The sequence below is a fragment of the Lactobacillus jensenii DSM 20557 genome (genome assembly GCF_001436455.1).
Taxonomy (GTDB): domain Bacteria; phylum Bacillota; class Bacilli; order Lactobacillales; family Lactobacillaceae; genus Lactobacillus; species Lactobacillus jensenii.
Window position 1 is genome coordinate 1 of the sequence record NZ_AYYU01000007.1, and the last position, 57671, is coordinate 57671.

The following is a 57671-nucleotide window of genomic DNA, read 5'->3' on the forward strand; positions in this document are numbered from 1 at the left end:
CCTTCTTCAATTGCTGAATCACCACCGCCAACAACTACTACATCTTCATCCTTAAAAAATGCAGCATCACAAACGGCACAATAAGAAACGCCACGACCCGAATATTCTTCTTCACCAGGTACACCTAAATGCTTATGTTCAGCACCAGTAGCAATAATTACGGCTTTAGCTTCATATTCTGCATCACTAGTTTTTACAAGCTTTATTTTATTTGAAAAATCTACACTAGTTACATCGCCATACTTAAACTCTGGACCAAATTTCATTGCAGATTGATACATCTTTTCACTTAATTCAGGCCCTTGAATTTCCATAAACCCAGGATAATTGTCGATTGCACCAGTGTTATTCATTTGACCACCATAAATTCCGCGATCTAAAATTAATACACTTAAATTAGCTCTTGCTGCATAAAGGGCTGCAGTTAAGCCACCAGGTCCAGCACCTATAATAATAATATCGTATTGCTTTGTCATTTTATGCCTCCACTTACTTTTTATAAGTATAATTATACTCTAGAGGAAACTTTTAGCAATTAATCTGCTTACCAGCGAACTTCGCTTGTCTTTTCACGGCACATCATTGCACGAATCTCTTCATCAATATCTGCGCCTTCATATAAGACTTTATAAATCGCTTCGGAAATTGGCATATCAATTCCATCTTTTTGGCAGATTTCATGCACTGCTTTAGCTGTAACAGCACCTTCAACAACTTGGCCCATATTTTCTAAAACGTCTTCTAACTTTTGACCTTCGCCAAGTGCTTTACCTGCTCGCCAATTTCTTGAATTAACTGAAGTACAAGTTACTATTAAATCACCAATTCCAGATAAGCCGCTAAAAGTCCATGGCTGTGCTCCAAAAGAAACTCCTAATCTCATTATTTCTGCTAAACCACGAGTCATTAATGCAGCTTTTGCATTATCACCATATTTTTTACCTACTAACATCCCTGCAGCAATGGCAATTACATTCTTAACAGCACCACCAATTTCAACCCCAATCAGGTCATTACTAGTATAAAAGCGCATATAGTCATTAGAAAAAATTTCTTGTACTTTTTCTGCATTTTCATAATTAGTTGAAGCACAAGTAATCGCTGTAATATCCTTTTGGGCTACATTTTCAGCATGACTTGGCCCAGAAATTGCGACAATTTTTTCTTCATGATCTGGATAAATTTCTTCAGTTAAAATTTGCGAAATTAACTTTTTACTTCCAGGTTCAATTCCCTTAGTTGCTGCAACAATTAATGGCTGAGTTTGTGTTTCAGTCATTACTTTTTTTACATTTTGAGCAACTTCTCTAATTGCTTTAGTAGGAACAACGAATAATACTAATTCGCTATCTTTAACAGCTTCTTTTAAATCAGTAGTTGCCAATACTCGTTTATTTAATGCCCAATCTTTCATGTAATGGATATTAGTATGTTTTTCATTAATTTCATCACAAACCGTTTGGCGATTCCCATATAATAGAACTTGATTATTTTCATCATTATCAGCCAACATGGATGCTAATACACTGCCCCATGAACCGCTACCTAAAACTGCAATTTTTCTCATAACTACCTCTCATACGGAAATTTTAATCCACTACCATCTAAGTACCAGGCAACATTACCTTGTTTGCGACGATAAATGACAAAGATAATTGCTGCAACAAATAAAACCAAACTTAAAGCTTGTGATACTCTAATTACGTTAAAAATGTATAAACTATCTGTTCTCATCCCTTCGACGAAGAATCGAACCATTGAATACCAAATAATATAACTGGCAAAGACTTCCCCTCGCTTGAAGAAATTTTTCTTGTGCCGGAGTGCCAAGATTAGAATTAAGCCAATTAAATTAAAAAATGACTCATATAAAAATGTTGGCTGATAATAATGACCACCAATATTCATTTGCTTAATAATAAATTCAGGTAAATGGAGACTCTGCAAAAAAGCTAAACTCGTTTGAGCACCATGAGCTTCCTGATTCATAAAATTGCCCCAACGGCCTAAAATTTGGGCCGCCAAAACTCCGGGCGTAATAATATCAAGCATCAATAATGGTGGTAACATTCGATTTCTACAAAAAATAAGTAAAACTGCTAGTCCGGCTAATAAGCCACCATATATCGCAATTCCGCCATTCCAAATTGCAATAATTTGGTCAGGATGTTGCGAAAAGTATCCCCACTCAAAAACTACATAATACGTTCTAGCTCCTATAAAGCCAATTGGTACAGCCCAAAGCAACAAATCAATGAAATCATCACTCATTATTTGCCTTTTTTTACCTTCAATAATTGCCATTGTAGTAGCAATCAAAACTCCAGTTGCCATAAAAATTCCATACCACTTAACACTTAAGTTTCCAAGTTGGAAAGCGACTGGATTCAGTGCTAAAAACAAATCAGTTCCTCCATTCTAGTTATTATTTTTTTCATTTTCTGCAATTAATTTTGCTAATTGTTGTTGGAAAGTGACACTTGCATCAAAACCCATTTGCTTAGCACGAAAGTTTAGAGCAGCAATTTCAATAATGATCTCTAAATTACGTCCCACCTTAACTGGGATAGTAACTTGAGGAACTTCAATATTGCAAATTTCACGAGTATCTTGGTCAAAACCTAGACGATCATAATTAGCCTTGGGATCCCAATTTTCCAACTTAATTACCAATTTAATTTCTGTATGGTCTTTAACTGCTCCTACACCAAACATATCTTTAATATCAATTATCCCAATACCACGGATTTCCATTAAATGATTCAAAATTTTAGGAGCTTCACCAACTACCGTATCATGATCTCGTTGGTACACATCAACACGATCATCTGCAATCAAACGATGTCCACGTTGAATTAAGGCCAAGGCAGTTTCACTCTTACCAACACCACTTGCACCGGTAATTAAAACTCCCATCCCGTTAATTTCGACTAATACACCATGAATGCTAGTTCTTTGGGCCAAGTGTTCTCGCAAATATTGCGTTAACACACTCATAATATAAGTTGTTGATTCAGATGTAGTTAAAATCGGTATTCCATTTCTAGCTGCAGCCTCCGTTAATTCCTTGGGAACTGGTAAACTACGTGAAATCAAAAAACAAGGTGTATCAAGCGTTGCCATTTTATTGAAAACATGAAGACGTGTTTCATGATCAAGCATTGCCGCATAAGAAATCTCAGTTCTTCCAAGCAACTGAATTCTTTTTGAAGGATAAAAGTCAAAATATCCAGTTAATTCAAGACCTGGTCGATAAATATCTGAGACAGTTACTGCCCGATTTTTAATTAATTCTTTTCCTTGAAATACATGTAGGACATTATTATCTTCAAATAACTCTGTTAATTCAACCTTATCAGCCATAATATTAACCTCTATTTATCATTAACATCTTCTGTTGTTACATCACGAGCTGGTTTGCGATGATGTCCTTCCGTTTCTTTAGTTGTATTTTTTCCATAAGAAACAAAGTCATCCCAACTCATTTTATAATCTTCATCCATTTCTTTACTAATTTCATGGCGAATTTTACGCTTTAAGAAATAAATATATAACCAAATTAATCCTGCAATAATCAGAATAAACGGTAAGATAAGAATGAATAGCTTCAATAGAGCGAATAAAACACATACAATAATTGCTAAAATTAATACTACAACTAAAAATTCAATAAATCCCATAATATTCACCTTCTATTCTGGATTTTCTTGGCTTAATCTCCATTGTAAGAAAGAATAGATCAAATTATCAAGCTTGCCATCCATAACACCATTTACATCACTAGTTTCAAAATTAGTTCGATGATCTTTAACCATACTATATGGATGGAAGACGTATGATCTAATTTGAGACCCCCATGCAATATCTTGTTGGACACCTTTTAATTTTTCTTTTTCTTTTCGCTTCTTTTCTTCTTCAAGTTGGAACAGTTTAGCACGTAAAGCGTTCATAGCTGTTTCTTTATTTTGAAATTGGGAGCGTTGAGCTTGTGAAGTAGTCACGATTCCTGTAGGTAAGTGTGTTATTCTAACCGCACTAGAAGTTTTATTAATATGTTGTCCTCCGGCACCACTTGACCTAAAAACATCAATTCTTAAATCTGCTGGGTTAATATCTACTTCAATGCTGTCATCAATTTCAGGAATAACTTCAACACTTGCAAAAGATGTATGTCGCCTTTTAGCTGCATCAAAGGGTGAAATTCTAACTAAGCGGTGAACGCCCATTTCTCCCTTTAGCAATCCATAAGCATTAGTTCCTTTAATTAAGACACTTACACTTTTCACTCCTGCTTCATCACCAGGCTCGTAATCATCAATTTCGAAAGTAAAACCATGAGCTTCACTAAAGCGTTGATACATTCTCATAAGCATTTGCGCCCAATCCATTGCTTCTGTTCCACCAGCTCCTGGGTGGATTTCCATTAAAGCGTTATTGGTATCATATTTCCCTGAGAGAAGTAAGTTTAATTCATATTGATGAAAACTATCTTTTAAGCTTTCCAAATCAGATTCTACTTCAGCTTGTAAGTCAGTATCAGATTCTTCTTTTAACAACTCTAATGCAGCTTCTTCATCAGAAAAAGCTTGTGCCAAATCATTAAAATGATCTCGTTTCTCTTTTAATTTATTTGTAGCACTAATTAATTTTTGGGCAGATTCTTGATTATTCCAAAAGTCTGGATCTGCCATCTTTTCTTCATTAATTGCAATGCTTTCATTTAAAGCATCAAAGTCAAAGAGACCTCCTGAAATGATTTAACTTAACACGTAATTCATCAAGTACAGCCGAAATCTCACTAATTTCCATTTTATTTTCTCCTTTAAGCAAAAAAGAGGAAGCTTTTGCCTCCTCTTTTATTATCAACTATCTTGCAATATTTTGTCTAATTTGAGCCTTCATAAATAAGCGAGTAGCATCAAATTCAATGTTGGCAACCATTTCTTCAAACATTCTATAACCAGCATCTTGATATTCAACTAATGGATTAAGTTGACCATATCCACGTAAGCCAATTGATTGACGTAATTGATCCATAGCATCAATATGATCTGTCCAGCGATCATCAACAACCCGTAGGATAACCACCTTTTCAAATTCAAGCATTTGACTAGGATCAGATAAAGTTTCTTCTTTATCTTTATAATTTTCTTCTGCTAAATTATAAAGCTTTTCTTTAAGCTCATCAGCAGATTTAATATTCTTCAAATCAATCTTATCAGCAACTTCTTCATTAGTAAGACTTGAAACAATAAAGTCACGTAATGAATCAATTCGCCAATCCTTTTTATCGCCTTGAGTATACAAATCAACTTGATGAGAAATAGTCCGTTTAATCATTGGCATCAAGACATTCTTAAGTGATTTATCTTCTTCAATCACTTGCATTCTTTCACCATAAATGATTTCACGTTGGGTTCTCATAACATCATCGTATTGCAAAGTTTGTTTACGAGTATCGTAGTTGTTACCTTCAACACGCTTTTGAGCTGATTCAACTTGACGAGTTATCATTCTACTTTCGATAACTTTGTCATCATCATTATCAGAAATTCGATCTAAGAATACTTTTACGCGATCTCCGCCAAATCTCTTCATCAAGTCATCTTCAAGTGATAAATAAAAGCGTGAATAACCTGGGTCACCTTGACGTCCTGAACGTCCACGAAGCTGATTATCAATTCTACGTGATTCGTGTCTTTCAGTACCAATAACTGCTAATCCACCAAGTTCACGAACACCAGGCCCAAGCTTAATGTCAGTACCACGTCCAGCCATGTTAGTAGCAATTGTAACTGCTCCTCTTTGACCAGCTTTCATGATAATTTCCGCTTCTTTAGCATGGTTTTTGGCATTCAAAACTGCATGAGGAATATTTTCAGCATCAAGCATTTTACTCAAACGTTCTGAATTTTCAATTGCAACAGTACCCACCAAAACTGGCTGTCCCTTAGCATGGCGCTTTTTAATTTCTTCAACAACCGCCTTGAACTTAGCGTCAAGAGTTGGATAAAGAATATCTGGCATATCCTTTCTTTGAATAGGACGGTTAGTTGGAATTGTGATAACTTGCATGTTATAAATTTCACGAAATTCTTCTTCTTCCGTCTTAGCAGTACCAGTCATCCCAGATAATTTCTTGTACATTCTAAAGAAGTTCTGGTAAGTAATTGTCGCTTGAGTCTTAGATTCTTCTTGAATTTTAACTCCTTCTTTAGCTTCAATTGCTTGGTGCAAACCATCTGAATAGCGACGTCCTTGCATTACACGTCCAGTAAATGAGTCGACAATTAGGACTTCCCCATCTTGGACAACATAATCAATATCTTTAAGCATGATGTAATTAGCACGCAAAGCTTGATCAATATGATGAACCAAAACTTGGTTTTCAACATCGTATAAGTTTTTAAGACCGAAATGCTCACATGCCTTAGCAATTCCTTGACGAGTTAATGAAATAGTCTTAGTTGGCCAGTCAATCTTATAGTCACCATAATCCTTATCATCATCAACATCATCATCGCTCTTGTCTTCAGTTAAGGTCTTAACAAAGCGGTCTGCTCTAATGTATTCACCTGTAGCTTGTTGGGCTTCACCAGAAATAATCAATGGTGTTCTAGCTTCATCGATTAAAATTGAGTCAACTTCGTCGATAATTGCATAATTAAGTGGTCTTTGAACCATTTGTTCTTTATAAACAACCATGTTGTCACGCAAATAATCAAAGCCTAGTTCTGCATTAGTTGAGTATGTAACATCACAATTATATGCGGCACGCTTTTCATCTGGTGATTTTTCATTCAGATTTAAGCCAACAGTTAAACCTAACCAGCGATATAACTGCCCCATTTCTTCTTCGTCACGTCCAGACAAGTATTCATTAACAGTAACTACGTGAACACCCTTGCCAGTCAATGCGTTAAGATAAACTGGCATAGTAGCTGTCAAAGTCTTACCTTCACCAGTCATCATTTCTGAAATGTTACCAAAGTGTAGTGAAATACCACCGATAATTTGAACTAGATATGGATATAGTCCTAAAACTCTCTTAGCCCCTTCACGACAAACCGCAAAAGCTTCTGGAAGTAAATCGTCTAAGCTTTCACCATCTTCTAGTCTCTTTTTAAATTCAGGAGTTTTAGCTTGTAACTGAGCGTCACTTAGTTTGGACATTTCATCAGCATAACCTTCAACCTTATCAGCTAATTTCTCAAATTTTTTAAGTTCTCGTTTATCACTATCGTATAGTTTTTTTAAAATATTTACCATTAAATCGGTCCCTAAAATCTAATTTAAAGTCTAAAATACAAATGATATTTTACCATGTTATTAAAAAAAAGAAAAATAACTAACACAAAAGACTCCTTGAGTTTAACCCCAAGGAGTCCCAAAAAAATTTAATAATTATTATTCATTAGTTTCAATTAAGCCATAACGGCCATCATTTCTACGATATACAACACTAGTACCATTAGTTTCAGCATCTTGAAATACGAAGAAATCATGTTCAAGCATATCCATTTGTAAGATTGCTTCTTCTGGATCCATTGGCTTTAAACTTACTCGCTTATTACGAACAATATCAAATTCGCTAGTAGGCTTTTCTTCTTCAGCTGGAGTTTCAATGAAAAAGTCTTTAACACCTTTTTCACGACCTTTACGGTTAACACGTGTCTTGTACTTTCTAATTTGACGTTCAAGTTTATCAGAAACAAAATCAATGCTCCGATACATATCATCAGAAGTTTCTTCAGCTCTCAAGACTAAGTATGGGAGGGGAATCGTTACTTCAACCTTAGCATCATGGTTCTTGTAAACTTTCAAGTTAACGTGTGCAATAACATCTGAAGTTAATTCAAAATATTTTTCAAGCTTCTCTAAACGCTTTTCAACATAGCTTCTCAAAGCTTCAGTTACTTCGATATTTTCACCACGTACATTGTACTTTAACATAAAAGATTCTCCTTTCAACCGCTATGCGGTTTTTCTTTACACCTATATTATACCAAAAATGTAAGCACTTGCACGGCCTTTATCGACTAATTGTAAAACTTTCTATGTGTATATCTGGGAATACTTGCCAAATCGCATCTCTTGCATGATACAAAGTTCTTCCAGTCGTATAAATATCATCCAGTAGTAATACTTTTCCAGATATTCTTATCTGCTGCCCTACTGCTTTTTCGAGATAAAAGCTTTGTGGTGTTGCTAGACGCTGCTGGCGATTCAATTCACCTTGGCTTATATTTAAATCTCTTTTTTTCAAAATTGGACATAATGGCACCAGACCTTTAAAAAGCTCGTAAATCGTGTCAAACCCTCGCTTTTTGATATGACTTTCAGAGGTGGGAATGGGGATATAGTAATCAAAGCCTTGTGGCATTTTCGATTGAATTAATGCTCCTAATGCCTTGCCTACTTGGTAGTCCCCATATCTTTTATATAACCTCATTGCATTATGAAATTGCACATTATATGCATAGATTGCATGATTCTTTAATAAAACTTGATATTTTTTCTGCCAAGCCTGACAATCCTTACATATTTTTTGTGCTCCTGCTTTTTGACAGTATTGACATCCCTTTTCTAAATAAGAAAATGAATTTTGACAATCAGAACAAAGAATATCCAAGCTCTCAGAAAGTGGATTTAGCAATTCATTAAAATTTAGAGCTGGCATGAATTTATTTCCACAAAGATAACATTTCATCGGTTCATCCTCTTAATTTCAGCAACTGCCTGTCGTATTGGAAAAGTATATTTGTGATAACAAAATAAAACTAAACCATTTTGATCGTCGCTACTTCGTCCAACTCTGCCTGCAATTTGAATTAGTGATGCCCTAGTATAAATTCGATCATCAGCTGCTACAATAATTACCCAAACATGTTTAAAAGTTACTCCACGCTCTAAAATAGTCGTAGTAATTAAAATATCTATCTTGCTATCTCTAAATTCCTGTACTTTATCAATCCGTGCCTCATCAGCGGCATGAACACCTTTAATAACAACACCTTTAAGCTCATGACAGGATTGCAAAGCTTCTAAGTAAACAGGTATTTCACTTATTTTGGGGACAAATAGTAAAAGTGGATGTCCAGCCTTTATGACGGAGATTATTTCTTTGAGTAAATTCTTATTTAATTGCATCTTTTTCAAAAAAGGCTTTAAAAACAACTTCTCCTTTGGAACTGGTAAAAGTCCACCATGAAAGCGTCTGTTTAATAGCGAAACAGTAATTTCTTTATGCTTAATTTGCTCAATTAGATCATCTGGTGGAGTTGCTGTTAAATATAGCTTCATTCCATCGGTTTTAACTGCATTATCAGCCCCAAAATGTAACATTGGACTTGGTGCATAAGGGAAAGAATCTACTTCATCAATTATTAACAAATCAAAAGCATGATAAAATTTTAATAATTGATGTGTTGTACAAATAATTAATTGTTCTTCTTCATAATCCTTATATTCCCGACCATGATATTTTCCAATTTTCAAATTAGAAAAAGCACTACTAATTCTGGGAAATAATTCATTAACTACATCAATTCTTGGAGTTGCTATACAGGCTCTTAGCCCGGCTTCTAAGCATAATTTAAGACATGCAAATAACATTTCAGTTTTACCGGCTCCTGTTACTGCATGAACTAAATAATCCTGACGTTTATTAAACGCATCACAAATTTCCTGGGATACCTTAGCTTGTCTAGTAGTTAGTTCCCCTGACCAAGTTAACAAATCACCTTGTTTAGGAAATTTTTTATTACTTAAATCTCTAATTAAATAATCTTTTTCACTTACTCTTCCTAATCCAATGCATTCACGACAATAAAGGATTTCCTCAGCGATTTTTGTATCACAATAACTTCCACATCTTTGACATATACCATCAATTATTCCAGCGATTTTTTCACAATTAGAAAATATGCTAGAATCATCTTGACTGATAATCCATTGTCTTCCTGCAAGTGAGGTAAGATTTTCCATAAATTTTCCTCCCTAAATTAAATTACCCAAGAAAGGAGAATTTTTTTGTCAGAAAAAGAAAATTTTTTAACCATTAAAGAAGCAGGGCAAAACGAATTAATAATTAAAAAAAGTCGTTTTATTGCAAGTTTCGCTAGAACTGATACTAAAGAAAAGGCCGAAGCTTTTATCAAAGAAGTATCCAAAAAATATCATGATGCCACTCACAATACCTACGCATATACAATTGGCTTAAATGATGAGCAAGTTAAGGCAAGCGATAATGGTGAGCCTCAAGGAACTGCCGGAGTTGTTGAATTAAAGGCCTTGCAATTAATGAAACTAAAAAATGTTACTGTTGTAGTAACCAGATATTTTGGTGGAATAAAGCTCGGAGCAGGTGGATTGATAAGAGCATACTCCAATAGCGTAACTGAAGCTGCAAAAGCTATTGGTGTTGTAAAAAGAGTATTACAAAAAGAACTATCATTTTCGATTCCTTATAATCGCTTAGATGAAATAAATCATTATCTAGAAGAAAATGATGTTTTTGTTTCTAATCGTAAATACGGAACTGACGTAACTTTTACTCTATTTGTAGAAGATAAAGATATTAAACCACTAGAAGCTGACCTTACTAATTTGTTAAATGGACAAGTTACCTTAAAAGAAATTGGTCAACGCTATAACGAAATTTTACTTAAAGAAGTCAATTATCATGAACAATAAAAAAGCTGGAGAAAACTCCAGCTTTTTTAGTCTTAAAAATTAATCGTTATCTTTATCTTCTTTTGTTTTTCGTTTTAATTGATTAGGCTTTTCACCACCAAGGTGCCAAACTTCAACGGTAGGATCACTTCTTCGTGTACTGTTAATCATTTTCTGAATCAAATTAAGTAATGGATGATATTTATCACCTAAAAGCCCGACCGATTCAACAAAAAACTCTAAGGCAACTAATAAACCTAGAATTAAAGGCCAGATTCCCCAAGATGGTGACAGTAAAAATAATAATGAAATAAATGAAAAGACTAGTGAAATCCCATAAATGCATAGTACTGCTTGTCTATGACTAAGTCCCATTCTCATTAATTGGTGATGCAAATGATGTTTATCAGCTTGTGAAATTGGCTTATGGTTTAATTTTCTACGAATCATTGCATAAACAGTATCAGTAATCGGTACCCCTAAGATAATAATCGGTACAATTAAAGAAATAAAGGTTACATTCTTTAACCCCTTTAATGACAAGATTGCAATCATAAAGCCAATATAAAGTGCTCCAGTATCACCTAAAAAGATTTTAGCGGGGTGGAAATTATACGGTAGAAAGCCTAATAAAGCCGCTGCCAAAATAAAGCAAGCAATTGGAATATATAATTCTTTAGTGTGAAGAAAGAAGTAACCAACAACACCCATTGTTGATAATGAAATTAGTGAAACCCCTGTAGCCAAACCATCTAACCCATCAATCAAGTTAACTGCATTAGTTAAGGCTAAAATCCAAAAAATGGTAATTGGCAGGCTCCACCACCCCAAATTAATAACCTGTTTGGAAAACGGCAAAATAATTTCTTTCATCTTTATTCCAGCTAGGAAATAAATAATCAATGCTGCAATAAATTGCCCTGCTAGCTTTTGCTTGGGTTTTAACTCTAAAATATCATCAATTAAGCCTGTTAAAATCATTACACTAGAAGCAAGCAAGATTGAAAAAGCTTCATGAGTGGGAAATTGCTCCCTTAATAAAATAAATGTCCCAATGTTGAATGTCACAAAAATACCCAATCCCCCAATTGTAGGCATCGGCTTTTTATTAACACGACGAGCATTAGGATTATCAACTGCTCCTAGAACAAAGGCTAATCTTCTAATAAATGGCGTTACAGCCGTTTGAATAATTACTAAGAAGAATAATTTTACAATAATTAAAAACATGTTTTTCTAAACTTTCTGCTAATATCTAGCGTTTATTATACAAGTTGTGAAAAATTAGTACAAATACAAAAAGGACTTATTTGCACAAATAAGTCCTTTTTTTGGTTATTTAGCAATCGCCACCGCACGTTTCTCACGAATTACGGTTACTTTGATATTACCAGGGTATTCCATTTCCTTTTCAATTTGGTTTCGAATATCTCTAGCTAAAATTGTCGTCCGATCGTCAGAAATTTTATCTGGTTCAACCATAACTCTAATCTCACGACCAGCTTGAATTGCAAATGCTTGGCTAACGCCTTGATAACCAGAAGCAATTGATTCTAATTGAGTAAGTCTTCTAATATAATTTTCTAATGACTCACTTCTTGCACCTGGTCTTGCTGAAGATATAGTATCAGCAGCAACAACTAGCTCTGCAATAAACGATAATTTAGGCACATCACCATGGTGAGCTGCAATTGCATTAACTACAATATCAGATTCATGGTACTTACGTGCTAATTCAACACCGATTTCTACGTGGGAACCTTCAATATCGTGGTCGATAGCCTTACCAATATCGTGTAATAATCCCGCGCGAACCGCTAATCTTTCATCTAAACCAAGTTCAGCCGCCATAGTTCCTGTTAACTTACCAACTTCAATTGAGTGAGCAAGAACATTTTGGCCATAAGAAGTCCGATACTTAAGTCGACCTAAAACTTTTACTAATTCAGGATGCATCTTATGAATACCTAATTCTATTAATGCACCTTCACCAGCTTCATAGATATCATCATTGACCTCTTTACGAGCTTTATCAACCATCTCTTCAATTCTTGCTGGATGAATACGCCCATCCTTAATTAGGCGTTCCATTGCTCTTTTGGCAATTTCTCGTCTAATTGGGTCAAATCCACTCAAAGTTACAACTTTTGGTGTATCGTCAATAATTAAATCAACACCTGTTAAGGCTTCAAAGGAACGAATATTACGACCTTCACGACCAATAATTCTTCCCTTCATTTCCTCATTTGGTAGCTCGACAACTGATACAGTTGTTTCAGCAACTGTATCAGCAGCACTACTTTGAATTGCATCTACCAATATTTGTCGAGCAAAACGATCAGCCTTAGCTTGAGCTTGCTCATTACTATTTCTTATTAATTCCGCACGCTCGCTATCAAGTTGATTACTTAAATCAGCTAAAATTATTTTTTTAGCATCTTCCTTACTCAATTCAGCTACTTCATATAGCTTCTTCTGCCGTTGAGCCAGTAAATCATCTGCTTCAGTTTGCTTTTGAGTAAGGTCGGCTTCTCTTTGCTCTAACTGATTCTTAGTTTGTGTGAGTTGAGCATCTTTTTTACTCAAATCCTTTTCTTTCTCTTGAATGGCATCTTCTTTTTGCTGCAAACGAGCATCCCGATGACTGAGCTCAATTCTTTGTTTACTCAAATCATTTTCGGTTTGCTCACGATAAGCTCTAATTTCTTCTTTAGCTTCTAAAATTTGAGCTTTTTTATTATTTTCTGCTTCTTGGCGAACTGTCTTTGCAGTCTGCTTGGCTACTTCAACTTCCGCCTTAATTGCATCTAACTTAGTATGGGCATTTTCAAGCAAATGTTGTGCATCATTACGTGCATTTTCTGCTTGTTTTTCCCAATGCAACTTTCTAATTAAATAACCAATACCATAACCAATTAAAAGTGAAACAATAGCGATTAGCACAGGAATAAAATCTGTTTTCATCATTATCACTATCGCCCTTTTTAAGAATTATACACACAAATTAATGATAAATTTTCCTATAAAATATGTCAACAAAAGTAAAAAGACCTTAGTTAAAAACCAAGGTCTAAATCGATTTCTTCAGGCTTACTTTTTACTAGCTTTGTCGCTACTTTTCTCATCCTGATCAATTTTTTCTTTTACTTTTGCTGGATCTTCTTTTTCTTCAAGTGACTTGGCATCAATTCCATATGCTTCACGAACTTTGGTCATAATTTCAGAATAGATATCTGGATGATCTTCCAAATACTGCTTAGCATTTTCCCGACCTTGACCAATTTTTTCATCATTATATGAATACCATGATCCAGCCTTATCGACAATGTCTTTTTCAACGGCCATATCCAGTAATTCACCAGATTGGGATATTCCTTTACCATACATGATATCCACTTCAGCAACCTTAAAAGGTGGGGCAACCTTGTTCTTAACTACTTTAATTTTTACACGGTTACCTACAACATCACTTGATTGCTTAATCTGTTCCGCACGACGAACTTCAAGTCTAATAGTTGAATAAAACTTAAGTGCTCGTCCACCAGGTGTTGTCTCTGGGTTACCAAACATAACACCTACTTTTTCACGAATCTGGTTGATAAAGAGTGCAATAGTCTTAGTCTTATTAATATTACCAGATAATTTACGTAAAGCTTGACTCATTAACCGAGCTTGCAAACCAACATGTGAATCTCCCATTTCACCATCAATTTCAGCTCTTGGCACTAAGGCAGCAACGGAGTCAACAACCAAAATATCTATTGCTCCACTGGCAATCAATGTGTCAGCAATTTGTAAACCTTCTTCACCGGTATTAGGTTGAGATAAGATAAGTGAATCAATATCAACGCCTAAAGCTTCTGCATAAGCTGGATCCATAGCATTTTCCGCATCAATATATGCAGCAGTTCCGCCACGCTTTTGAACTTCAGCAACTGCATGCAAAGCGACCGTCGTCTTACCAGATGATTCTGGTCCATATACTTCAATAATTCGGCCACGAGGATATCCACCCACTCCAATAGCTGCATCAAGAGCTAAAGAGCCTGTTGGAATAGTTGAAATCTGTGTATCAACCTTTTCTCCCATGCGCATTACTGCACCTTTACCGAAGTTTTTCTCAATCTTTTTTAACGCTGCATCTAAAGCAGCTTGTTTCTCATCTTTAGCCAAAGTATTTCCTCCTCAAGCTAGTTACTAGTTAATTATACTTGCTATCTAGTTACAATTGCAAGCAAAAAACGAACTAGCGTTCATTTATTTACTTATTATAATTTCCAGCCATTAATTAAATACCCTGTTATTCCTTGATATTTTTTTATTTAATAAAAAAAAGCCTTACGGCTTTTAAATTATAATTCACCTTTAAAGACATCTCTTGATTGGTAGAAATAGTCCCAACCAGAGTAAATTGTGAATATCAAACAAATGTAGAGCAAAATCGTACCAATAAAGAAAATATCTCCTAATAATAAGAAAATAATTGCCAACATCTGTGTTACAGTTTTAATCTTACCAGGCATTTTAGCTGCTAACACTTCACCATCATTTTCAACTAAAATTAAACGTAAACCTGTAACAGCTAATTCTCGACAAACGATAATTGCTACAATCCATGCTGATGCTTTAGCCATACTTACTAAAAAAATGAAAGCAGTCATTACTAACATTTTATCTGCTAATGGATCAGCAAATTTTCCAAAATTAGTTACTAATCCTCTTGCTCTAGCAATGTGCCCATCTAAATAATCAGTATATGATGCCCCTGCAAAAATTATTGCGGCCAAAATTTGACTAAAAGGGATCTTAACATTAGCAAATTCTAAATTACCTACTGGGAAATTTAGAATTAATACTAACATAAAAACAGGAATTAAAATAATTCTAAAAACAGTTAAACGATTTGGTAAATTCATTCTTTAATTATTGTCCCCCGTTATCTTGCCCTGCATCATTACCATTACCGGTATTACTTGTTGATCCTGTATTACCAGTACTTTGTGTAGTTGTATTTTGACTGGTTTGATTGGTAGTAGTTTGATTAGTTGTTGTACGACTAGAACTTACCTGACTTGATTGTCTATAAGTGTTTGAAGAACTAGTTGCAACACTACTACTTTGTGAAGAAGTATTAGTGGTTGCAGATTGAGTTGCTGCAGAACTTGATGATGAAGAAACCTTTCCAATAGTTAAGCGCAAGTTCAAACTTGAACCAGATGCTGTATAAGGAACTTTCTTGCCACCAACAGTAACTTTAGTATCTGTATCATTAGATAAGTAAATTGTCACAGATTTAGCAGATTCTGGAAGTTTCACAGTATGCTTACTATCAGATGAGATAGTACCTTTCCACTTTGTTTCGCCATCAATTGTAACTGAAGCAGAAAGATCATTGGTACCTGCGTGAATTACTAAATTACGGTTGTTTTTAAGACCAGTAACTTGATATGAGCCATATCCTAAACGCTTTATTTTTACATGACTCTTTTCAGTTGATGATGACTTTTCTGAAGAAGATGAACTATCAGATTGTGATGAAACTGTTACTGAATCACCTGCATCAGATGCTTGTTGTGAAGAGCCTCTAAATAGAGATGTAATTAGTACATAAATTATTACAATTACTATTACAACTCCTGCCCCTAAAATAATACGTGGCATTTGATTTTTAAGCATACCTTTTTTACTATTAGTGGTCTTTTTTACTTCTTCAGTCTTATTATCGATTGAATTTTCAACATATTCATCACTATTAGTTTCTGGTACATCTTGATGGTATTCAGCCAAAAGTTCTTTACCATCTAAACCAACAACTTGTGCATATTGTCTAATAAATGCACGGACATAAAAATCACCAGGAAGCTTGTCAAAGTCGCTATTTTCAATAGCAGTCAAATATCTACTTTGAATTTTGGTTGTTTTTTCAACATCGGCAATAGACAAGCCCATTGCTTCTCTAGCACTGCGTAGTTTTTCTCCGATATTAGCCATAATAACCTCTTGTTCTAAAAAATTAACAAATTGAGTATACCACAAAATGACACTAAATTAGCCATCCACCTGTAATATATATTGTTTGTCCTGTTAAATAATCACTTTCAGGTTTTAGAATATTTTTTACCCAAAAACTTATATCTTTTCCTAAAGCTAATCTTCCAGCCGGAATTTCACTTTTCACTTCATCTAAAACATCCTCTGAAAAGATAGCATTCATAGGTGTATCAACTGCTCCAGGGGCTAAAACATTAACAGTTAGACCACTAGCTGCCACTTCTCTTGCATACGCTTGACTAAATCTTGTCAAAGCAGCTTTAGAAGCGCTATACGCTGATTCTAACGCACTTGCTTGGCCACCATAAACAGATCCCAAATAAATAATCCGGCTATGTTTATACTTAAGCAAATTAGACTCTAATAGCCTTGTTAACTTGAGGGGAGTAAGTAAGTTAATTTTCATTTCTTGTTCTAGATTGTCTAAGTCTTGTTCCCCAAAAAAGCCATAGTGTGTTATTCCCTGGGCAAATATTGCAACATTAACTGGTAACAACCCTTGGCAAAATTGCTGTAATTCCATATTACTTGCTAAAAAGTCTAATTTGATTGCAATAAAATCTTGCTCAGGAAATTGACTCATTAACTTATCTGCTAACTCACTAGCCACTTGCTCTTGATTACTATAATGTAAATACAATGACCAACCATCAGCAGCTAACTCAGTTGCTATTGCTTGACCAATTCCGCCAGTTGCCCCAAAGATAATCGCTCTTTTCAAATAATCATCCCTATTCTACAGTGGAAAAGACTGAGCAAGTTTCACTTTCAGCCAATAAATCCTGACAAATTTGCCAATATTTTTCAAAATTCATTTGTTGCAATAACTTAATCGTGTCAAAAATATTTTCACCATTAATTGCTTCTTCAGCTAACTCAAAACCTAACTCAGATAAATTATTAAAAGCAGACAATAAAGTAGCCATTGAGACTTTCTTTTGCATTTCAAAAAGGTCTTTTAATTCATCCATTTGCTCAGCAGTTTTTTCTGAAGAAAATAAAGTTTCTTTCACGTTATTCAATAAGCTATTACCATTATTAATACCTAAAATAGTGGCAAAGTTACCTTGTCTAGTGTAATTAACACCAAATTGTAAAGGGCTGGTTAATTCACCATGTACCATTTTATCTTGGTACCAGGAACTATTTTCGCCTAGCAATGATTCTAACATTATTTCTACTAGAATTTGGCCTAAATCGTTATTTACTAATACTTTCTTAAAGTCTGGCAATTTAACTCCTAAACAAAAGTAAGGTACTTCTGTCTTATTTTTAAACTCCTTAAGGCCTAAATTACCCATTTCTGGTTTAAAAGTATGCTCTCTCTTTTGACCACTTTGTAAGTATTGCTTATCTAATTTCTTAATTTGACCAAATAACCGAGTAACTGCTGAAGGTGCAAAATCACCAACTGCAATAAAATGCATATTATTGGCTGTATAATTTTCCTGATAAATTTTGGCCAAGTTGCGACTATTTATTTTCTTAATCGTCTGACTTGTACCACCAATATCAAGGCCAAGATTACTGTCTCCAAAGAGCTGCTTCATTATGCTATCGCTAATTGGCCAGGTCGGTTCATCGCGATACATTGCTAATTCTTGATCAATAATTGGGCGTTCTTTATCAATACTCTTTTTACTAAAATTGGGATCCCCAACAAGTTCAAATAACAGATCAACAATTTTGCTTATATTATCGATACTATTAGCATAAAACATCGTCGCATTATAACTAGTAAAAGCATTGGTGCTTGCGCCAATTTCGTCAAATCGTTCGGTAATATCTCCGCTCTTTTTACTAAAAAGTAAATGCTCTAAATAGTGAGCGGCTCCTGGGATTTGCTTATCACTACTCCCAAAGTCTACAATAATTCCAAAAAATTTTTGCTTAAAACCTTTTCTCAAAACCACTTGTGCCGTAAGTCCTGAAGAAAAAGTCTTTTTTTCAATATCTAATTTTTTCATTTGATATAAAAACTTTCATTTAAAGTAAGCTTATTAGCCAATTTTATCAAATCTGTTACTTGTATTTTTCGAATACTCTTTCCTAAATCTAAGAAAGAATATTCAGGTATTAGTAAAGCTCGTAATTGCAACATAATTCGATAGCCAGCTCGATCTAAGCCATATTGATGCTCGTTATAAATAGCCTTTTTTACCTTCTTAAAAATTGCCTCATCAATATCTCCTGCTTTAACTTTTTCTATTTCTTCTTGAGCAATTTGACTAGCCTGGTCTAGCTTATCATGATTTACCCCCGCAGAAACTAGTAGTAAAGAGTTATTAACATAATTATCTGCATCAACAGCATAAGCAGCTCCTAATTGTTCTCGAATTTTTCTAAACAAAACAGAACTATCGTCCCCAGCTAAATAACGAGCTAAAAACTTTCCAGCTAGACGCTCTTTTTTGTTCAGCTGACCATTATATCCAAATCCCAGCAACATTTGTGCCTGAGCGAAACCTCTTTTTTCTTCATCAGTAAATGGATCAGGTAAAGCTTCTATAACTAAGTTAGAACTGGCAAACTTAGCATTAAAATCATAATCGCTAAAAGCTTCTTTTAATATCTTAACCACATACTTTGAATTCTTAGCATAACCAATCATCGCAGCTGGACAGGTAGTCAAAGCCTCGGTATATGCATCAAGCCCCTCCTTATCAGCTTCCAAAATTTCATTGATTGGGCCCATAATTCCATGCGCAAAATCAGGTTGGTCATGATACCATTTTTTGAAGAAATGTTCCCAAGCATAACTAGTAGGACTTGCCATTAATTCTTGATATTCATTAAAAAGTTGATTTTGAACCAACTTAATTACCTTAGAATTTAAGTTAGGGTAGCGGACAATTCGACTAAAAGTCTCAATTATTTTTTCATAGCTATACTCTGGATCCATTACTTCAAGTGGCTCAACATAGCTTAATCGATACATTAAAATAAGTTCGCGACCATATAACTGTGGTGCAACATCAAAAGTCATATTATATAAATCGGTCAATGCCCGCGCTTGTTTATTAATAGTATTAAAATACTGGCTACTATTTATTTGCATTTTAGCCAATAAACTAGCCATTGCTAAATTGTGTCCAGTTAACGGCATTTTCAAAAAGAAGCCAATATTAGCCTTGGTTAAATTTTCATTTTCTGTAATAAAAAAGTTATTGTCCATTATCATTCTCCATCTTAGGCTGAACTAACACTTGTCGTGGCTTAGACCCTTCTGAAGGTCCGACTATGCCCTTAGCTTCCATTTCATCAATAATCCTTGCAGCTCGATTATAACCTATTCTAAAGCGCCGTTGCAGCATTGAAACACTAGCTGATTGCTGTTTAGTTACTAGTTTAACTGCTTCATTATAAAATTCATCTTCTGGCTCATCATTATTGTCATTATTTGAAGATTCTTCACCTTTTTGCGGCATCATTGCTTCGTTATAATCAGCTTCTTGTTGACTCTTTACCCAATCTACTACTTTTTCAACTTCTTCAACAGAAATATAGGCCCCTTGAACTCTCTCTGGTTTAGCCGCTCCAATTGGTAAATATAGCATATCTCCACGTCCAAGCAGCTTTTCAGCCCCTACTTGGTCCAAAATTGTCCGTGAGTCAACCCCACTAGATACAGCAAAAGAGATTCTAGAAGGCACATTAGCCTTAATTAACCCAGTAATAACGTCAACACTAGGTCTTTGAGTAGCTAATATCATGTGAATACCAGCTGCTCTTGCCATTTGACCTAAGCGAACAATAGCATCTTCAACATCATGGCCCCCAACCATCATTAAATCGCTTAATTCGTCAACTACTACCAGGATAAATGGCAACTTCTTCATAACTGGCTTTTCTTTGTCTTGGTTGTTTTCAATAACCTTTTGATTGTATTCACCAATGTTTCGAACGCCACCAGCAGCAAATAGTTTATAGCGCCTTTCCATTTCTTTAACAGTTTTGTGAAGAGCATTTGCTGCTAACTTTGCATCAGTAACCACTGGAATTAATAAATGTGGTACTCCACTATAAACAGATAGTTCAACCATCTTAGGATCAATCAGTACTAACTTAACATCATCAGGGTTAGCCTTCATCAAAATACTGGTAAGCATAGTATTAATTGCAACTGACTTACCTGAACCAGTTGAACCTGCTATTAACATATGTGGCATTTTAGTCAAGTTCGCAGAAATTGTTGTTCCAGTAACATCTTTTCCCAATGGTACATCAAGTGGATTAGCTTTTGATTTATTATCTTGATTGAGCATGACATCTTTAAAAGAAACCGCACTAGTGGTTTTATTAGGAACCTCAATTCCTACTAAAGGCTTTCCTGGAATAGGGGCCTCGATTCTAATGTCTTTAGCAGCTAGCGCTAATGCCAAATCATCTGCAAGATTGACAATTTTACTTACCTTAACACCAACTGCAGGTTGAATTTCATACCGGGTAACAGTTGGCCCTAAAATTGCCTTTTTTACGTTTACTTCTACACCAAATGATTTAAAAGTTGACTCTAAAACTTGAGTATTATGGCGAATTAAGTTTTTATCACTAGATTGATCTACTTTTTTTATTGGGGCTAGTAAATCAAGTGGTGGCTTTTGATAATTGGAATTTACATGTGTAGGCTTAATCTCTCCATGATCAACATTGCCTAATTCCATTTTCATCTTTTGGTCTTCTTCAGCAAAAGCATGACTTTTAGGCAAATCATGCTCTTCAGGATTAGTTGGTATCTCAATTTCTGGTTCAGACTGGACTGGTTGTTCATTAGTGGTTTTTTTTGATAAGTCTGGAATAACATCTAAATCATTTTGACTCTGGACTTGCATATCACCTGTATCAGGAAATATATCATCATTATTTGCCAAAGGATCTTGCAAATTCTTGCGATTATCACGATTTTGTAAGTAATTATCACGAGCTTCAACATATTTGTCCTTAAGTTTGATACCTGCATCTTTATTCGTCTCAATAAATTTTTGACTGGAAGACTGGAACAAATGTAATATTTGCACGAATTTAACATCAAAAAACATTAATAATCCACTAATAAGCAAAATAAGGCCCAGAATGACTGCGCCTAAATTTCCTAATAAGGGATAAAAAATATTGTAATAAAAGCTACCAATTAATCCGCCACCGACACTCTCAGTTAAATTACCGCGACTAAATTCAGCTAAGATAGTTTTGGTAAAAACATTAATAAATCCATTAAAGACATCGAGACGATTAAAGAAATTAGCAGCCAATTCTAAAACTAACCCGCTGTAAGCCAAAAACAGGCCACTACTTCTCTTAAATCCAATTAATGGTGGCTTTGAATAAATTAACATTACTGATCCAAACATTAAAAATAAAAATGCAAGGATAGGGTAACTATCACCAATAAAAAAGCGGAGAACATTTGCAAATTCTTTACCGATTAATCCTAATTTTGCAAAAGTAAGTAAGGCATAAATCACCAAAAAAATGCCAAAGATTGCCCAACGTAATTCTTTTTGAGCAACAGTCTTGGACTTAGCTGTCTTTTTCTTTTTTCTTGGCATTTCTTCTCCCCCTTATTAATTAAAAGTTTGGTGTAAAATTCAAGTTAACTGGTTCATCTAAAGCTACCGAAGTTAACTGATAAGTTAAAGTTTCAATATATTCAACTAGTGGTCTGCTTAAGAGCTTATAATCACTCTTTTCAAGATCTTGGCCATCCCCATAATAATCTTTTAAGAAAACAACCTGTGTAATTAGTCCAGAAACTGTAAATTCACCTGGATTAGGACTTACTTCAAATGGAACTGCAATTTCAAAATAGCTTCCACCTTCAGCTTCAAGCAAGTTACCTTCATCATCTTTTTGGGCTGCTTTTCTCAACGCAATATTAACTTCACTTTTAACATGATTTTCTTCATTCAAATCATAATGAAAATTTCTTACTAATACGGGAGTTTCTTTTGTAAATTCAACCATTTTATTCATCTCCTAGATTTCTTTCATATCGTTCATGTCTGTTGTAATCATCTTTTAACTTATCATTTTCATAATGATGACTCTTTTCAAGATGAGGGAAACCTTGTTGACGTAAAGCTTCCATAATCACCATGGCAGCTGAATTTGATAAGTTGTAAGCACGAATGTGGTTGGACATTGGAATTCGCAAATTGCGGTCATAATACTCTCTCATAAAAGTTTCTGGCAAACCAGTAGTTTCTTTACCGAAGACAAAATAATAATTCTTATTTTCATCTGTATAATCAACATCTGTGTATGACTTAGATGAAAACTTTGAAATTAAATACATTTCATCATTAGGTCCTAAAGTTTCCAAAAAGGCCTTCAAATCATCATGCTTATGAATTTCGACTTTATCCCAGTAATCCAGTCCTGCACGCTTCATTTTTTTATTATCAAGTTGAAATCCAAGTGGTTCAATTAAGTCTAAAACAGTTTCTGTTCCTGCACAGGTTCTAGCGATATTACCAGTATTAGCTGGCATAAGTGGTTCAAATAATACAATATGATTAGTCATTTTTATCTCCTAAATCTAACTTAGTTTGATTCTCTTTACCAATTTCAAACAAATCTTCGTCATTATAAAAGCGTGACACAGATTTAAAATAGTTAAAACTTCGTGATACAACAATTTTAACAACTGCATAGATTGGAATGCCAAAAATCACACCCCAAAGCCCCCAAACAGCACTGGCTCCAATTAAAAGGAGAATTGTTGTTATTGGATGCATTTTCATCTTGTTTCCAACAATAATTGGAGAAATAAATCGTGTTTCAATTGTTTGTTCAATTGCAAAAACAATCAATACATTAATTAGCATCCCCCAAGAAGTAATCGAAGCAATTATCAAAACAGGAATCAAGGCAATAAATGTACCAAAATAAGGGATTAATAGCATAAAAGCAGCCAAAACAGCCAAAGCACTCCCATATGGTAAACCAATTATATTATAGCCAATAGCATAAATAATACCGACCCAAACTGCTACAGTAATTTGGCCTCGAATATAGGCACTGATTGCTTCATTAATATCATGAAGTAATCTAGAAAAACTATCCTGCCATCTACGAGGAGCAAACTTAGTAAGATAACCATTTAATTGATGGCCATCTTTAAGCATATAAAATAAGACAAATGGTGCTGTCAACAAGGTCATAAAAATCATAGTAATTACGCTAACAGCAGATGAAATATTTGTTAACGCAGCAGTTCCAGTATCTTGCCAAGACTTAAAAAGAGTCTTTTCAATACTATCAATTACACTATTAATATTAGACTTAACACCTTTTAGATGTGGATCGTGTAGCAAATTCTGAATTGTTTTTACACTTGTATCCCAAATATTAGGCCAATTTTTAATTAAGGCATCAACTTGATTTTGAATAATTGGTAATAGTGAGTTAATAATCCAAATCAAAGCACCAAGTACTAGTAAAAATAATACTAAAATTGTTACTGTTCTTGGGACTTTTAGCTTTTGCTCAAAAAAATCCACAATTGGATTCATCATGTAATATTGTACCAAGGCTAAAAGCAATGGTGGTAAAATCGCACAAAAGAACATCCAAGCTGGATTTAAAATAAATGAAATCTGTTCAAATAAAAAAATTATCAGAAAGAACAGTAATATATTAAGTAAAAAAATTGTAAAACGATTATTCAAAAACCAATCTTTAAATAAAGTAGGCCGCTTCAAATTAGTCTTATTATCCATAAATTAACCCCTTTTTATGTCTAATCTAAATTTTAGCATAAATAAAACTCGCCTATCTTAAAATAAGCGAGTTTTTTAGCTATTTATTGATTCTAAAAAGCTTTTTTCTAGCTTCTTCAATCAAAATTAATGGTATTGGAATGAGACAAAGCATTATCCAATCACTGATACCTAAAACACCAGTATTGAAGATACCCTGAACTCCTGGAGTAACCGTTAAAATAATAAACAAAATTATTTCAAATAGAATTCCAGTCCAGATGTGAGGATTAATAAATAGACCTTTTTTAAATACTGATACCTTTTCAGTTCGACAATTAATAACATTTGCAATTTGACTAAAGACAATTGCCCCTAAGGTCATAGTTGTAGCTTTAATATAAATATCACCACTAGCTGCTAAATGTCCGAAGACTAAGCCAGCTTGTTTATTTACAAAGAAGTAAGCTGCAATTGAAACTAAAGCTTCAAGCAATCCATACCACAAGAATGCTTTAACTAGAACTCTTTTATTCAAAAGATGCTCATCTCGACTAATTGGTGCGCGCTTCATAACGTCTGGATCACTAGGCTCAGCCCCCAAGGCTAAAGCAGGAAGCATATCTGTTCCTAAATCAATTGTCAAAATTTGCATAACTGTTAGTGGTAGAGGTATCAATCCACCTGATAAAAGATATAGCACTGAAGGAATTGCTTCCGGAACATTTGAAGAAAGAATATATGTCAAGAATTTACGAATATTGCTATATACAGTTCTTCCTTCTTCAATCGCAGCAACAATTGAAGCAAAATTATCATCTGTCAAAATCATATTAGCAGCATCTTTGGCAACATCTGTACCACTAAGTCCCATTGCAATCCCAATATCAGCTCTCTTAAGCGCAGGAGCATCATTTACTCCATCACCAGTTGCTGCAACAACTTCACCATTCTCTTGGAAAGTCTTTACAATCTTGTATTTCTGTTCAGGCGCTACTCTAGCAAAGATAACTTCGTCTTTTAAAGCTTCACGTAATTCGCTATCAGACATTTCATCGAGTTCACGTCCATCAATTACGCGTGCTTTTTCAGAAGTTATCCCAATCTTAACTGCAACTGTTTTAGCAGTCAATTTAGAGTCACCCGTAACCATAACAACACGAATCTTGGCATCATGACAATGCTTAATTGCATCATAAATTTCTGGTCTTGGAGGATCACTCATTGTTACCAATCCGGCGAATACCAACTGACTCTCTGCAGTTTCAATTGTCAGATTAGAAATTGCATCATCATTTTTAATCTTCTTATATGCTAAACCCATGCTACGCAAACCTTGACGCGCATAATCTGCATTTAGTCGATCTAACTTTTGCTTATCTTCAGCTGTTAATGGTTTGACTTCACCATTAACTTGAACAAAGTTACAATCCTTAATTAAGTCACTGTAAGAGCCTTTAACCAAAACAGCTGCTTCACTATCGCTAATTTGGTTAACAGTAGACATTTTTTTACGTTCTGAATCAAATGGAAATTCTCTAAGACGTGGCTTCTTAACCATTTGTTTATGAATATCATAGCCTGCCTTTTGAGCCATAATTACTAAAGATGCTTCAGTTGGCGTTCCTAAAATCTTATTTTGGCCATCTTTATTTTCGATTGAAGTATCATTATCCAAAGAAGCTATCTCAGTAATAACTTTTAAATCTGGGTGTTCATCATACCAAAGTTGTTTACCATTTAATTCAACTTGTCCATTGTTAACATATCCATCACCAGTAACTTCAAATTCATCATTTAAAGTTCTAATATAGTGGATTGTCATTTGATTTTGAGTTAATGTACCAGTCTTATCAGAACAGATAACTGTTGTTTCACCCAACGTTTCTACTGAATTTAATTCTTTAACCAAGGCATGCTTTTTAGCCATTCTCTTAACACCTTGAGCTAAAGATAAAGTAACTGTTGGTAACAATCCTTCTGGAATAAATGCAACAATCATTCCTAAACTAAAAATAAAAGCTGCTCCAAAAGGTTGCTTTACAAAGAAAATTGATGCAATAAAGAAAAATAGTCCAATCGTAAAGGCAATGATTGAAATTTGCTTAGTCAATCGATTTAATTCACGAGTTAAAGGTGAATCTACTTTTTCCTGTTCTTGAGTCAAGTGGGCAATTTGTCCAAGCTCAGTATCCATCCCCGTACTAAAACAAATAGCTGTTGCAGTACCAGATACAGCTGTTGTACCTGAATAAACCATATTACTTTCAGCATATTTTCCTTCACCAGGATCAAAACTAGTCCTTTTACTTTCAGGAACTGATTCACCATTTAAGGCAGATTGGTCCACTTGCAAACTAGTTGCACTAATAATTCTAGCATCAGCTGGAACCTTGCTCCCTGCTTGAAGTGCAAAAACATCCCCTGGAACTATATGCTTAGCTTCAACTTGTTTTTTCTTACCATCGCGGTACACTTGCACATAACTTTCAAGCATTTTATTTAAAGCGTCTGTTGCCTTTTGTGCTTGTCGTTCTTGCCAAAAACTAAATGTCCCATTAATAATATTCACTAACCAAATAGCAATCCCTAATTCCATTGTTCCTGAAACAATCGCAATAAAACCAGAAATCCAAAGTAAGATTGCCATTAAAGTTGTGAAGTTTTTAATAAATGTTTGCCATTGACTTTGCTTAGGAGGCCGCTTTATTTCATTTAGACCATATTTTTCAAGTCTTTTTTCTGCTTCTTCTGAAGAAAGACCCTTACTAGATGAATTAAGTGTCTGATAAACGCTATCAATTTCACTTTGAGCATAAAGCTCGCGAATTTTCTTTTCGTCCACTTCATTCTCCTCTTTCTTAAATGTTACTTAACCATTTTAACTCAAAAAAATTAACTAGCAATGATATACTAATAAAAGTTCATGATGTGAATGGAGGGATTATATATGAAAGTTTTCATTGGAGGCTATACAAAAAAGACTTCAAAAGGTATTTATCAAGCTGATTTAACCATTAAAGATGGTCAAGCAAGTTTAGGGAACTTTACTAATTGTGTTGAATTAAATGGACCTACATATTTCAAAAAATGTGGTAATTATTTGTTCTCAATTGCCAAAAATAAAGATGAAGGTGGGATTAGCTTCTTTCAACTAAATCCAGTTAAATTAATAAACTCAGTTTTTCAACCTGGTGCTTCACCTGCTTATTTAGGAATCAACGAAGATAAGCATTTAGTTTATACAGCAAATTATCATACAGCTTATTTATCTGTATATCATTACGATAATGACGGCGTTAGTTTAGTTGATCAGGTTAAGCATGACAGTTTTAATTTGGGCCCTCGCCCAGAACAAAAAGATGGCGCTCATCCACACTTTTTTGATGAAACACCTTCAGGCAAGTTAGTTTCCTGTGATTTAGGTAATGACAGTGTCGACTTCTATGACTTAAAAGATGGTCATTTAGTTCATCTAGCACGTTATTTAAACGAAGCAGGATTTGGTAGTCGTCACATTGTATTTAATAAAGAAAATAATTACTTTTATGTTGCTGGTGAATTATCAAGCAAAATAAATGTCGTTAAATATAACGAAAAAACTTGGGAATTTGAAAATATAGCTACTTATAGAACTATTCCTGATGACTATACTGATCATAACGGTGTTGCAGCTATTAGAATGTCAAACGATGGGAAGTTCTTATATCTTTCTAATCGTGGCCACAATTCAATTACTGTATTTAAAATAAAAGCAGATCATACTTTAGAACTAGTGCAACGAATTTCAACATTTGGTGAATTTCCACGTGATTTCAACTGGGATAGTAGTGAAAAATGGGTTATCGCTACCAACCAAAATACAGACAATGCCACCTTATACGAAAGAAATAGCGAGATGGGAACATTAGCCGTAGTTCAAAAAGATGTCGCAGTTCCAGAAGGAACTTGCGTAGTATTTAGTAAGGAGTAGTTTATAATCAATGTTAATTAACATTATCAAGGCAATTATTTTAGGGATTATTGAAGGAATTACCGAATTTCTTCCAATATCTTCTACAGGACACTTATACTTAGCAAATTATGTTGTTAAGCTACAAGAAAATCAATCATTCATCGATATGTTTATGGTGGTTATCCAACTTGGAGCAATCTTAAGCATTATTGTCATTTACTTTAATAAGCTTAATCCATTTTCATTATCAAAAACCAAATTACAACGAGAAAACACTTGGAAACTTTGGATAAAAGTTGTCGTTGCTGTATTACCTTCAGTAATCATTGGTTTACCATTAAACGATTGGCTTGATGAACATATGACCAATTGGCAAGTAATCAGTGCTACCTTGATTATCTATGGGGTATTATTCATCTTACTTGAAAATTACTACAGAAACCGTGATTCTAAGTTAACTGATTTGAATAAAATCAGCTTCCAAATGGCATTTCTAATTGGGTGCTTCCAAGTCCTTTCATTAATTCCAGGGACATCACGTTCTGGTGCTACTATCTTAGGAGCTATGCTTTTGGGTGCTAGCCGTTATGTTTCAGCTGAATTTTCATTTTTCCTAGCAATTCCTACTATGTTTGGCGCTTCCTTATTAAAGATTGTCAAATATGTACACGCTGGACATACTTTTGTAGGAGATCAATTAGCAGTTCTTTTAGTTGGTATGATAGTTTCTTTTGTTGTTGCGTACCTTGCTGTTAAATTCTTACTTAAATTTATTCAAACTCACGACTTTAAGTCCTTTGGTTGGTATAGAATAGCTTTAGGTATTATAGTCATCTTAATTGGAGTTTTTGTAAAATAGTGAGGTGACCTAAATGTTCAATCTTTTATTAGTATTATTGATCATTTGGCTATTATTTAAGTTAGGGATTGGTTTATTTAAGATTCTTACTTTCCTATTAGGAATCATTGTAATCTTTTATATAGCATCCTTTATACTTCTCCCAATTCTGATTATTTTTATAATTGGATTAGGAATAACAACATTAAGCAAAGACTTTTTATAATAAAAAGTTGTAATTTGCAATGCCCCCGAAATTCGTATTCGAATTTCGGAGGTTTTTATGTAGAAATTATTTATAAAGAATGAATTAATCTTTGATACAGATTGAGGTTAGCAATATCAACATGAATTAGCTATGCAAGCTATTAAACACAGCATGACAAGAAAAAACTTTTCTATTCAATGATAGTTCTTTGCATACTTAAAAGAGGAACGATTTACTGTAAAGAAGATAATTAAAAGGATTGATTCTGATACGGTATCAGAATCAATCCTTAGTTGCATAATATCAATAAAGGAGCTATTTTGGTTGGATTACTATAATTTAATCTACCAATTTTTATCACTCTCATAATTATTCAACTCTTAAAAATAACAACTTATTCCTTGTCATTTTTCTTAAAAAATCCATGATAGCCAACAATCGAAGTAAAAATTAAAACTATAATTCCTAAAAGGGAAACTTCACTTTTTTGCAAACCAGTTTGGGGGAGTTTAGTTGCAAATTTTATAAAAGTTTGAGGAAATGTTATTGTTTTGAAAAGTATTTTTTTAATATTTGATTGAGTAATATTCGAAGTTGGGAGTGTCGAATTATAGTTAAAATTTAAATTATCTCTTGCGGCTGCATTATCATCTCTATTTCTATTTTCTAGATTCTTATTACTATTCACTACCTTTTTCATTATGGAATTTGAACTAGTCGTTGCACTAACATTTTGGCTAGTTAGATAACTCATACCCGCAAACAAAATTAAAGAAAAAACTATTATGGTAAACCTATTTAAAAGTTTTCTTACCATTTTTCTTCCTCCTTTAATTTTGTTATTTTTAGCTTAATCTGCTTTTTTGAAAAAAGTGTGAAGAAAGCACGAAAAAATAGCGGAATTTATAGCACTTACGTGCTATAAATTCCGCCACAAATCTGTCATATCTTGAGGATCACTAACTTCAACTATTTTCTCTTCATTAGTGAATGGGTCTGGAAAGCTCAAATGGGAGCAATTTAAGGCTTGTCTTGCGAAATTGTCATCTATTCCATATAGTTTATCTCCAAATAAAGGATGGCCAATATGAGCCATATGAACCCGAATCTGGTGCGTTCTTCCCGTAAAAAGTCTTAATTTAACTAAACTTGCTCCTTCTTTTTGAGCCAAAACTTCATACTGGGTTAAAGATTTTTGCCCATTAGGTATTACATAACGCTTAACACTATCATCAATCTTTCCAATTGGAGCATCAATCAAACCTGCTTGCTCTTCAGGATTAAAATTACTATGAACTATTGCATGATATTCTTTTACAAAAACATCTTTCTTTAATTCACTAAACTTGCTATGGGCAACTGCATTTTTTCCAACCAAAACTAAACCGCTAGTATCACGATCTAAACGCGTAACAATATGGGGCTTTAAAAAAGCTTGTTCTGAGCTTTTTTTCTTTGAAAAATAACCCATAACCCGATTAACAACCGCATCCCCATCTTCATACCTTGAAGGAATCGATAAAACATTAGCAGGCTTGTTTATTACTAAATAATTATCTGTTTCCAAGACAATTTCGATTGGTTTATTTGATGGTTTCAAGAATTCATTGACTTTTTCTTTTCCCATTACAAATAAAACTTCATCACCATTTTTTAACATAAAGTTAGTAAATCTGCGGCGGTGATTAACTAAAAGCATCCCTCCATTATGCTTGGCATTAACAATAACCTGCTTCGATAACTTCTTTTTACTCAAAAAAAGTCCCAATCGTTTGGGATCTTTTTCAGTCACTATATACTTAAAAATCTTCATTTAGCCGATAAATGCATCTCCTACTCTTGACCAAAAATGGTGATGACCAAACTTATCAAAGTGAATCCTTTTTTTAGAAATGCGATAAATAACGCGATTAACATGATCAACCGGAATTCGATGGCCATCAATTATCATAATTAAATTATGGCCATCATTAGGCAAAATTGTAATCCATTCATCTGGTGCAATAACGATTGGTGATCCGATAGTTCTAAAAACGCGATTATTAATTGAAGCTATCTCTGTCATTTGCAAGGCCTTTAAACGGGGATGAATTACCGCACCACCCAAAGCCTTACTATAAGCTGTTGAACCAGTTGGAGTCGAAACGCAAATCCCATCTCCTCTAAAGTTTTCAAACAATTCGCCCTTAATATAAATATTAGCAACTAAAGTTTTTGAAATTCGTTTTATACTTGCTTCATTTAAGGCTAAAAATCGCTCTTGTCTACCATCATCCATTACCAAAGTTAATTCTAACAGGGGATAACTTGAAGTAGATGGTGCTGTAGTACATAAAGCATCAACCATTTGATCAATATCATAATTTCGCCAATCTGTATAAAACCCTAAATGACCTGTGTGAACACCAATAAAGCGAACTGAATCAATCAGTTTTTCATATTTATGAAAAGCTGATAATAATGTACCATCTCCACCAACTGAGATAACAACATCTGGATGTTCTTCATCTAAACTTATCTTCTTTTCAGCTAATAATTTTTTTAAGTGTTCAACTACTTCAATAGTCTTTTTATGGCTATTATTGACAATTGCTACTTTCATTATTGTTCCTTGCCCTTGCTTTGATTAAATACCTTTTGGGCATCTTGCACTTCTTTACGAATAACACTCATTTCTTCATCAAGTTTATATGCGGCTTCTGCTGTTGATTTAAGTCTTTTAGAAACATCTTCAGGATATTTTCCTTGGTATTTATAACTTAAAGTATGTTCAACAGTTGCCCAGAAATTCATCGCTAAAGTTCTGATTTGAATTTCAGCAATTAAAGTTTTTTCTCCTTCTGGTAAAAAAACAGTGTATTTAATGACCATATGATATGACCGATAGCCGGATGGCTTAGCAGCATGAATATAATCACGCTCTTCGACCACTTCCATATCACTACGTTCATGAATTAAGTCAACAACCTTATAAATATCATCCACGAATTGACACATGATTCGGATGCCAGCAATATCTTGCATATCTGTTTCAATAACTTCTGGACTAATTATTCGTCGTTGCATCTTTTCTTTAATGGAGTCGACAGTTTTCACACGGCCAACTACAAATTCAATTGGTGAATGTTCACCACGAGTCAAAAAGCCTTGCCTAAGGCTTCTAAACTTGACCTTTAATTCTTGTACGGCCTCGTTATATGGCCATAAAAAGGTCTCCCAATCAGTCATGCTCATTGCCCTCCTCATATTTTCTCAAACACAATTATTCTAACATACCCCAGCAGCTTTCTCACAATATAAAACTAGATAGCTGTATAATAAAAACAAAGGAGTGACATCATGAGTAAAAATCGAGAAATTGAATCGAAAACATTATTAGAAAAAGCTGTTTTTTCTGCTATTTTAAGGTCCTTTCCTAGCAAAACAAGCTTTACTCAAACAAATTATTATTTTGATAATGACCAAAAAACTTTAAAAAATAATAAAATCAGTCTGCGAATTCGACTATATCCTGATAAAGCTGAACAAACTATGAAAGTACCTGCTAAAAAACTTCGTCAGGAAAACTACCATGAAGTTATTGAAATTAATGATAATCTTTCTCTTAAAGTCGCACAGGAAATCGTCGAAAATAGTTTAAATGGTGGGGTAACAATATTTGGACACAATTGTGGTACTTACCTTTCTAACAACTTTCCAGATATTTGCCAAGATTTAACGATATTTTCTTATTCTAAGACTACTCGCCATCTATTAACAGGTCCTAATAACTGTGAACTAACACTTGATGAAACTTCATACCCTGATGGCTATCGAGATTTTGAACTAGAAATAGAAAATGATAATCCTGAATTAATCAAGCAAACTTTAAATACCTTACTTCGGCAATTTAACTTTCATCTCAATCAAAAAAATACTAATCAAAGTAAAATCGCCAGGGCTAGCCTACATAAAAAATAGGCAAAAAAATAGCATAATGCCCATACATTCGCTAAAATATAGATGAATAAAATTTGTTGGAGGCTTGGAAACCATGTTTGAAGTTTTTATGTTTGTTAATCCAATTGGCACATGTTGCTATCAAACAGAACAAACAATTATGAAAACCATGAAAGAGGCAGATGCTATCACTCGCTACCATCTGATTCCTTTAGCAAATATGAAAACAATTCAGAGTGACTTAATTAGAAAGCATAAGTGTCCTACTAACTTAGAGACATATAATCATGCAAGTGAAGAAACGTTTACCGCTTTAAAGGACTACCATGCTATTAAAATGGCTTACGGTAACAAATTAGCTAGAAAATACTGCCTAGCAGTACAACACAATATTAATGATCTTAATAAAGAATATGATACTAATTTGTTTCAAGACTTGGTAGAAGAATTCGGCCTTTCTCTTTCAAAAATCAAAAGTGCCCAGATGTCAGCATATTTAAGTGAATCCATTGCTGCTGATGAACGCTTAGCACAAAAATGGCACATAACCGATACACCAACAACTGTCATCTTTAATGATGAAGATGAAAATAGTGGCTTAATTGTTGAAGGTCATTTACTTCACGATGAGCTTTTACAAATTATTAATGGTAATGAAAGTCCTGATTTTAATGAACTTTCAGCATCACTCATTAAACTTCATTCAACTAATTTACGTTTATTATAAAAACAGCAACCTAAATGCAGGTTGCTGTTTTTGTTATATATTCTTCTACACTAGTTCTCATCCCTGGACTACGCCAGCTATTAAATAAGTAATCGGGTAAATCATTAAGGGAAATTCTGCGTAAATATAACTGTTCAGCAATTCTCGTACCCAATTTTGTTTGCATCTGAACTTGCTTTAATAAATAACTTTTTTGATTATTTTTATTTAATTGATACTGGATAAATTGTGGCTTATATTGCCATAATTTACTTATTCCGACTTCGTCAATTCTAAAACGTTTAACTTGATACCTAATCTTCCTTGTTAAAGGTTCTTGCAAAATTTGATATTTTAAGGTTAGAAGTTCCCGTTCACTATCAATTTCTAAGTAATAAAAGCCCCACTTTTGGTTAAATCTCAAAAAAATCGTTTGTCGTTGATTTAAATAGTTCGATAAATAATGGCATCGGCCTACAATCCAAATATCAATTATCCCTTCTTTCTTGTATAAACCATGACGATGGGCGAATTCCATTTCAGAAAGTGGTGCACATTGAATTTCAAATGCTAACTGTGAATTTACAAGAATATCCGCTCGCAGTTCACCCTTGGCCAATGGAACCTCTTCTTTAGCTGGAAAACCGGCAGCAACTAAGGCTGTCTTTAAGTTAATTTTTCCACGATAATGCTCTTCTTTTTCCCCTTGTTGCCCCACTTGACCAACCTGATGTTTAAAAAATGGTAGTCTTTTTTCTGATAAGACTAAAATAACTTTTTTCCTACATCGCGGGCAAAAATATTTTTCTTGGTTTAAGGAAGTGATTTTATTCTGAACCCTCGCTTCCTCAGCTCTGGCTAAAACTAATTTATTATTTAAAAGTGCTGCATACATAATAATCCTCCTGATTTTATGTACACAAAAAAGAGGCCAAATTTTCGGCCTCTTTTAATTATTTAAAATAAGATAATAAATCAGCTAATGCATCTTGTTTAATCAAGCATTTCCCATTATTTTTAAATAAATTAAGCGTCTTGTTATCTGCTACAGTACCAAACTCAAGGCATACTGACCAGACACTACCTGAATCAATATCTTCATCACTACCTAAGTTATTCATTTGTAATAAATAGTGATCTTTAAAAGTATAAAGACTCGCCGCTACTTTATCTGTCGGTAAACTATCCGCCAACTGGACTACTTGATCAATATCGGAAAATAAGAAATTAGCTTGATTACTTACTTCCTTGGTTACACTATCTTTATCATAATTTTCAGAAATGCCCAACCCCTTATTAAGTCTTTCAATTGGGTCAGAATTACTTTCTCGACTATTGTTTCCCATTCCTAATAGATTACCAAGTTGTTTTTGAATATTATCAGCATCAGCTTTATTATATTTTGTTATTAATAAATCTAGGCCACCTTCATTAGGCATAACTTGGAAAGTAACTGGTTGATTATCTCCGGCAAAAGAGTGATCCGTATCTACCTCGCGCAAGATGGAATAGAAAAAGTCTTGGATTTCACTTTTATTTCCAAGTAAATCTAGCATCCTAATGCCACGACTTTTTAATTCTTCTGAGTCCATGTGCACTCGAATAGTATTTTCATTTATTTTCTCTACTTGCACTATAATCCCTCCTTTGTACTAGAATATTGTAACCTAAATTGCCAATAAAATAAAAACGTTAGCCGAAGCTAACGTAATTTTTAAAGGTCAGCTAACTTTTGGGCCTTAGCTAACTCTAAGCGACGTACCTTTCTTGGTAAGAAACGTCTAATTTCATCATCATTATAACCTACTTGAAGTCGACGATCATCCATAATAATTGGACGTCGTAACAAGCTTGGATTCTTTTCAACAAGATCTAAAAGCTGATCAATTGAAAGATCATCCAAATTCACATGTAATTCTTGGAAAGCTTTAGAGCGTGTTGAAATAATTTCTTCAGTTCCATTTTCAGTTAAACGAAGAATATTAACAATATCTTCTTTAGTCAATGGTTCTGAAAAGATGTTTCTTTCTTTGAAAGGAATATCGTGTTTTTTAAGCCATGCTCTTGCCTTACGACACGAAGTACAACTAGATGAAACATATAAATTAATCATTTACGTCACGCTCCTTAAATAATATAACATCATTTCTTCCTGTGTAATTTATTATACACTATCACCTTAGTTTTATAAAGTTAATATTTACTTAATATTCTTAAAACCTTATATTGTTATTCTTTATTCTATAAAATTATTATATCAATTATTTTTGAAGAAAGTGTGAATTTACAAAAAAATAAAAAGAGTCTACAAGAGACTCTTTTTATTCTTAACCTAAATTAAGCTTGTTCATCAAATCTTCTACTAACTTCTTATTATCATCATTAGTCAAAGATTCATTAATTGCTTTATCTACCAAGCCTTCTAAATCCTTAGTATCAAGCTTCTTCATTTGGCTTCTGATACGTAAGATTGAAGTAGCACTCATTGAGTATTCATCAAGACCCATTGCTAAAAGAAGTGGGAACATTACTGAATCACCAGCTGCTTCACCACACATACCACACCAAATTCCGTTATCATGAGCAGCATCAATAGTGTGCTTAATCAAACGAAGAAGTGAAGGGTTGTAAGGTTGATACAAGTATGAAACATGTTCATTACCACGGTCAGCAGCAAATGTGTATTGAATCAAGTCGTTAGTACCGATTGAGAAGAAATCAACTTCCTTAGCAAATTGATCTGCAAGTACAGCAGCTGCTGGTACTTCAATCATCATACCTACTTGAATATCATCACCAATCTTAACGCCATCTTTAACAAGCTTTTCTTTTTCTTCGTTGAAGATAGCCTTAGCCTTGTGAAGTTCAGCTAAAGTACCGATCATTGGGAACATGATACCCAAACGACCATAAGCAGAGGCACGAAGCAAAGCTCTTAATTGAGTACGGAAGATTTGATCTTCCTTAAGAGAAATTCTAATTGCCCGGTAACCTAAGAATGGGTTCATTTCTTCAGGAAGTGGTAAGTATGGTAAGTGCTTATCCCCACCAATATCCATAGTACGAATAACAACTTGCTTACCATTCATACCTTCAATGACCTTCTTGTAAGCTTCAAATTGGTCATCTTCTGAAGGAAGTTCGCTAGAGTTCATGTACAAGAATTCAGTTCTGTACAAACCAACTGCTTCAGCGCCGTTTTCTAATACACCAGCCATATCATCTGGAGTACCAATATTAGCAGCAATTGTGAAATGCTTACCATCTTTTGTAACTGATGGCGCATCTTTCAATTTCTTCCATTCAGCCTTTTGCTTCAAGAAGGCTTCACCCTTCTTCTTGTAGTCCGCAACTTCTTCATCAGAAGGTTCAATTACTGCTAAACCATCTAAACCATCAACTACTAAAAGTTGACCATCTTTAATGTCGCTAGTAATTGAGTCAGTACCAACAACTGCTGGTAATTCCAATGAACGTGCCATAATTGCTGAGTGAGCGGTACGACCACCGATATCTGTTACAAAGCCTTTTACATAATCCTTGTTCAATTGTGCAGTATCACTTGGAGTTAAGTCATGAGCAACAACTACTACTTCATGATCAATAGCTGCTGGATTTGGCAAATTCTTACCAAGTAAATGAGCCATAATTCGCTTAGAAACATCACGAATATCAGCAGCACGTTCTTTCATGTATTCATTGTCAGTCATGCTTTCAAAGATTGTAATGAACTTTTGACTTGTTTCATCAAGTGCAAATTCACTGTTTACCTTTGAATCCTTAATTTCTTGCTTAATTGCCCCAATATATTCAGGATCATTAAGAATTAATAAATGCGCTTCGAAAACTTGAGCTTCTTCTTCACCCAAGTTTTCTTTAGCAATATCACGAACACTTTCAACATCGTGAATAGAAGTTTCTACAGCCTTTTCAAAGCGAGCAACTTCTTGTTCTACATCATCGACTGAAGCTTTAGTAAAAGAAAGATCTGGCTCAACTAAACGATACGCAGGAGCAACTGCAATACCGTCACTAGCTGCAATACCCTTTAAAGTCTTTGTCATTATTCAGCTAAGCCTTCCTTTTTCATAGTGTCGCTGATTGCTTCAATTGCTTCGGCAGCGTCATCACCTTCAGCTGAAATAGTAACATCAGCATCTTTACCAACACCAAGTGACATAACACCCATGATTGACTTAAGGTTTACGCTCTTGCCGTTAAATTCCAAGTTAACATCTGAGCTAAACTTAGAAGCAGCTTGAACTAATAAAGTAGCTGGACGTGCGTGAATACCTGTTTCTGCAATAATGTGAAAATCGCGTTTTTCCATAGTTAAAAGTCTCCTTAATAATTCATTTTTAAAATACCCGTACGATATTAAGAGTAACATGTTTATAAGTTTAATACAACAATAATGTAAATGCTTTCAACCTTATTCATTACTATTTGAAGCAGTGTAGATAATTGCACCACCTCTAAGGGCACGTCCCTTGATATAAGTCCTTTTTCCAAAAGCTCGTAGAGCCTGTTGAAAAGCAAAAGCATCCTTAGCTTCTATCTTATATTCTGTTAATTCCCCATCAACTAATTGATTTAAGATACTCTCGTAATCCATTTTTTCACCAGCTTCTATAAATTCTGATAATAAAGTTTCTATAATGAACCCCTGCTATTTTAACTAGAGAAAAATACTTTGGCAAATCAAGAGCTTAGCACTTGACTAGTTAGAGTGCTAAAACTACAATTTAAGTAAAGTTAAGGGAAAGGCGGTATATAAATGTTATGCCAAAATTGTCATGAACGCCCTGCCTCCATTCACCTTTACACTAAGGTAAATGGCGAAAGTCGTTCACTTGATTTATGCCAAAAGTGCTACCAAGAATTTCGTGCCAGTCAAGGTGGAAATCTTGGTAACGATAATATAAATAATGATAATTACGATAATAATGAAAATCCAAATATGGGAGATTTATTTGGGAATTTTAACAACTTATTCGGCTCTATGAATAGTGCTAGTGCAAGTCAAATGCAAAATCCTAAAGGCCCAGGTCGTGGCGGAAATGGGAACAGTATTTTAGACCAATATGGGACAGATTTAACTGCTCTAGCTAAGCAAGGTAAAATCGATCCAGTAATTGGACGAGACAAAGAAATTGCTCGTGTAATTGAAATCTTGAACCGAAGAACCAAAAATAATCCAGTTCTAATTGGTGAAGCTGGTGTTGGTAAAACTGCTGTTGTAGAAGGTTTAGCCCAAGAAATTGTTGATGGCAGCGTCCCTGCCAAACTTCAAAATAAGCGGATTGTTTCTCTTAATATCGTTTCAATGGTCCAAGGTACAGGTGTCCGCGGTCAATTTGAACAGAGAATGCAACGCCTCATTAAGGAATTGCAAAGTAATCCAGATTTGATCCTATTTATTGATGAGATTCACCAAATTGTTGGAGCTGGTAATGCCGAAGGTGGCATGGATGCCGGCAACATTATTAAGCCAGCCCTCGCCCGTGGTGACTTCCAATTGGTAGGAGCAACTACTATTAAAGAATATCGTGAAATCGAAAAAGATTCAGCTCTTGCTCGACGCTTTCAACCAGTAGAAGTTAAAGAACCCAGTGTAGATGAAACGATTAAGATTTTACATGGTATCCAAAAACGCTACGAAGACTACCACCATGTCCACTACACTGATAGTGCAATTGAAAGTGCAGTTAAGCTTTCATCACGTTATATCCAAGATCGTTATCTTCCTGACAAGGCAATTGACTTACTTGATGAAGCTGGTTCAAGAATGAACTTAACAATTCCTTTTGTTGATAAAGAAAAGATCAAAGAAAGAATTGATGCTGCTCAACAATTAAAGCAAGATGCCTTAAAGAATGAAGATTACGAAAAAGCTGCCTACTATCGTGACCAAATCGAAAAATATGACAAGATGAAAGATCAAAAAGTTGATCCTGATAAATCTCCTGTCATTACCGACAAAATTATGAATAAGATTGTCGAAGAAAAGACCGGCATCCCCGTTGGCGATATTCAAAAGCAAGAAGAAAATCAATTACAAAACTTGGCTAGTGACTTAAAAGCTAAAGTTATCGGACAAGATAAGGCCGTTGAACAAGTTGCTCGCGCAATTCGCCGCAACAGAATTGGGTTTAACAAGTCAGGTCGTCCAATTGGATCATTCTTATTTGTTGGACCAACTGGTGTTGGTAAAACTGAACTTGCTAAGCAAGTGGCTTTAAAGATGTTCGGTTCAACTGATGCCATGATTCGCTTCGATATGTCAGAATATATGGAACAATATTCAGTTTCTAAATTAATTGGTTCTGCACCAGGATATGTCGGTTACGAAGAAGCTGGTCAATTAACTGAACGTGTTCGTCACAATCCATATAGCTTAATTTTACTTGACGAAATTGAAAAGGCTCACCCTGATGTCTTAAACCTCTTCTTGCAAATTTTAGATGATGGGCGTTTAACTGATTCTCAAGGTCGAACTGTTTCATTCAAGGATACAATCATTATTATGACTTCTAATGCTGGTCAAGGTATTAAGAATGCCAGTGTTGGATTTACTGCCGAAGCAAATCCAAGTAAAGAATCAACTCGTTCATCTATGAGTCAATTCTTTAAACCAGAATTTTTAAATCGTTTAGATGATGTCATCGAATTCAATCCACTCTCTAAAGAAGACCTTCTCAAGATTGTTGACTTAATGATTGCTAAAACCAATAGCATGATTAGCGATCAAGGCTTGCATATTGATGTTACTGATGCAGCTAAAGAAAAATTAGTAAAAGAAGGTTACGAACCAAGTCTTGGTGCAAGACCTTTACGTCGAACAATCCAAGAAGAGATTGAAGACAAAGTTGCCGACTTTAAACTTGATCACGCCGATGTTAAAAACTTTATTGCTGATTTAGCTAACGATGAGATTACTATTTCAGCAAAGGAAGACTAAAAAATTAAAGCACCTAAAGGTGCTTTTTTTATGACTGAATTAAAAGTTTTAGAGTATACTATAATTAGAAATGATATAGAAAGACGCAGGTGAAAATAATGCATTTAATCGACGTTACAAATACTTATTCTGACTTAGTTCAAAATCAACTAAATTCGACTAGCGCACAATACATTAAAGTTTATTCTCTTGGTAATTCTTCAGTTGTTTACACTGAAACCGATTCTGATATCGAAATAGTTATTGAAAATCATGATCGCAAAATCAAAGATGAAGAAGTTGAATTCTTGATTCGTCGTCTAATTCATGATGACCGTAGTTATGACATTACAATTGATAAGACAAAAAAGATTATCGCAATCACCTGCAAAAAATAATCAATTAAAGTAAAAAAGTTCAGTTGATTAACTTCAATGTGAAGTATCAACTGAACTTTTTTTATTCAAAATTCCAAATATTTTCTAAATAGAATTCTTCACCTGCTAACAAAGTAATTGCTGATACGTCACTTCCAGAAACCGGTGGATATTGACATTCAAGTGCAACTCCGGCAAATTTATCAATATTATTGGCAATTCCAGTCTTATTAAAATGATTAGCTGTATAAACCACCACACTTGGAGCGGTTGTTTTAACAGTAACTGCGTGCTCCGCAGTTTCTAGTTTTGCAGCAAAATCAGATCCATTATTTAACAAAAATGGATGATTAAGTCCACCTTCAGCTAATATTTGACTATCATCACTATTAATCACGTTAGCTAATTTTTGGCCATTACGAAAATCAAAAGCTGTTTTATCCACACTTTGCCAGCCCTTATAAGGTAAGTGTTCATTATCAAGTGGCTTAAAGTAATCAGCTGCAATAGTTAAAGTCGTATCAGAAATATTATTCGGTTGATCGAGAGCAAAATAAGTATGATTAGTCGGATTAAATAGGGTGGTTTCATCTGACAATGCTCTAATCTGATATTTTAATTGATTATTATTGTTCAAAATATATTTAACTTTTACTTTTACATTACCAGGATATGAATTGTGTTCTGCTGGATCCAAATAAATAAAAGTAACCTCTATTTCTTTAGAAGACTTCTTGAATTGGAAATTATAAACTTGCTGGTCAAGCCCATCAATACCACCATGAATATGATTTTTTTCTTCATTCATTGCTAGAACTACTTTTTTATTGCCCAAGTTCCAAGTATGACCATGAATTCTTCCAACTATTCTTCCAACAGTTCCCCCTAAAAAATTACGCTCTTTACTATAATCTAAGCGACTTGGTAAAGACAGAACCATATTCTGTAACCCGGCTTTGCTTGGCATTAATACTTTCTCTAAAGTAGCTCCATAATTCAATAGCTTTACAACTAATCCTTGATTATTTATTAAAGTAAATTCATATAAATTTTTTTCTAGATACTGACCGTATTTTTCAATTTTAATTTCCATAGCTTTCACCTATTCTACACAGTTAAAAACTATATTTTTTCACAGAAGCGCTTAAAAGCAGCCATCCCTACCTTATCTCGTTTGAAGACTCCAGCATCTTCTAAAACTCGTGCAAAGACCTTACCAACAGCCACTTGTAACTGAGCATCAGCATTAGTTTCATTCCAAGAATATTCTTGACTCAATTCATCAGCCCATGTCTTATGAATTGGATTAAGCTGGTTAGGTTGATTCAACAAATATTTTTTCACTTCATTAAGTTCAGACTTCAATCTTGCTGGCAAAATTGCCCGTCCCATTACTTCTATCAAACCAATATTTTCTTTTTTAATATGTTGAACATCAGCATGGGGATGAAAAATGCCATCTGGATACTTATCACTAGTTTGATTATCCCGTAAAACCAAGTCTAATTGATATTTTCCGGCTACTTTTTGAGCAATCGGCGTAATAGTATGATGTTTAATTCCATTAGTTACGGCTCTAACATTAACTTTTTCATCAGTATAATTAGCCCAAATTTTTCTGATATGCTCTGCAGCGTTAATTAGCTCACCTTTATCACTACTAACTAAACGAATTACGCTCATTGGCCACTTAACAATTCCAGCTTTAACATCAGGATAATCAGATAAGTTTAATTCCGTTTCTATCTTAGCCTTAGCCATTGGAAATACGTGCCGTCCGCCTTGATAATGTTCATGAGAAAGCATTGATCCGCCAACAATTGGTAAATCAGCGTTTGATCCCACAAAATATTCTGGAAACATATCAATAATTGCAAGTAAGTTACTAAAAGTCGTTTGATTAATTACCATTGGTTCATGCTTTTCATCAAGAAAAATTGCATGTTCATTAAAGTAAGCATATGGCGAATATTGAAATCCCCAAACTTTACCACCTAATAAAAATCTGATGATTCGATGATTTGCTCTTGCTGCAAAGTTATTTCTACCAGCATAACCTTCAGTTTCCATACATAATGCACAAGCTGGATAACCTGCATTTTTTAACTTAGCTGCAGCTGCAATGTCTTTAGGATCTTTTTCTGGCTTAGACATATTAATTGTTATTTCTAAATCACCATATTCAGTTTTAGCAGGAAAAACAATATTTTTAGCAATCGCTCTTGTTTGAATATAATTATTAGCCTTGCTCAAATTGAAAAACCAATCAGTAGCCCTCTTTGCACCAGCTTGATATTTATCCCAAAATACATGGTTCACTTGACTAGGACTAGGCGTAGCTAAATCCATAATTTGAGCCTCTAAAATTTGTTTAGCAGATAAAGTATCTGCTATCTTTTTATTAGTTACAGCTACTTCTACTAATGAATCAAGATTCTTTAAAAAGTCCTCTGCCGCAGGTAAATTAAGTGCTTCATCACCAACCAAACTCAATAAATGATTAGTAAGGTAAATTTTATCCATTTCAGAATAATTAGGATTCAAACTTAAAATAAGTTCAATTTGTTTTTCAATTGCTGTCAATTACGATCACCAAAACCTTCCGGATTATTTTCATGCCATTTCCAAGCTGTTTCAATTATTTTCTCAATATTATCAAATTTCGGTTTCCAACCTAATATTTTTTTAGCCTTTTCTGAACTTGCAATTAACGTGCTAGGATCTCCTGACCTTCTAGGTCCAATGCTGGCTGGAATTTCTTTATCAGTTACCTTTCGTGCAGCTTGTAAGATTTCCATATTTGAAAAGCCAGTTGCTGACCCCAAATTAAAAGCAGTAGATGAATTTCCAGCTTCTAGATATTTCAAGGCTAAAACATGAGCATCCGCTAAGTCTAAAACATGGACATAGTCACGGACATTAGTTCCATCTTTAGTTGGATAATCATTACCAAAAATTTGTAAATTTAATCTTTTACCAGCTGCAACCTGTAAAATAATTGGTATTAAGTGTGTTTCCGGACTATGATCTTCACCAATTGAAGCATCAGGCATCGCACCAGCTACATTGAAGTAACGCAATGCAATAAACTTCAAACCATCCGCTAAATCAGCCCAATGCATTATTTTCTCCATGGCTAATTTACTTTCACCATAAGCATTAGTTGGAATTTGAGGATCTGTTTCTTTAATCGGAATTTGCTTTGGCTCTCCATAAGTCGCAGCAGTTGATGAAAAGACAATTCTTTTTATTCCAAATTGCTTCATCGCTTCAAGCAATGTAACCATTCCGCAAGTATTATTATCAAAATACTTAAGAGGATTTTTCATTGATTCAGGGACCACAGAAAAAGCTGCAAAATGAACTATTCCGTCTACTTTTTCTTGGCTAAAAACTGAACTTAAAAACTTAAAATCTCGAATATCGCCTTGATAAAATCTTGCACGTCTATCGACTGCTTTTCGGTGTCCCGTAATTAAATTATCTAACACGATAACATCTTCACCAGCAGCTAATAATTGTTTAACAGTATGAGAGCCGATGTAGCCAGCTCCTCCTAAAACAGCAATCGCCATATTATCTCCTTAAAAATACTTAACTCAATTGTTTAGCACCATCTGCAATATTTGCAACATAGAAGTGTGCATCATAACCAATCTTTTCCCGATAAATTCTTCCAACTTTATTAATAAAGTTTTCAACATTATCACGATTGACGATAGCAATTGCACAGCCACCAAAACCAGCACCGGTCATCCTTGCTCCTAAAACGCCTTCTTGTTTTAAAGCTGCCGTTACTAATGTATCTAATTCTTTACCAGTTACCTCATAATCATAGGCAAGTGATACTCCTGAAGCAGAAATTAATTTACCAAACTCTTTTAAACTTCCTGCTTGCAAAGCTTTAGCTGCATTTAAAGTTCGTACGTTTTCAAAAACAGCATGTCTTGCACGTTTAATTAAAGTTGGATCATAAATTAAATAAGTATTTTCATCAAATTCATCTTCAGTTAAATCGCCTAAACTAGAAATACTTAAATCTTTTTGAAGTCGTGCTAAAGCTTCCTCACATTCACTACGTCGTTCATTATATTTTGAATCTACTAACTCCCGACGCTTATTAGTATTCATAATAACGATTACGTTATCACCCATCTCAACTGGTAAATACTCATACTTCATCGTATTTGTATCAAGCAACATCGCTTGGTTTTCTTTACCCATTTCAATCGCAAACTGGTCCATAATTCCCGACTTTACGCCGATATAATCATTTTCAACTTTTACTCCAAACTTAACTAATTCAATTGGAGCGAAATTACCTGCAAACAATTCATTTAAAATAGTTGCTACTAGCATTTCTAGAGATGCAGAACTTGATAAACCGGCTCCATCAGGTAGATTACCACTAATGTAAACATCTAATCCATGACTATATTCTAAACCAGCTGCCTGCATAACTTGGGCTATTCCTTGGAAATAATCTGTCCACAGTCCTTGCTTTTCTTTAGTTAAGTCAGCAAAAGCGATTTTTACAACGCCAACATCTGGAAAATTATCAGAATAAAGCAAAAAGGCATCTTGATTATTAGACCCTACAGCTGCATAAGTTCCCAGCGTAATAGCGCATGGAAAAACATGCCCACCATTATAGTCTGTATGTTCGCCAATCAAGTTAACTCTACCTGGCGCAAAAAAAGCATGTTCTGCTTCTTTACCAAATTGCTCAATAAACCCCTTTTTAACATTAGTACTTTTCATTCGTTTTCTCCTCGAGAAATAAAAAAGACCGCAAATTATCCACTCAAACCGGTGCACAATCTGCAGTCTTGCCTAATTAAATAGTTACAATCTACAATTTTATCTACAATATAATTATATCATATATCACAGCAATTGTAAGCGCTATTAATTTTTACTTATTTTTTGTACCCATTCTCCAGCACATCCCATAAATTAATAAGATTATTACTCCCCAAATGTAAGCTAATTTTGTAGAAATCGTATAATTTAAATCTAAAGAATAAATATAGATCATTGCAAAACTTAAAACTAATCCACAAACAAGCATTGCTGGTCTTACAATTTTAGTTTTGCTCATATCTTTACTTAAATTAGCCATAGCGATTCCTTGTCCCAATAATGGAATCAAACCATAAAAAAGCAGTAACTCCAAGAAGACTGAGCTAGGCTTATAGGAAGGCAATATTAAAGACGCACTAATTAATATAAATTCTAAAGCGATAATAATACCAGCTTGCTTCTTATTAAGATTTGAAGCCCAAGAAGCTGTTAATATAATAGTTACAACTAGTGCAAACATATACAATGTAAAAAGTAAATGTTGTAAAGGATTATTAGGTGTGTACTGACGTAAGTATGTTGTCAACTTTAGTTGAACAAAAAATGCTAAAGCCGCATAAATTAAATTCGGTAATTTAGTTTTCATGGTAGTAACCCTTTCTACGTATATAAATAAAACTAGCCTTCACCCTTTACTATCAATTATACGCTCCCCCCATTTTTGTAAGCACTTGTTATAAAACAACAAAAAAGCACTGAGCTTCTAACTCAGTGCTTTCCTAACTTTTACAACTTTTCAGTTAATTTTACATCTGGATACTTATCATGGAACCAGCGCATTGCAAATTCATTTTCAAATAAGAACAATGGCTTGTCATACCGATCCTTAACCAAGAGGTTTCGTGATGATGACATCTTTGGATCAAGTTGCTCTGGATCAATCCAGCGTGCAACCCTCTTACCAAGTGAAGTCATTTCTACTTCTGAATTATATTCATTTTGCATTCTAAACTTAAATACTTCAAATTGAAGTTGACCAACTGCACCTAAAATATATTCATCAGTGTTGAAGTTACGATATAACTGAACCGCACCTTCTTGAACTAATTGATTCATCCCCTTGTGGAATGACTTTTGCTTCATAACATTCTTAGCTGTTACGCGCATAAATAATTCTGGCGTAAATTCTGGAAGTGGTTCATAAACAATCTTACGTTTGCCAGCATAGATACTATCTCCGATTTGGAAATTACCAGTATCATATAACCCAACGATATCACCAGCAACAGCCTTAGATACTTGAACACGCTCACTAGACATGAATTCAGTCGCATTGTTTAAACGAACTGCCTTGCCAGTTCTTGCTAAAGTTACATCAAGTCCTTTTTCAAATTCACCACTACCAATTCTAACAAAGGCAATTCGGTCACGGTGATTAGGATTCATATTAGCTTGAATCTTAAAGATAAAACCTGAAAATTCGTCATCATCTGGTTTAAGTTCTTCATCATCATTAACCTTGTGGCTACTTGGAGCTGGAGCTAAATCAACAAAGCTCTTCAAGAAAGTTTCAACCCCAAAGTTAGTCAAGGCTGAACCAAAGAAGACTGGAGTTTGCTCACCAGCTAATACTTTATCTTCATCGAAAGTATTACCAGCTTCTTTAATTAATTCAATTTCATCTAAAGCTGAAAGGTACAAACTATCTTGACTTAATTCTTCACTTTCAGGTAATTTGCCGTCACTATCTAGGTCGATAAAGTGGTCATCGCCATCTTTACGATAAAGCTCTACTCGGTTATTTTGAATATCGTATAATCCCTTTAAGCTCTTGCCAGAACCAATTGGCCAATTCATAGCCACACCTTCGATACCTAAGATATCTTCTAGCTCAGCTACTAAATCTAAGCCATCACGGCCATCACGGTCAAGCTTGTTCATAAAGGTAAAGATAGGAATCCCACGTTTACGGACAACCTTGAAAAGCTTTTTAGTCTGTGGTTCGATACCCTTTGCTGAGTCAATTACCATGACCGCAGCGTCAACTGCCATTAATGTCCGGTAGGTATCTTCTGAGAAGTCTTGGTGCCCGGGTGTATCAAGGATGTTAATTCTCTTACCTTCATATTCAAACTGCATTACCGAACTAGTAACAGAAATACCACGCTTTTTTTCAATTTCCATCCAGTCACTAGTTGCAAAGTGGCCTGACTTACGTGCTTTAACTGTACCTGCACTTCTAATAACCCCACCAAACAAAAGCATTTGTTCCGTAATTGTTGTTTTACCAGCATCGGGGTGGGAAATAATTGCAAAGGTCCGACGCTTATTAACCTGATCTAATAACTTTTCTGCCATTAATCCTCTATTTCTTCTTTCTTTTTATCTGGAATTGTTAAAAGTAAAGTAAGAATTCTTGATCCTTTCATTCTTCTAGTTGTCAAAACCATACCATTATCTAATCTAACAGTTAGTTTCTCACCCTTTGCTGGAATCATTCCTAATTCAGTAATGACATAACCAGCAACGGTATCAACATCTTCCATTTCTAAATCAGTATCAAATTCTTCATTGAAATCATCAAGAGTCATCTTACCGTAAATTACATACTTGTTATCACTCAATTTTGTGAACAAAACTTCAGCTGTATCAACTTCATCGTCAATATCGCCAACAATCTCCTCAATTAAGTCTTCAATCGTTGCTAAACCAACAACACCACCATACTCATCGGTTAAAATTGCTATCTGTTGTTGCCTTTTTTGCATTTCAACTAACAACTCACCTAACTCGATAGTTTCTGGTGCAAATAACGGCTTATACATAACTTCTTGATAATCAAGTTTGTCAAAACCGAGTTTTCTTGCTTTACGCAAAACGGTTCTAATGTGGATAACACCAACAATTTTATCCTTATCTTGATCATACACAGGAATTCTAGAATATGGTTCATGTAATATATCATCAAGATTATCTTGAAAGTCATCATTAATATCTACCATGAATGCATCCGTTCTCGGCACCATTACTTCGCGCGCCATCTTACCTTGGAAGCTTAAAATTCCGGTAAACATTGAATAGACGGTATCATTAATCGCCTTATTATCGTGTAACTTTTCAATTTCTTGTTCTAATTGTTCAAGGGGTTCGCTTTCTTCCTCACCCGCAAATTTTTTACGTAGATTTTCAAAGAAATTTGACGCCGCAGGGTCACTACTCATCTTCTTACTCTCTTTCTATCTTTCATAATAAAAATAAAACATGTCAAATAATCCATAGTATTATACCATAGCTCAGGACATTTTTATGATAAAATGCTATTAAGAAAGAGGTTATACTTATGGAAAAGAAACGTATATATTTAGTCTTTGTCTTTTTATTACTAATTCCATACTTATGCAGTTTAGCAGTCATTGGAATTGGATATAATGCCTTAGTCCTTCACTCTAGCAGCATATGGCGTTCAATTATTGGAGCCCTAACAGGAAGTTTTATTATGTTCGCTATCAAGGCTACTATTCAACGTCCACTTGACTTGATGGCTAACCAGATTAAAGAAGGCTTTTTTGAACAATTTCTTCGTTTCTTTAGTGTTAGACGGCGTCCTTGGTTACAACTTGCCAATATTGTTTTAGATTTTGCATTATGTTATATTGCAACTTTCTTAGCCCGCATCTTTCTCAATTTAGACCAAATTGTTGGCAATTCAGTTGGTATTACTTTGATAGTAATGTTTGTTTCAACTTGCATTGGTGCTTATCTTGAATATGACAATCTTTCAATTGATCCGCGCCAACATTAACTTATTCACTGACTTTCAAGTAAAGAACTTGGGTCAGTTTTTTTGTATCTAAATCAACTTTTTGTAAAACATAAGGAAGCGGTGAATCGCCCAAGTTTTCATATACTTTAATACCTTCAGCTGTAACTTCTTTTAAGAAACTAGGAATAGAACTATTCAATGGCGTTGAAAGATTTGCTAAATCACCATTAGTTTCTTTAATAGCTACTTCACTTTTTGGCAAATTCATCTTAAGCATCCCATGATTTTTAGTAAGTTCATGTTCACTAATAGCTCCATACCAGTACATAAAGCTATCTGGATTAAAAACAACTAAGCTAGCCCGATTATTTTCTAGATTATTTTCTTTCAAAAAACTAGTAAATTCTTCATCATTTTCCATCATCATATTTTGTTCAGCGAAACTACGATTCTGATCAATTAAACTAGCTGGAAATGGACGTCCATAAAAATATAATTCATTAATTGTTGTTTTCATAAAACTTCTCCTAATATTCATCTAATTCTGAAAGAGAAATAACTTCTCCTGCCAAAAAACGGTCAATATCACTATTTGAAAAGCCGTGACTATATAAATACGTTCTTATTTTATACTTTCTTTGACTTTCATCAAGTCTTTTAAAGCGCTTATAAGCTTTTATTCCCTGTTTTCTTAAGGCTTCATCTTCTTGGGTCTCTTCATTAACTAAATCCAAATCATCAATTATTGCTTGAACCAAATCAGTTCTAAAACCATGTTGCAATAACTTGAGCGTCATTTTTTTCTTAACCTCGTTAAAGGCTATTTTGCCAAGTTGATTTTTTAGCGATTTAATTAATCTGCTTCCAACTTCTACCCAATCTTCAGGTTCAACTTCAGCAAGCGCATCTTCGATATTATTATCAGAGACTTTTTTTAAGCGCAATTTTTGGGCAACAGAAGCTGGCCCATCTTGTCCAACTGCTAAGTCATTTTTTATAAACAAGCGAGCATATTCCAAATCATTTAAGTAGCCCAAATTAATAAATTCTTCAATTGCACTATCAATTGCTTCTGGACTTAATTCATGCTTCACCAAATATTGTCTAACTTCATCAATTGTCCTAATTTGATAGCTTAAATAACGTGCAGCTAATTCACTAGCCTTGGCATCTGTATCAAATTGCTTAATCTTTTCGATTTCTTTTTCAGTTAGAACACTATCTTTAAATAATCGAAACTCGGTTAGTGTCCGTTCACTTGCTGAAAACGCATATTTATTATCAAGAAAAATATTATATCGTCCGCTTCTTTTTTGTGCGGAAACTTTTGTAATTTTTGGCATCATATTTCCTTTCATTAGTTTAATTCCATGCTATCAAAAAAAGCGCATCTTCAACACTACTTTTTTTCTTGCATGAAGAGTTTTTTGCACTTAAGATAAGTAAGATAGTAAAATTAGATTTTTGTAGAAAGAATTAAGAAATGGCATATCAAAAGAAAGAATTAAAAAAAGACATTATTATTACCATTAAGCGATTAGGTATTAATGGCGAAGGTATTGGTTATTATAAGAAAAAAATCATCTTCATTCCTGGTGCTTTACCAGATGAAGTAGTTGTAGCTAAGATAATCAAGACTCACCCTGGTTACATTGAAGGTGAATTAGTTCGAATTAAAGAAAAGAGTCCAAATCGAGTAGCTTTTCCTAATAAGGTAGACCCAGAAATTGGGGGCTTAGAATTGGCTCACTTAAGCTATGATAAGCAGCTAGAATTTAAGAAAGATATTGTCTTAGAATCTCTTAGAAAATATCATCCCCGCGGTTACCAAAAGTACAAAGTGAAAAACACTATTCCTGCTAAAGAAAATTGGCACTATCGTGCTAAAGCACAATACCAACTTGAATTTAGTAAAGGCAAAACCAAATTGGGAATGTATGCTCCTAATTCACGCCGTCTAATTGACTTACCAGAAATGCCTACTCAATCTAAAAATACCCAAAAAACAGAGCGTTTAATCAAGAAATTAATTGATAAATATCATATGCCGGTGGCTAACTGGCGCAAACATTTTGATGGTATTAAAACTGTAGTCGTTCGTGAAGCTGCTTCAACTGGCGAAATGCAAGTTACTTTTATTACCATTGGAAAAAAAATCAATGGCTTGAAGAAATTAGCTCAAGAAGTTATGAAGCTTGATAATGTAGTTTCTGTCTTTCAAAATGAAACTGATTGGAATAATCCACAAATTTGGGGAAATAAGACAATCAAGTTAGCTGGAAAGAATCAAATCGTAGAGCATATTCTCGATAAAAAGTTTGCTTTATCCCCTAGAGCATTTTTCCAACTTAATCCTGAACAAACAGAAATTCTCTACAGTGAAGCTATTAAACTCCTTAACTTGGCTCCTGATCAAGTTCTAATTGATGCCTACAGTGGCGTAGGGACAATTGGACTTATCGCTAGTGACTATGTAAAGCAAGTTATCGGAATCGAAAGTATACCTGAAGCTGTTGAAGATGCAATGCATAACGTTAAATTAAACCATGTCCGTAATGCGGAATATCTACAAGGTAGTGTTGAAAAAATCCTACCTCAACTAAAAAATAGTGGTGTCCCTATTGATGCCTTAATCGTCGATCCACCAAGAACTGGATTAGCTAAGTCTTTAATAAAGACTATTATGCAAGTTAAACCTGAAAGCTTCGTTTATATTTCATGTAATCCTTCTACCTTAGCTCAAGATTTAGTCATGTTAAGTGAAGTATATGATGTTCGTGTAATTGAAAATGTAGATATGCTTCCACAAACGGCACGTTGCGAAGCAATTGCTAAGTTAGTTTTACGAAAAGATAATTAAGAAAATATACAAAAAGAAGGCTAATAATGTATCTTTATATTATTACCTTCTTTTTTTGCATTAAAAAACAGGCTACCCTTTTACTATTCCTGGTAAGTAGCCTGTTCATCAAATGGATGAGGTAGTATTCCTCTAGTCACAATCATCAATACGTTTTAATACATTGGCTGACGCGACCTTAATAACATCACTTGTTCGAGTTTTTGCGAAAAGAACGCAACTTAAATTTTAATAATCAAATGGAAAACTTACGCGCAGCCAAATCATAAGCTTATTAACTATAACGGCTGACACCTCTATTCAGAGAATCTTCATTTAACTAACAATACAATTCTGGAGATAAAAACCTAAATTTTGTTACTTTCTACCTCTTCCACACTTTTAATATAGCATTTTATGTAACCGCTTGCAAGTGTTATTTCCTAGAATATTTACGAATATTATTACTTGTTCCTGCAAAATACCAACCATTAGCATCAGACTGCACTTCTTGGCTTTCTGCTAAGTCTTTTAAGCTCTCATTGAATACTTCTTCGTATTCAGCAACAGTTAATTTTTGACGTTTTTCAAGCATTTCTTTGTGCTTTTCAGGAGCTAATTGTTTTTCATAACCATCTACCAATCGACCAGTGAAAAATTCAGCCATCGCACCTGAACCATATGAAAATAAGCCAATTAAACTGCCAGCTTTTGGTTGATCAACTTCAAGTAAACTAAGAAGTGACATGTAAAGTGAGGCAGTATAAATATTACCAACTTCTTTACCATATGTTGCTCCTGCCACAAACTTATCAAGTAAGCGAGCTGTTGTTTCAGGATCTTGACCTTCAATAGCTAATTTAAGGGCTTTTTGGCCCATTTTAGTGAATGGCAAGTGGAAAAGTAAGGCTTCAAAATCACTAGTTTTCAAATTCTGCTTTTGGGTATAATCTTCAAAACAATGCTTAAAGAAATCAAGATAAACATTAGTTGAATATTTACCATCAACTAAAGCACATTTGAAGTTGTTGGGACGCCAGAAGTCATCAATATCATCTGAGTACATACTAGTTTCACTATTAATTTCCATAATGCTTGGATCTTTTTTAATGAGCAAACTAATACTACCAGCACCTTGAGTAACTTCTCCAGGAGTTGCCACACCGTAGCGAGCAATATCACTACCAATAACAATGGCTGTTTTATCTTCATGAGCTTTAACATAGTCAATTGCCGTCATAATTGCAGCAGTTAAGCCAAAGCAAGCTTCCTTTAATTCAAAAGTTCTAATGTTTTTAGGTAAATTCAAAGCCTTTTTAACAAATAATGAAGCAGACTTTGATTGATCTACACTTGATTCAGTACCAAATACTAGTAAGCCCAACTTATCAAGTTCAATCTTATCAATATATTCACTAGTTGCATTGATTGCCATTGAAACAGCATCTTGGCTTTTATCAGCAACTGCCATCTTATTTTGACCGATACCAATTAAAAATTTCCCAGGATCAACATCGCGGGCCTTAGCTAAATCCACCATATCTACAAATTTATTTGGTGTATAAAAACCAATTTTATCAATACCGACTTTCATGCTTAATTATTTTCCTCTCTAATTTCTTGTAAAAACTTTTTTGCGTCAGTTTCACTATAACGTTTTTGCTTTTGCATTAGTTCTTTTACTGAATTTTTTTCTTCATCAGTTGCTGTTAGATTCTTTAAAACATTACGGATTTGTAAACTCATGTGTCCCTTTTGAATCCCCACAGTTGAAATAGCAAGTAAAGCGGCTAAGTTGTTAGCTAACCCAACTGCTGCAATAATTTCCGCTAGTTCACTAGCAGTTACCTGTCTCAAAATCCGATAAGCAACTTGGACGTCACTTCGCGATTTAATTGAGCCACCAACAACACCAATTGCAAGTGGCAATTTTATTTCACCAACTAGCTTATTATCTTCAATTCGCCAGTTACTTAAACTTTGATAACTACCTGATAAACTTGCGGCTTGATGACAAGCTGCTTCTACAGCGCGGAAATCATTACCTGTTGCCAGCAAAATCGCATCCACACCATTCATAATCCCTTTATTATTAGTAACAGCGCGATATGGATCTTCTTGACCAATTTTACTAAGTAAAACAATTTTTTGAGCTATTTTTTCACCAATTTTTTCATCTTTAGTTTTAGTTAAACTGGCAAAAGCCAAAGATACTTTAGCACAAGTATATTGACTAGGATAGTTAGATAAAATAGCATATAGTTTTTCAATTGTAAAATCTTGACTGATTTTTTGTCCCAAAAACTCCAAAATTGTATTAGTCCGATTAGCTCCCATGCTTTCTGCAGGATCAACTAACACCCGTAAAAACAATAAATCTGTTTTTACTTCAGCAATAATTTGTCTAACGCCACCACCATGCTTAACTAGTGATGCAAATTCCTCGTTAACTAATTTTAGATAATCCGGCTTTTTAGCTTCAAATTCAGCTAATGAAAATTCTGCTACTTCAAAAACTAATTGTCCCCAAATACCTGTCCGCTCACTTTTAGCGCTAACTCCACCATTTTGGTTAAAGATATTTAATCCATGGTTAGCTGCAGCAACAACTGATGACTCTTCAGTTGCCATTGGAACTTGAAAGCTTTGTCCATTAACAATTGCGGTTTGCAAAACTGATAATGGTAAAGTTAGTTTGCCAATTACATTTTCACTAAGCAAATCTAATTCACTTAGTAAATCGTCATCAACATGATTCAGCTTAATTCCATTTTGAAGCAGCATTTTTCGCCGCTCACTTATTGGCAACTGATAAAATTTCATTTTTTATTTCACCCGTTCAATCTCAAAGGCAATTGCTAGCCCGCCTCCAATACAAAGGCTGGCAATTCCTCTTTCTTTATTTTCACTAATTAAAGAATGAGCTAAAGTACCTAAAATTCTCGCACCACTTGCTCCTAATGGATGTCCCAATGCTAAGGCTCCACCATGAATATTAACCTTACTATGATCCAAGTGCAATTCTTTTTCAACAGCTAGACTAGTTGCAGCAAAAGCTTCATTAATTTCAAACAAGTCAATATCAGCTAGAGTTTGCCCATTTTCTTGCAATAATTTCTCAATAACCACTTTAGGACCAAAGCCCATAATTTGTGGATCAAGCCCCACTTCAGCATAGGCAGTTAACTTGGCAAGTGGCTTTAAGTTCAATTCTTTAACCTTATCTTCAGTAGCTAAAATTAACATACTTGCCCCATCTGATAAAGGTGATGAGTTACCAGCTGTAGCAACACCACCTTCTTTAAAGACCGTCTTCAAACTAGCTAACTTTTCAACATTTGAATCTGGCCGTACATTTTCATCATGATCTAATTCTGCCAAAGGAGTAATTTCTTGATTAAAGAAGCCAGCAGCTTGTGCGCGAGCTGCTTTTTGATGTGAATTCACACTAAATTCATCTGCTTCAGCGCGACTTATCCCATATTTAACAGCGACATTTTCACAAGTATTTCCCATTAACTTGTTGCTAAATGAATCAGTTAGACCATCATTGAGCATACTATCAACAAAATTGGGATTATCTTTTTCGGATTTTTTAGCTAGAAGTGGCGCATTAGTCATACTCTCACTACCACCAACTGCGACAAGATCTAAATCGCCAATAAGCATTTGAGCTTGGGCTAAACGAACAGCCTTAAGTGAAGATCCACATACTTCATTAATTGTTGTAGCAACACTTTCTTCTCTCATCCCGCTATTAATAGCAACTTGACGAGCCATATTCTGTCCAAGTCCTGCACTTAAAACATTTCCCATAAATAAGGCATCTAAGTCACTAGAACGCAAATTAGCAGCCTTCAAGGCGTCTTTAAGGGCATAAGTCCCTAACTCTACGGCATTAAAAGCTGCTAACTGACCACGATAACGACCAAAAGGTGTTCTCTTTGCGGCGATAATATAAATGTCTTGCATCAAATTTCCTCTCATTTCTCCAAAATCTGATGCTAATTTTACTATTTGATGTACTTATTTAAAAATGCTTTGATTTTAGCTTTATATTCATGGGGATGAGTTGCAAATGATTTAGCATGGCTAGCACCTGGCACTACCCAGAGCTGTTTTGGTCCACGACTAGCGCGATAATTCTTATAAACCATTTCAGTTGGTACAAAAGTATCTTTTGCCCCATGGATAAACAGCATCGGCTTTGTATTATGCTTAAGCATCTTAATGCTATCAGCATCTCCCAAGAAATAACCAGCTCTCAAACGAGTTATTCCACTCAAAATTTCAACCAAAGGGAAGCGTGGAAAAGTTGGCATCGAATAAATTGCTTGGGCTTCATGCTCAATTTCATTCTTAGCATTAGTATACCCACAATCTTCAATAAAAGCCTTAACCTGACTAGGTAGTTTCAAGCCACTAGTCATCATTGTCGTAGCACCACCCATTGAAACTCCAAAAATCACAATCTCTTGTTTAGGATTATCTTTGAGCAATTTCTGAATCCATTTTTTTACGTCATCTTTTTCCATCCAGCCATACCCAACATAATTTCCCTGACTTTGACCATGTCCACGTGCATCTGGGAGCAAGACGTTGTAGCCTAAAGAATGAAATAAAGCAGCATATTCACCCATTCCATCTTTATTATTCATATAACCATGCAAAATAATAACAGTCTTTTTGGAATTATTATTTTTGATATAATTGGCATCGAGACGTAACTTATTGTCACTACTCATCATGTATAGATGTTTTTTAGTGGCCTTTTTATACCAAAGTTTTTCTTGATATAAGGAATCAGACTTAGTAAGTGGTTTATTACTACTTAAAAATGTTTTGTGGCCCGGAACTATTGCTACATTATAAAAGTAC

Annotated in this window: 55 protein-coding genes (1 of these 55 running past the window's edge); 9 read left to right on the forward strand and 46 right to left on the reverse strand. The window is 34.4% G+C overall.

Going from position 1 to position 57671, the window contains the following annotated elements; genetic code table 11:
- The 10 genes from FC45_RS02940 to FC45_RS02985 all read right to left on the reverse strand — a co-directional run.
- Window positions 1-476: NAD(P)/FAD-dependent oxidoreductase (locus FC45_RS02940; RefSeq protein WP_155517704.1), on the reverse strand; the 476-nt coding region annotated here is incomplete at its 3' end.
- Window positions 477-544: 68 nt separating this feature from the next.
- Window positions 545-1567 (reverse strand): NAD(P)H-dependent glycerol-3-phosphate dehydrogenase, encoded by a 1023-nt coding sequence (locus FC45_RS02945; protein ID WP_006584992.1) that lies wholly within the window; start codon window positions 1565-1567, stop codon window positions 545-547.
- Window positions 1568-1569: 2 nt separating this feature from the next.
- Window positions 1570-2403: a prolipoprotein diacylglyceryl transferase gene (lgt, locus tag FC45_RS02950; protein ID WP_006584993.1), complete on the reverse strand. Its 834-nt coding sequence runs from the start codon at window positions 2401-2403 to the stop codon at window positions 1570-1572.
- Between the two features lie 15 nt (window positions 2404-2418).
- On the reverse strand, window positions 2419-3363 hold the full coding sequence (gene hprK, locus FC45_RS02955) for an HPr(Ser) kinase/phosphatase (RefSeq protein ID WP_006584994.1): 945 nt from the start codon (window positions 3361-3363) through the stop codon (window positions 2419-2421).
- An 11-nt stretch (window positions 3364-3374) separates the two neighbouring features.
- Window positions 3375-3680: a hypothetical protein gene (locus FC45_RS02960; RefSeq protein WP_006587946.1), complete on the reverse strand. Its 306-nt coding sequence runs from the start codon at window positions 3678-3680 to the stop codon at window positions 3375-3377.
- 12 nt (window positions 3681-3692) lie between these two features.
- A protein-coding gene (prfB, locus tag FC45_RS02965; RefSeq protein WP_100066559.1) for a peptide chain release factor 2 occupies window positions 3693-4809 on the reverse strand; the annotation gives its coding sequence in 2 pieces (ribosomal slippage) (window positions 3693-4736 and window positions 4738-4809; 1116 coding nt in all).
- 57 nt (window positions 4810-4866) lie between these two features.
- Window positions 4867-7269: a preprotein translocase subunit SecA gene (secA, locus tag FC45_RS02970; protein WP_006587947.1), complete on the reverse strand. Its 2403-nt coding sequence runs from the start codon at window positions 7267-7269 to the stop codon at window positions 4867-4869.
- A gap of 138 nt (window positions 7270-7407) precedes the next feature.
- Complete coding sequence (hpf, locus tag FC45_RS02975) at window positions 7408-7953, reverse strand: ribosome hibernation-promoting factor, HPF/YfiA family (protein ID WP_006587948.1); 546 nt, start codon at window positions 7951-7953, stop codon at window positions 7408-7410.
- A gap of 79 nt (window positions 7954-8032) precedes the next feature.
- Window positions 8033-8710, reverse strand: a complete 678-nt coding sequence (locus tag FC45_RS02980; RefSeq protein WP_006584999.1) for a ComF family protein — start codon at window positions 8708-8710, stop codon at window positions 8033-8035.
- Entirely contained in the window at window positions 8707-9987 is a 1281-nt protein-coding gene (locus FC45_RS02985; protein ID WP_006585000.1) for a helicase-related protein, read from the reverse strand. The genes FC45_RS02980 and FC45_RS02985 overlap by 4 nt, the downstream gene beginning before the upstream one ends.
- A 45-nt stretch (window positions 9988-10032) precedes the next feature.
- Here FC45_RS02985 and FC45_RS02990 point away from each other — a divergent pair, with 45 nt between their 5' ends.
- On the forward strand, window positions 10033-10695 hold the full coding sequence (locus FC45_RS02990) for a YigZ family protein (protein ID WP_006585001.1): 663 nt from the start codon (window positions 10033-10035) through the stop codon (window positions 10693-10695).
- A gap of 39 nt (window positions 10696-10734) precedes the next feature.
- On the opposite strand, the gene FC45_RS02995 is transcribed toward FC45_RS02990, so the two are convergent.
- The 13 genes from FC45_RS02995 to FC45_RS03055 all read right to left on the reverse strand — a co-directional run bounded on the left by FC45_RS02995 (window position 10735) and on the right by FC45_RS03055 (window position 27270).
- Entirely contained in the window at window positions 10735-11904 is a 1170-nt protein-coding gene (locus FC45_RS02995) for an MraY family glycosyltransferase (protein WP_006587949.1), read from the reverse strand.
- Between the two features lie 105 nt (window positions 11905-12009).
- Window positions 12010-13641, reverse strand: coding sequence for a ribonuclease Y (rny, locus tag FC45_RS03000; protein ID WP_006588469.1), 1632 nt, complete (start codon window positions 13639-13641; stop codon window positions 12010-12012).
- Window positions 13642-13764: 123 nt separating this feature from the next.
- The gene (gene recA / locus FC45_RS03005) at window positions 13765-14847 is read right to left on the reverse strand and encodes a recombinase RecA (RefSeq protein ID WP_006585002.1); all 1083 of its coding nucleotides are present in this window, start codon (window positions 14845-14847) and stop codon (window positions 13765-13767) included.
- Window positions 14848-15026: 179 nt separating this feature from the next.
- The gene (pgsA, locus tag FC45_RS03010) at window positions 15027-15590 is read right to left on the reverse strand and encodes a CDP-diacylglycerol--glycerol-3-phosphate 3-phosphatidyltransferase (protein ID WP_006585003.1); all 564 of its coding nucleotides are present in this window, start codon (window positions 15588-15590) and stop codon (window positions 15027-15029) included.
- A 7-nt stretch (window positions 15591-15597) separates the two neighbouring features.
- Window positions 15598-16665 (reverse strand): helix-turn-helix domain-containing protein, encoded by a 1068-nt coding sequence (locus tag FC45_RS03015; RefSeq protein ID WP_006587951.1) that lies wholly within the window; start codon window positions 16663-16665, stop codon window positions 15598-15600.
- Window positions 16666-16717: 52 nt separating this feature from the next.
- Complete coding sequence (ymfI, locus tag FC45_RS03020) at window positions 16718-17446, reverse strand: elongation factor P 5-aminopentanone reductase (RefSeq protein ID WP_006585004.1); 729 nt, start codon at window positions 17444-17446, stop codon at window positions 16718-16720.
- Window positions 17447-17456: 10 nt separating this feature from the next.
- A complete protein-coding gene (locus FC45_RS03025; RefSeq protein ID WP_006587952.1) occupies window positions 17457-18692 on the reverse strand; it encodes a M16 family metallopeptidase in 1236 nt (411 codons plus the stop codon).
- Window positions 18689-19900, reverse strand: coding sequence for a M16 family metallopeptidase (locus tag FC45_RS03030; protein ID WP_006587953.1), 1212 nt, complete (start codon window positions 19898-19900; stop codon window positions 18689-18691). The genes FC45_RS03025 and FC45_RS03030 overlap by 4 nt, the downstream gene beginning before the upstream one ends.
- Window positions 19890-22274 (reverse strand): DNA translocase FtsK, encoded by a 2385-nt coding sequence (locus FC45_RS03035; RefSeq protein ID WP_006585006.1) that lies wholly within the window; start codon window positions 22272-22274, stop codon window positions 19890-19892. Before FC45_RS03035 ends, FC45_RS03030 begins: the two co-directional genes overlap by 11 nt.
- Window positions 22275-22293: 19 nt before the next feature.
- Window positions 22294-22698: a DUF1149 family protein gene (locus tag FC45_RS03040; protein WP_006585007.1), complete on the reverse strand. Its 405-nt coding sequence runs from the start codon at window positions 22696-22698 to the stop codon at window positions 22294-22296.
- On the reverse strand, window positions 22691-23248 hold the full coding sequence (locus FC45_RS03045; protein ID WP_006585008.1) for a tRNA (cytidine(34)-2'-O)-methyltransferase: 558 nt from the start codon (window positions 23246-23248) through the stop codon (window positions 22691-22693). The genes FC45_RS03040 and FC45_RS03045 overlap by 8 nt, the downstream gene beginning before the upstream one ends.
- A complete protein-coding gene (locus tag FC45_RS03050) occupies window positions 23241-24446 on the reverse strand; it encodes an AI-2E family transporter (protein ID WP_006587955.1) in 1206 nt (401 codons plus the stop codon). Before FC45_RS03050 ends, FC45_RS03045 begins: the two co-directional genes overlap by 8 nt.
- A gap of 79 nt (window positions 24447-24525) precedes the next feature.
- On the reverse strand, window positions 24526-27270 hold the full coding sequence (locus FC45_RS03055) for a cation-translocating P-type ATPase (RefSeq protein ID WP_006587956.1): 2745 nt from the start codon (window positions 27268-27270) through the stop codon (window positions 24526-24528).
- Between the two features lie 105 nt (window positions 27271-27375).
- Between FC45_RS03055 and FC45_RS03060 the strand changes: the two genes are divergently transcribed.
- Together FC45_RS03060 and FC45_RS03065 are read left to right on the forward strand one after the other, a co-directional pair.
- Complete coding sequence (locus FC45_RS03060) at window positions 27376-28398, forward strand: lactonase family protein (protein WP_006587957.1); 1023 nt, start codon at window positions 27376-27378, stop codon at window positions 28396-28398.
- Window positions 28399-28408: 10 nt separating this feature from the next.
- Window positions 28409-29239: an undecaprenyl-diphosphate phosphatase gene (locus tag FC45_RS03065; RefSeq protein ID WP_006585009.1), complete on the forward strand. Its 831-nt coding sequence runs from the start codon at window positions 28409-28411 to the stop codon at window positions 29237-29239.
- A 581-nt stretch (window positions 29240-29820) separates the two neighbouring features.
- Here FC45_RS03065 and FC45_RS03075 read toward each other — a convergent pair.
- From FC45_RS03075 to yjbM, 4 genes are all read right to left on the reverse strand, one after another.
- On the reverse strand, window positions 29821-30243 hold the full coding sequence (locus FC45_RS03075; RefSeq protein WP_006587958.1) for an LPXTG cell wall anchor domain-containing protein: 423 nt from the start codon (window positions 30241-30243) through the stop codon (window positions 29821-29823).
- 102 nt (window positions 30244-30345) lie between these two features.
- Window positions 30346-31239, reverse strand: a complete 894-nt coding sequence (locus FC45_RS03080) for an RluA family pseudouridine synthase (RefSeq protein WP_006585012.1) — start codon at window positions 31237-31239, stop codon at window positions 30346-30348.
- Complete coding sequence (locus FC45_RS03085; RefSeq protein ID WP_006588473.1) at window positions 31240-32028, reverse strand: NAD kinase; 789 nt, start codon at window positions 32026-32028, stop codon at window positions 31240-31242. It lies immediately after the preceding gene.
- Window positions 32028-32654 carry a GTP diphosphokinase gene (gene yjbM, locus FC45_RS03090; protein ID WP_006585014.1) on the reverse strand — a complete coding sequence of 209 codons (627 nt, stop codon included), beginning with the start codon at window positions 32652-32654 and terminating at the stop codon, window positions 32028-32030. The genes FC45_RS03085 and yjbM overlap by 1 nt, the downstream gene beginning before the upstream one ends.
- A 111-nt stretch (window positions 32655-32765) precedes the next feature.
- Here yjbM and FC45_RS03095 point away from each other — a divergent pair, with 111 nt between their 5' ends.
- Complete coding sequence (locus FC45_RS03095; RefSeq protein ID WP_006587960.1) at window positions 32766-33386, forward strand: CYTH domain-containing protein; 621 nt, start codon at window positions 32766-32768, stop codon at window positions 33384-33386.
- A 73-nt stretch (window positions 33387-33459) separates the two neighbouring features.
- Complete coding sequence (locus FC45_RS03100; protein ID WP_006585016.1) at window positions 33460-34092, forward strand: DsbA family protein; 633 nt, start codon at window positions 33460-33462, stop codon at window positions 34090-34092.
- A gap of 10 nt (window positions 34093-34102) precedes the next feature.
- On the opposite strand, the gene FC45_RS03105 is transcribed toward FC45_RS03100, so the two are convergent.
- The 6 genes from FC45_RS03105 to FC45_RS03130 form a co-directional block, all read right to left on the reverse strand.
- Window positions 34103-34966 (reverse strand): competence protein CoiA, encoded by an 864-nt coding sequence (locus FC45_RS03105; protein ID WP_006587961.1) that lies wholly within the window; start codon window positions 34964-34966, stop codon window positions 34103-34105.
- 58 nt (window positions 34967-35024) lie between these two features.
- Entirely contained in the window at window positions 35025-35705 is a 681-nt protein-coding gene (locus FC45_RS03110; protein WP_006585017.1) for an adaptor protein MecA, read from the reverse strand.
- 80 nt (window positions 35706-35785) lie between these two features.
- Window positions 35786-36184: a transcriptional regulator SpxA gene (gene spxA, locus FC45_RS03115; RefSeq protein ID WP_006585018.1), complete on the reverse strand. Its 399-nt coding sequence runs from the start codon at window positions 36182-36184 to the stop codon at window positions 35786-35788.
- A gap of 214 nt (window positions 36185-36398) precedes the next feature.
- A complete protein-coding gene (gene ptsP / locus FC45_RS03120; protein ID WP_006585019.1) occupies window positions 36399-38135 on the reverse strand; it encodes a phosphoenolpyruvate--protein phosphotransferase in 1737 nt (578 codons plus the stop codon).
- Window positions 38135-38401 (reverse strand): phosphocarrier protein HPr, encoded by a 267-nt coding sequence (locus FC45_RS03125; RefSeq protein WP_006587962.1) that lies wholly within the window; start codon window positions 38399-38401, stop codon window positions 38135-38137. Before FC45_RS03125 ends, ptsP begins: the two co-directional genes overlap by 1 nt.
- Before the next feature lie 102 nt (window positions 38402-38503).
- Complete coding sequence (locus FC45_RS03130) at window positions 38504-38686, reverse strand: hypothetical protein (protein ID WP_006585021.1); 183 nt, start codon at window positions 38684-38686, stop codon at window positions 38504-38506.
- Between the two features lie 162 nt (window positions 38687-38848).
- Here FC45_RS03130 and FC45_RS03135 point away from each other — a divergent pair, with 162 nt between their 5' ends.
- Together FC45_RS03135 and FC45_RS03140 are read left to right on the forward strand one after the other, a co-directional pair.
- Complete coding sequence (locus tag FC45_RS03135) at window positions 38849-41032, forward strand: ATP-dependent Clp protease ATP-binding subunit (RefSeq protein WP_006588475.1); 2184 nt, start codon at window positions 38849-38851, stop codon at window positions 41030-41032.
- 98 nt (window positions 41033-41130) lie between these two features.
- The gene (locus tag FC45_RS03140) at window positions 41131-41409 is read left to right on the forward strand and encodes a DUF1827 family protein (protein ID WP_006587964.1); all 279 of its coding nucleotides are present in this window, start codon (window positions 41131-41133) and stop codon (window positions 41407-41409) included.
- A 61-nt stretch (window positions 41410-41470) separates the two neighbouring features.
- Here the strand turns inward: FC45_RS03140 and FC45_RS03145 are convergent, their stop codons facing one another.
- From FC45_RS03145 to FC45_RS03175, 7 genes are all read right to left on the reverse strand, one after another.
- Window positions 41471-42481 carry an aldose epimerase family protein gene (locus FC45_RS03145; protein WP_006587965.1) on the reverse strand — a complete coding sequence of 337 codons (1011 nt, stop codon included), beginning with the start codon at window positions 42479-42481 and terminating at the stop codon, window positions 41471-41473.
- 29 nt (window positions 42482-42510) lie between these two features.
- Window positions 42511-43971 carry a UDP-glucose--hexose-1-phosphate uridylyltransferase gene (locus FC45_RS03150; RefSeq protein ID WP_006585023.1) on the reverse strand — a complete coding sequence of 487 codons (1461 nt, stop codon included), beginning with the start codon at window positions 43969-43971 and terminating at the stop codon, window positions 42511-42513.
- Window positions 43968-44963 carry a UDP-glucose 4-epimerase GalE gene (gene galE / locus FC45_RS03155; RefSeq protein ID WP_006587966.1) on the reverse strand — a complete coding sequence of 332 codons (996 nt, stop codon included), beginning with the start codon at window positions 44961-44963 and terminating at the stop codon, window positions 43968-43970. Before galE ends, FC45_RS03150 begins: the two co-directional genes overlap by 4 nt.
- Before the next feature lie 19 nt (window positions 44964-44982).
- Window positions 44983-46149, reverse strand: coding sequence for a galactokinase (locus tag FC45_RS03160; RefSeq protein ID WP_006585025.1), 1167 nt, complete (start codon window positions 46147-46149; stop codon window positions 44983-44985).
- A gap of 154 nt (window positions 46150-46303) precedes the next feature.
- Entirely contained in the window at window positions 46304-46837 is a 534-nt protein-coding gene (locus FC45_RS03165) for a hypothetical protein (RefSeq protein WP_006585026.1), read from the reverse strand.
- A 140-nt stretch (window positions 46838-46977) separates the two neighbouring features.
- Window positions 46978-48549, reverse strand: a complete 1572-nt coding sequence (locus FC45_RS03170) for a peptide chain release factor 3 (protein ID WP_006585027.1) — start codon at window positions 48547-48549, stop codon at window positions 46978-46980.
- Window positions 48549-49412 carry a hemolysin family protein gene (locus tag FC45_RS03175; RefSeq protein ID WP_006585028.1) on the reverse strand — a complete coding sequence of 288 codons (864 nt, stop codon included), beginning with the start codon at window positions 49410-49412 and terminating at the stop codon, window positions 48549-48551. Before FC45_RS03175 ends, FC45_RS03170 begins: the two co-directional genes overlap by 1 nt.
- A gap of 119 nt (window positions 49413-49531) precedes the next feature.
- On the opposite strand from FC45_RS03175, the gene FC45_RS03180 reads away from it, so the two are divergent.
- Window positions 49532-49993: a hypothetical protein gene (locus FC45_RS03180; RefSeq protein ID WP_006585029.1), complete on the forward strand. Its 462-nt coding sequence runs from the start codon at window positions 49532-49534 to the stop codon at window positions 49991-49993.
- Window position 49994: 1 nt separating this feature from the next.
- On the opposite strand, the gene FC45_RS03185 is transcribed toward FC45_RS03180, so the two are convergent.
- Both FC45_RS03185 and recX read right to left on the reverse strand, forming a co-directional pair.
- On the reverse strand, window positions 49995-50471 hold the full coding sequence (locus tag FC45_RS03185; RefSeq protein WP_006587967.1) for a hypothetical protein: 477 nt from the start codon (window positions 50469-50471) through the stop codon (window positions 49995-49997).
- Window positions 50472-50481: 10 nt separating this feature from the next.
- Window positions 50482-51297, reverse strand: coding sequence for a recombination regulator RecX (recX, locus tag FC45_RS03190; protein WP_006587968.1), 816 nt, complete (start codon window positions 51295-51297; stop codon window positions 50482-50484).
- A gap of 140 nt (window positions 51298-51437) precedes the next feature.
- Here recX and rlmD point away from each other — a divergent pair, with 140 nt between their 5' ends.
- Window positions 51438-52814 (forward strand): 23S rRNA (uracil(1939)-C(5))-methyltransferase RlmD, encoded by a 1377-nt coding sequence (gene rlmD / locus FC45_RS03195; RefSeq protein WP_006587969.1) that lies wholly within the window; start codon window positions 51438-51440, stop codon window positions 52812-52814.
- A 415-nt stretch (window positions 52815-53229) separates the two neighbouring features.
- Here the strand turns inward: rlmD and FC45_RS03200 are convergent, their stop codons facing one another.
- The 4 genes in view from FC45_RS03200 to FC45_RS03215 are tightly spaced (at most 41 nt apart) and all read right to left on the reverse strand, a layout consistent with a single transcriptional unit that may run on beyond the window.
- On the reverse strand, window positions 53230-54387 hold the full coding sequence (locus FC45_RS03200) for a hydroxymethylglutaryl-CoA synthase (protein WP_006585032.1): 1158 nt from the start codon (window positions 54385-54387) through the stop codon (window positions 53230-53232).
- 2 nt (window positions 54388-54389) lie between these two features.
- On the reverse strand, window positions 54390-55616 hold the full coding sequence (locus FC45_RS07745) for a hydroxymethylglutaryl-CoA reductase, degradative (protein ID WP_006587970.1): 1227 nt from the start codon (window positions 55614-55616) through the stop codon (window positions 54390-54392).
- A gap of 3 nt (window positions 55617-55619) precedes the next feature.
- Window positions 55620-56765, reverse strand: coding sequence for a thiolase family protein (locus FC45_RS07750; RefSeq protein ID WP_034535578.1), 1146 nt, complete (start codon window positions 56763-56765; stop codon window positions 55620-55622).
- 41 nt (window positions 56766-56806) lie between these two features.
- Window positions 56807-57671, reverse strand: partial view of an alpha/beta hydrolase gene (locus FC45_RS03215; RefSeq protein WP_006587972.1) — the 3' portion only. It continues 89 nt past the right edge of the window; only the last 865 of its 954 coding nucleotides appear in the window; its start codon lies beyond the right edge, outside the window; it ends in the stop codon at window positions 56807-56809.

Coding starts and splice junctions, on each gene's coding strand:
- FC45_RS03015 (WP_006587951.1), bottom strand. CDS start 16,665: ATGGCTAATATCGGAGAAAAACTACGCAGTGCTAGAGAAGCAATGGGC.
- FC45_RS03130 (WP_006585021.1), bottom strand. CDS start 38,686: ATGGATTACGAGAGTATCTTAAATCAATTAGTTGATGGGGAATTAACA.
- pgsA (WP_006585003.1), bottom strand. CDS start 15,590: ATGAATTTACCAAATCGTTTAACTGTTTTTAGAATTATTTTAATTCCT.
- FC45_RS03145 (WP_006587965.1), bottom strand. CDS start 42,481: ATGGAAATTAAAATTGAAAAATACGGTCAGTATCTAGAAAAAAATTTA.
- hpf (WP_006587948.1), bottom strand. CDS start 7,953: ATGTTAAAGTACAATGTACGTGGTGAAAATATCGAAGTAACTGAAGCT.
- FC45_RS03080 (WP_006585012.1), bottom strand. CDS start 31,239: ATGAAGATTTTTAAGTATATAGTGACTGAAAAAGATCCCAAACGATTG.
- FC45_RS03060 (WP_006587957.1), top strand. CDS start 27,376: ATGAAAGTTTTCATTGGAGGCTATACAAAAAAGACTTCAAAAGGTATT.
- FC45_RS03105 (WP_006587961.1), bottom strand. CDS start 34,966: ATGTATGCAGCACTTTTAAATAATAAATTAGTTTTAGCCAGAGCTGAG.
- FC45_RS03095 (WP_006587960.1), top strand. CDS start 32,766: ATGAGTAAAAATCGAGAAATTGAATCGAAAACATTATTAGAAAAAGCT.
- FC45_RS03170 (WP_006585027.1), bottom strand. CDS start 48,549: ATGGCAGAAAAGTTATTAGATCAGGTTAATAAGCGTCGGACCTTTGCA.
- spxA (WP_006585018.1), bottom strand. CDS start 36,184: ATGATTAATTTATATGTTTCATCTAGTTGTACTTCGTGTCGTAAGGCA.
- FC45_RS03165 (WP_006585026.1), bottom strand. CDS start 46,837: ATGAAAACTAAATTACCGAATTTAATTTATGCGGCTTTAGCATTTTTT.
- FC45_RS03185 (WP_006587967.1), bottom strand. CDS start 50,471: ATGAAAACAACAATTAATGAATTATATTTTTATGGACGTCCATTTCCA.
- ptsP (WP_006585019.1), bottom strand. CDS start 38,135: ATGACAAAGACTTTAAAGGGTATTGCAGCTAGTGACGGTATTGCAGTT.
- FC45_RS07750 (WP_034535578.1), bottom strand. CDS start 56,765: ATGCAAGACATTTATATTATCGCCGCAAAGAGAACACCTTTTGGTCGT.
- FC45_RS07745 (WP_006587970.1), bottom strand. CDS start 55,616: ATGAAATTTTATCAGTTGCCAATAAGTGAGCGGCGAAAAATGCTGCTT.
- FC45_RS03065 (WP_006585009.1), top strand. CDS start 28,409: ATGTTAATTAACATTATCAAGGCAATTATTTTAGGGATTATTGAAGGA.
- FC45_RS03135 (WP_006588475.1), top strand. CDS start 38,849: ATGTTATGCCAAAATTGTCATGAACGCCCTGCCTCCATTCACCTTTAC.
- FC45_RS03040 (WP_006585007.1), bottom strand. CDS start 22,698: ATGAATAAAATGGTTGAATTTACAAAAGAAACTCCCGTATTAGTAAGA.
- FC45_RS02985 (WP_006585000.1), bottom strand. CDS start 9,987: ATGGAAAATCTTACCTCACTTGCAGGAAGACAATGGATTATCAGTCAA.
- rlmD (WP_006587969.1), top strand. CDS start 51,438: ATGGCATATCAAAAGAAAGAATTAAAAAAAGACATTATTATTACCATT.
- FC45_RS03160 (WP_006585025.1), bottom strand. CDS start 46,149: ATGAAAAGTACTAATGTTAAAAAGGGGTTTATTGAGCAATTTGGTAAA.
- FC45_RS03030 (WP_006587953.1), bottom strand. CDS start 19,900: ATGGACAATAACTTTTTTATTACAGAAAATGAAAATTTAACCAAGGCT.
- galE (WP_006587966.1), bottom strand. CDS start 44,963: ATGGCGATTGCTGTTTTAGGAGGAGCTGGCTACATCGGCTCTCATACT.
- FC45_RS03075 (WP_006587958.1), bottom strand. CDS start 30,243: ATGGTAAGAAAACTTTTAAATAGGTTTACCATAATAGTTTTTTCTTTA.
- FC45_RS03125 (WP_006587962.1), bottom strand. CDS start 38,401: ATGGAAAAACGCGATTTTCACATTATTGCAGAAACAGGTATTCACGCA.
- recX (WP_006587968.1), bottom strand. CDS start 51,297: ATGCCAAAAATTACAAAAGTTTCCGCACAAAAAAGAAGCGGACGATAT.
- FC45_RS02980 (WP_006584999.1), bottom strand. CDS start 8,710: ATGAAATGTTATCTTTGTGGAAATAAATTCATGCCAGCTCTAAATTTT.
- FC45_RS03180 (WP_006585029.1), top strand. CDS start 49,532: ATGGAAAAGAAACGTATATATTTAGTCTTTGTCTTTTTATTACTAATT.
- FC45_RS03200 (WP_006585032.1), bottom strand. CDS start 54,387: ATGAAAGTCGGTATTGATAAAATTGGTTTTTATACACCAAATAAATTT.
- secA (WP_006587947.1), bottom strand. CDS start 7,269: ATGGTAAATATTTTAAAAAAACTATACGATAGTGATAAACGAGAACTT.
- FC45_RS03085 (WP_006588473.1), bottom strand. CDS start 32,028: ATGAAAGTAGCAATTGTCAATAATAGCCATAAAAAGACTATTGAAGTA.
- FC45_RS03025 (WP_006587952.1), bottom strand. CDS start 18,692: ATGAAAAAATTAGATATTGAAAAAAAGACTTTTTCTTCAGGACTTACG.
- FC45_RS03050 (WP_006587955.1), bottom strand. CDS start 24,446: ATGGATAATAAGACTAATTTGAAGCGGCCTACTTTATTTAAAGATTGG.
- FC45_RS03175 (WP_006585028.1), bottom strand. CDS start 49,412: ATGAGTAGTGACCCTGCGGCGTCAAATTTCTTTGAAAATCTACGTAAA.
- FC45_RS03045 (WP_006585008.1), bottom strand. CDS start 23,248: ATGACTAATCATATTGTATTATTTGAACCACTTATGCCAGCTAATACT.
- FC45_RS03100 (WP_006585016.1), top strand. CDS start 33,460: ATGTTTGAAGTTTTTATGTTTGTTAATCCAATTGGCACATGTTGCTAT.
- yjbM (WP_006585014.1), bottom strand. CDS start 32,654: ATGACTGATTGGGAGACCTTTTTATGGCCATATAACGAGGCCGTACAA.
- rny (WP_006588469.1), bottom strand. CDS start 13,641: ATGATGAAAACAGATTTTATTCCTGTGCTAATCGCTATTGTTTCACTT.
- FC45_RS02945 (WP_006584992.1), bottom strand. CDS start 1,567: ATGAGAAAAATTGCAGTTTTAGGTAGCGGTTCATGGGGCAGTGTATTA.
- FC45_RS03140 (WP_006587964.1), top strand. CDS start 41,131: ATGCATTTAATCGACGTTACAAATACTTATTCTGACTTAGTTCAAAAT.
- FC45_RS02995 (WP_006587949.1), bottom strand. CDS start 11,904: ATGTTTTTAATTATTGTAAAATTATTCTTCTTAGTAATTATTCAAACG.
- FC45_RS02960 (WP_006587946.1), bottom strand. CDS start 3,680: ATGGGATTTATTGAATTTTTAGTTGTAGTATTAATTTTAGCAATTATT.
- hprK (WP_006584994.1), bottom strand. CDS start 3,363: ATGGCTGATAAGGTTGAATTAACAGAGTTATTTGAAGATAATAATGTC.
- FC45_RS03035 (WP_006585006.1), bottom strand. CDS start 22,274: ATGCCAAGAAAAAAGAAAAAGACAGCTAAGTCCAAGACTGTTGCTCAA.